The following is a 57353-nucleotide window of genomic DNA, read 5'->3' on the forward strand; positions in this document are numbered from 1 at the left end:
TTATTTTAGTTTTGCAACACCCTCTAATAGACAACTACTGCAAGAGTTATAGTTTTTATGTTTTCATTTATCTTTTAATCAGATGAATGCTTTTTTAGTACATAATAAAAAATATAAAAAAATATCCAGAAAAACTGTCACAAAATCTATTTTTCTGGTTTCTCTATAATACAGGTATCAAATTGAAAGTGAGGTTTAAACGAACATGTTAACCATAGAAAATGAAGAAAGTCATGCTTCTGATATGACCTTTGAAGATTTATTTAAGCAGTACTATGCTTACGCTGTGAAACAAATCATCTGGATTGTTAAAGATCAATCTATCGCTGAAGAGTTAGCGCAAGAAGTATTTTTACAATTATATCGTAGCGATTGGAAAGGAATTGAAAACATACCTGGATGGTTGATTAAATCTTCTACTTATGTAGCCTATAACCATTTTCGATCTGAAAAAAGGCAACAAGCGAAGATTGATAAAGAAATCCAATACCATGAAGTACAAAATGTTTCATCATTAGACGATGATTGGATAAGAAAAGAAGAAATTACAAAGGTCCAAACGATACTAAATAAAATGAATGATCGAGAACGAACCCTTTTACTAATGAAATTCTCTGGTTTTCAATATAAAGAAATTGCAGAAGTACTTCAAATTGAAATATCTTCTATTGGAACATTATTAGTCCGAGCCAAAATGAAATTTCGCAAGATTTATAAACAAATGGAGGAGGCATAACAAATGAAATGTTATGATATCGGGTTTATTCAAACATATATTGATGGAGAACTTTCTCATGATATAAGAAAGGAATTCACAAAGCACCTAGATACATGTGAAGCATGCCAAGATTTATTAATAGAAATTAGTAAATTAAATCAATGGGAAAACGTAATGCTAGATGAAGAATCTGCAAATTCACCACAAGAAATCAAAATTGATATAGAACAAGCATGGAAAACATTTGAAAGTCGTTCCAAGTTAGACAATGTTTCTAATATAAATCACAAAAAGCAACAAAAGAAGGGAATCTTTACAAACATGAGTAAAAAATCAAAACGTTTCATTTATACAGCAGTAGCTGCAGCAGCACTTTTCACAACAGCAATGATTCCACAAGTACAAGTAGCGGCTACAAATGTTGCTTCATATTTTTCTGATGCAATTACAAATGATAAAGTTGTAAATGAAGGAATAGGAGATGAAAATGGTGTCATACAAGATATGATGAAGAATGGTAAATATATTCCTATTGATGAAAAAATTACAGATCAAAGTATTACTGTACATCTCAAAGAATTATTTATCGCAGATTCACGTATATCAGTTCATTATAGAATGGAAAAAGCTGACGGAAGTTTAGTACCATTCGAATTTGATACATCAGGATTAGATCTTGAAAGTGATGGTAAAATTAATGGACAACAAGAAGAAAACCCTGAGATTAAAAATGACGGGAGACTATCATTTATCCATGATTCAGATGATCGTCTTCCTTTTGAACTTATGGCAGCAGGTAAAAAATTAAATGATGTAGGCATTCGTGATAATGATAAACCTGAAGGTGTTGCTACATTTGTTATAGATTCTAAAGGAAAAGACGCTTTTAAACAGCCCCTTACTTTAGACGTAAATATAACTAGAATTGGAAAAATAATTGGATCTTGGAAAGCTCAAATTCCAATTGATACTTCACATTTGAAAAATAATGCGAATTAACATGAAACAAAGAATAGAACAATATGTATCTAATTCTCAGTTTATATGTTTTCTTGTTTTCGTGACATTTATTTCTTATATAGTTTTTACTCTATCTTTTATTTATGATTTAAGACCATTATAAGAAAAAGCTCTCTAAAAAAGTAGGGAAATAAATAACCGGTTTCTTAACGTATAAGGAATCGGTTATTTTGTATTTAAAATGCGTCTAAACGTACAATTTTCTTTTTATAAAAAAGAATAGACACCCTAAGGTGCCTTCCTCCGACTTGAACCATCTTAATTTTAATAATATGTATTGGACTCCCGTCCAACTATTATTTTACCACGTTAAGTTGTTTTATTTATTGAGAAATACAATAATTTATTTATGCTGGCCGTCTGTATTAGTTCATTTTGTAGTCCATGCAGCAATTAACAAAAGAACAATAGTAGTGAAAATGTTGATGAGCATTTTTATTAAACTACGCATAGGTAGAAAAGCAGATATATACTTCTCTACCTATCTTAATGTTATTCTTGTTTTAATTATATATATAAAGAAATTAAACCGGCTATAACAATCAATGGAAGGATTACTGCAAGTTTATTTTGTAGAGGGACACGTTTGTCTGGGACTCCTGGATGGATAACAAAGGCAAGTAAAACAATTGCTCCAATAATACCTAAAAGTATATTAATGATAATCATCCTCCTAAGGAATATTATCAAAATGATATCATATTTAAACATAAACAAAAAGGAATTAATGTTAATGATTACCAAATTCCCTATTTATACATTAAAAAACCCTCAAAGCATCTACTTTAAGGGGATTTCTCCTATCATCTTCTCTCTTCATACAATCGATTTGCTTTATACGAGCAAACGAAAAACATACATGTCGCAACGGGGATAAATGTCAAAAAAAGTCCTCTCATTAATGCAAATGGCGTTTCAAATAACAATGACCATAGAAATGATACACCTTGCTTATCCCATAATCCTGGCGTCAAGTATAGTTCTTTCGGATTTACAAAGGCTCCTAAATTCATTGTATTACTATACATAAATAAAAATAATATCGGCAAATAACAGATCGCTAATTCTAAAAATGTTTTAGATAGACGCTTATACTTCCCTGCTCGTGACATTGGATCTGAAAAAATGTCATCTTCACTTTCTTCATCTACCTTTTTAAAATATTGCGTACCTGACCACCGATTACCAGCTATATGCTCCCAGCCACTATCTTCAAATAATGTGCAGTAATTAATAAAATCACTTTTTCTACTAAATACTCTATGGTCTATTTTAATCGTCGCATCTTCCGGTTCTGTATATCTAAATGTATAACCAAATGTATTGCTTTCTAGTTGATAACCTTTCCAAGCCATCTCTTCTAACCATTTTTCCTCTTTCTCAAAATCTAAAAAGAATTTCAATCTCCACATCATCGTTTCCCCCTAACTATACGTGTAATAAACTTTTTGTAACCGCAATAATGTGCTGCATTCTCATAAAGTCTAAGTGTAATACTTCTTTCCCTCGTTCCGTAATGACATACACTTTTCTTCGTTTATCTTCACTTTTTACTGATTCTATTAATCCTTGTTTTAATAAATTTTCAACCGCGCCATACAGTGTACCCGCTGCGATTTTCACTTGATGATTACTCAGTTCCTCTACCTTTTGCATAATTAAATAACCATGGGCTGGTTCTAATAAAGCTAAAAGAACGTAATACGTTGTTTCCGTTAATGGTAAATTTTTATCTCTATTCATAAAGACCTCCAATGTAACGATAAGTATATAGCTAAACTATATAGTTCAACTGAATAGTTTTATTTTATACAGTCAGACTGTATATGTCAAATGTAGGAATAACTTTATAACCCAAAACAAAAACGCTACCTTTTTAAAAGATAGCGTTTTTGTTTTACTCTTGCTTATTCTTCGCCTTCATTTGCTCTTCATAAACAAACTTCGCGGTCATAAAGTCGTTAGGAAAATCTCCCAATGCCTTCTTCATCACGTTCAATTCTTCTTGTGATTTAATCTCTACTCCGTTTAAGAAATCAAATGCTTTTGATTGTTCCTCCGCAACAAAGTTTTGTGTCATATAGTCATCTTGGAAGTCTTGCTTCGCTTTTTCTTTCACTTTGTTCATTGCATCTGTTTTGTTTATGCTTTTCATAGGGTTTTCGAATGCTCCAGTAGGTTGTTCCGGTTTTGGCTCTTCTTTCTTTTCCGGCTGTTGCGCTGGTGCTGGTTGTTGTGGTTCTTGCTTTGGTTGTTCTTGTTGAACCGGCTGCTGCGCTACTTGTTGCTCTTTTTTCGCTAACTCATCTTTTAACTTCTTCACTTGCTCATCAAGAGATTTTTTTTCAGTTTCTAACACACTCATATCACTTTTCAACTTTTGCGTCTCTTCAAAATGTTCATCTACTAATTTATTATATTCTTTCTCAGAGTACATTTTTTCACTGGTTGATGTCGTTTTCTCTTTCGTAACAACTACATTAATAATTATAAATAAGGCTACAATTCCTATTAACGCAGCGAAAATCTTCTTTTTATTCATGATTAATCCTCCAAAATGTAAAATTTCAAAAATTATCATAACAGACCAATTCGTTTTCACCTGTCATATTTTGTCGAATCAATATAATAAAAAAAAGCATCTGAAACAGATGCTTTTTTCTCATTCTTAATACGTAAACGTAATTGTCACTAAAGAATACCCTTCTTTCGCATTGTAAGGCTCCGCTTTATAAGAAACTCGATTTGCCCCTTGCGGATAATCGATTTCGCCAATTGCCTTTTTCACATCTTGCAGTGCACCATTCATTGATTGCTTGTACAGCACTTCAATTTTCTCTGGTTTCGCACTATAACGCTGCTGCATTTTATTTTTTAATTCAGTATAGTTGTTTACGCTATATTCATTTCCTAAATAGTTTAACTTTGTATCTTTTAATATTTGCTGATATGCAGGCGTTTTCGTACTACCTGCCGCAATTTTGTTTGTCAGTGTACTATAATAATTTGTTGTAGCTTGCGGATAGTCTCTGCGATTCCACTCATGATTTCTTGCGATTTGTTCATCTGATAAATTGAAATACGAATACGTTACGCGGCCCTGCTCATCTGGAACCGGATCATCGAATGTTGTATCAAGGTGATACCATTTGTTTTCGATTTTCACTAAATTCCAAGCATGAGGTTGTCCGTCCCCAGTTCCTGTCACGAAATGATTTTCAATTCCTGCTTCCTTTAATAATTGATAAGTTAATAGTGCGTAACCTTGGCAAACCGCAGAACGATTTACAAGTGCTTCATATGCTGTGTAAGCTTTATAAGACGTATCATAAGAAACATGTTTTACTACGTAATCATGAATCGCCTTCACTTTTTCGTGATCATCCATTCCAATTTGAGTAATAGAAGAAACGATTGCTTTCGCTTGTTTCATGACATATTCCGTCTGTTCTTTCGTTTCACGATATGTAATCTTAAGCGTAAATGTATAATTTCCAGGTGATCCAGAAAGTCCATATGAAACATTCGATCTATTATAATTTGTATACTCATTTTTACTTGCAACTTCTTTATATGCGTTAAAAAGTGTATTCATCACTTCGTCTGTATTATTATTTTTCGTTTTATATGGAAGTGTAATAGTCGTTTCATACGTATTAATACGCTTTTGTACTTCCTCTTTAAAAGCTGTTAATAATGCCGCATCTCCTGTGTCTTTCACATCAGCATTTTTATACTTCAAAGTTTTATATAAAAACTGCGCATACTGTTCACGTGTTACTGTGCCATATGGTTCAAAATTCCCGTTTCCTGTGCCATCTGCGATTCCATTTGACTGCACCGCACTAATTGCGTTTTCTGCCCAAAATGGATTTGGAACATCCTTAAAGGTATGTTTTTGTTTTGCCGCAAGATGGAAAGCATTTGTAAGAATTTGTGCCATTTCCGCACGACTCACAGAAGCTTTCGGTCTAAATTGACCATTTTCATCACCTTTAAAAACTCCTAAATTCGTTAAAGTTAATACCTCTTCTGGGAACATTGTAGAACTTTGATTAATATCACCGTAAGGATTTTTAAACGTAGATCCATCCTTTAATACGTAACGAGTTCCATCATTACTAAACGAACCGCCTTGTTTATTCGGTACTAACACTCGATAAATTAAAGCCGCAACTTGCTCCCTTGTCGCAACATCTCCAAAACCAAATATCCCATTTCCATAACCGGAAATAATATTCTTACTCGCTAAATCTTTAATCGCAGGATATGACCAATGTGATGTCGGTACATCAGAAAAAACACCCACTTCAGCAGCTTTCACATCGCTGCCATTTGTATATAACAACGCACCACCAATAAGTGATAATGATGTAATTGATTTTAATAGTTTTGTATACATAATGTCTTCTCCCAATACATTCTCTATTTTTGTTGGTTTATGTCGAAAAATCTAAAAATATGACAAAATATATTATACAATTAAAAGTTTTTGATGGATATATTGAATTTTAAAATATGCAAAAATTCATATTGTTATAAGGATTCATAGTAATATTATGTTATTTTACTTGCGAATATATAAATAAAAAAACGCTCATTTGAGCGTTTCATCTATATACCTAATAATTACTTTTTCTTCACTTAGAACTCTTCTTCGGTAATAATCCTTTGATATAACAACTCTTTATACTTCAATATTTCATCAGCCCCACGGCTCTCCATGCGTATATTGTATAACACTTGTTGTATTGACCTCTGATTGGTCCGTTGAAACATTTACTCCATTTAATAGTATGACCGTAATTATTAATCCAATTGAACTGCTGATGATCCTTTTCATTTTAAAGCCCCTTTCTGAAAACCTTTTTCTTTTTCTTTATATCCTAAATAGAAGTATTCACTAGATTTTATTGAATTTCCTTCTTCATGATATTTAACCGCTAATTTTTCAGCATATTCCTGGACATATTGCCATAAACCTACTTCATTAAAGAAAGAAATTCCTTTAGAAATGGCTAACTCTAATTCTTCAGCAGAAACATTCTCATTCATTTCTTTTAGAATTGTAAAATGATGTTCATATTCTTTTTGTTCCAGTTCATTACAAATTATTAATCCTTTTTCAATTAAGGACGCTGCAAGCTTTGTCTTTCCTAACTTTAAATTCTCTCTAGCTTCCAAAAAAATCGCTCTAAAGTGATTCGGAATTTTTTGTGATACTTCTGATAAGTAACGAAGTGCTAAATCAGATAGGTTTTGCTCTGCATACATAACCCCTAAACTATGTCGAACTCGTAACATTAGCTCCTCTTCATTCTGCTTTTTCAAAATATCCAGAGACGACATGAAATAAACTTCTGCTTGTTCAAATTCATTTAGCTTTACACATGCTAAACCCAGAACATTGTCACATGCTGCCACCTTCCTGCTATACCCGTACAACCCTTCAAATGTATTCCTTGCTCTAGTTGCATATTGAATTACTAAAATAGGCTGGCAAACGTGATAATAATAGCTTGATAGCTTAAAGTTAAATTCTGCTTTTTCGATTGGATCCTGAATATTTCCCAACAAAGATTCTGCTATTCCATAATGCTTTTCAGCCACTTTAAAATCACCGTTTACTGTAGCATGAGAAGCCTTAAAGAAATGGTAATAATATAATAAAGATTCATCTGATGGAGCTTCATCTAACTTCATTTTTCTTAGATCATTCTTAGATATGTCAGATTGATGGGGATAAAACTCTGCACTTAACATTTTAAATCTAAAATCTACAAGTGAATAAAACTCTGTATTCTTTCGATCTTCTTCCATACTATTAACTTTTGTATCAATACTTTGTTTTAATTCCTTTGCCTTAGAGAAATTCTGTGAACGAATTTCTCTATACCACTCATGTAAAAGTAAATTGATTTCTTCCTTTTTTATTACATGTACACTCCTATAGCCCCTTCTCCTTTGTCTATAGATTACTAACATAATAACAAAAATCTTCCAGTAAAACTTTTAATTTTCTGAATATTATTGTTTCAAAAAAATTTCTCAATACAATCCCACCATTTTACCCCTTTAAACTATAACTTGTTCTGTTCCTTATTCGTTTCTATGTAAAAATAACACATCATTATTAATAGTGATGACACATGAAAGTCTATCCTTTCATAAGAAAGCCTCTTTTCTTTTGTACATTATATCCATTAGGGCTCATTTATTTTTTACAAAACCCACCCTTTTGCTTACAACGGCGACGAGGAGCGGGTTTTTTGTTATCTTTTTCTAAAATTTGTTTCCTAAAAACATACGCAGAAATTTTACGTACAATGGTTTTCACAAATACTTTTAGAAGTTCAAACAAAACTCCATTAGAGATAGTTTTATTAAATTTTTCACTACTAGCCGCAAAAATATCTTATAATCTCTATATAACAAATTAATGTATTAGGAGTAGATAAAATGCCAGTTACACTCGAACTTATTCTTTTCATTCTTATAGCAATTAGTGCTGTTGGCTATTTAATAAAAGAATTTCAAAAAACTAGGAAACGAACATTTGGAATTTCACTAGAATTTTTAGTTCTTTTCTGGTCAATATGGAGAATATCAACTATCATAATCTAATTTATAAAACATGAATTCCTTCAAATGAAGTGAAACACTAATCAATGGGGGTTTTACGGGATAAATTTACCAGTATTTTCACCACAACATTCATGTTAAAATCCCTTGTGAATACGACATAACTCGACCTTATGAAGCTCCGCAGCTTTTATCGCGGAGCTTTTTTTATTAAAATTAACGCTTTTGTTCACTTTTTTGATACATTTACGAAACATTCATACGTTACGTTATATAAGTCCTTTTTTAAATCTTATTCATTCTAGCAAAAAGTCCTAGTCCCCCTAGGGCTTTTTTGCATTCAAACAATGAGTTGTATTTTTTCTCAATAACCGAAACTACTTAACATCATAAAATAATAATCGGACTGGCATTCAATACCATATTACAATGGATCAAATCGCAAAAAGGCACCTTAGGGTGTATTTTTTATAGAGAATCAGTTTAAAAACTAAAAATAAAAGAACCTCAATAAATGAGGTTCAAAAAATCTACTATTTTAAATTACCTTCGTAAAAAGCAACTCCATTTTGAACATGTTTTAAGTACCACGTAATCGTCCCGCCACAAACATTTTCATTAAAACTATTAGCATATACTCCATTTGAGTAATAAAGAGTTCTTTTGAATTTACCATTAGAATACTCATAAGGAATTGAGCATGTTGCTTGCTTCGGAGAGCTCACAGCTTTTTGCGTATCAGCTGAAGCTGCCCCAATTCCTCCTGTTAATGCAATACCTGTTGCCAATAGCCCTACTACTAATTTCTTGAACATAATAAATCCCCCTTTAATAGTTTTTATAGCTTACAACTTAAATGTATCATTTTTGTAATTTATGTAAATATCTTGAACATGTAGAAATATTTATTTAATTATTGGTAATATTAGGATTTTATTTTATCAAATGTAAAATAGAGGGATTAGAGAAGCATGTGAAAATACAGATAGGTTTATATTAAATGAACGTGGTCCAAGTCGGCGAAAGGCACCTTTTGGTGTCTTTTTTGTACATAAAAAAATCTCACCATCTTATAGAAACGATAAGCCCTTTAAAACAATAATTGCAACTATATTAATTTTACATTACATTAAGGTTAGAGAATGTTCTTATATTAATAAAGTGCTAAATAGTAGGTGGAAAAATGGAATTTAACGATTTGGGTATTACCATTAAAGAACTTAGAATTAAAAAAAATATATCACAATCCGAATTATGTCATGGAATATGTTCACAAAGTCAAATTAGCAAGATTGAAAAAGGTATGATTTATCCATCTAGTATATTGTTATATCAATTATCAGAAAGACTTGGTATTGATCCGAATAACATATTTGCACTAACTCAAAATAAAAGATTAAAATATGTAGAAAATGTAAAATACGTAATAAAAGATTGCTTAAAGCAAAAACAATATAAAGAACTTTATGAAATAGTGAAAAAAGAGAAAAACTTAAATAATTTTCAAACAAAAGAAGAGAAACAATTTCTAATATGGCATGAAGCAATTGCTATATTTATGGTGGATAAATCATTAAAAACTGCTTTAGATTTTCTAAATAATGCATTAAAACTGACTTTAACTAATTCTGATTTTTTATCAGAAAGAGAAATAGATATTATGCAAACAATGGCTATATTTTATGCGGAAAATAAAGAATATGAAAAAAGTATTAATATATTAAAAAGATGTTTAAGTAATTTTAATAAGTTAGATTTTCCTAGAGATAAAGAAATTAAGTTGAAAATCATGTTAAATTTAGCAAAATCTTTGGACTTCACATATCAACATGAAGAGGCAATAAAATACATTGATAAGGGCATCAAATTAGCAATTAATCTAAATACGTTATACCTATTAGGTGAACTATTCTATTTAAAAGGTCAGTTGTTATTAAAAATTAAACAACATAATGTAGAAGATGTTATTTATAACTGGAAAAAAGCATTATTTATATTTGAACTAACAGAAAAAGAATATTATACAAAAATGCTACCAGATGAACTTATTGAATTACAAAATAAAAAACACTCATAATTTCGTAAAAACTACTTACAAATCCCACAGAAAAAATCCCTATAGCTTTTAAACTTAAAACGCTAATATTAAAATAATTTAAGTTGGCAGAAGGCACCTTTTGGTGTCTTTTCTTTATTTTTACAAGGACCTGCTCAATTAATTCTTAAAAACATAATAGGAAACATTGTTTTATTTATCCCATTTTCATTCATGCTATATATAAAATTCGTTAATAAATCCACCTCAAACATACCTATATGCATAGGAGTATGTTTGAGGTGAAACTCCTTCAAATACTAGTTCCTTTTATAAGCCGTTTTTTTGATGTAGATGACATTATTCTCAATACAATAGAATGAATTATTGGAACATATTTAGCAATATATATTAAAAAACAATATTAAGAAACCCCCTCCACCTTAAGGTAGAAGGGATCTTTTAATTTCTATTTCAAACTACCTAAAATTTCCGTAAAGATAACCCCAAGCGTATGTGCACCTGCATCTGGATATCCTAAACTTCTTTCACCAACTACCGCTCCTCTGCCGAATGATCTTTCAACGATAGATTATATGCCTTGAAGTGCTACTTGCAACATTTTAATTCAGATATACGACAGTAAAGAATACATCATCACGGTGTCAGCAAGCAAAAGTGTATTCTGCATTTCTGAAAACAGTAGATGACAGATTATGACCTACTGAATCTGCTAAGAAAGAATATACAAGAACATCCTTAACATCCTCTTTATTTCCACTAATGATGACATCAAGAAAATCTTCTATTTGGAATTCTGGAGTAAACAACACAATTTTAGTTGTTCTGTTTGGTTCTAAAGAAACAAAAGTACGAGAGATTTCAACTAATTCATTTTGAGTTGGAAAAAAAGTGTTTCGACTTCTCTTAACAGTTACCGTTACATTACTAGTATGGCAACGTGAATCATTGTTTAGCATAATGTTGAGAGCAGTTGGAATAATCCCATTTTCAGAAACTGGAACTCGAAACACTCCAGTAGATTTATGAGCCATATAATCACATCCTTTCAAAATAAAATATATTTATAATATATTAGATGCAAAAAACGTTCATTTTGATATGGACAAATTATATGATTAATATATCTATAATAACCCTCGTTATTACTAAGCCAATGTTTTAAAAGATTAACAAATATCGCGAGAACCAATCGAATGTATATTAAAAGTAAAAAGAATAAGTTGTCTAAAAGAACCCCTATTTTGAGCCAATAATGAGACATTATGTTAATCTTATATGTATAGCTGCACAAAATTGAGAAACTTAAGGAGACAGATAAATTTTATGAGAAAATTATCTATATTACTTACTTTCATTCTAGTATTAGTCAGTGTTACGGCTGCTTGCACACAAGATAAAACAGATAGTGCCGTTGAAAATGGTCCAATAGAAGAACCAACCGCAAAAAATGAAAATGAAGAATTAATAAATTTTGAAGAAAAAGAAGAGATGAGCCGCTTGGAACAAGGTATTTTATTAGTTGGCGAGAGTGTTAAGGGAGGCTATTACTTGGCCGCTGTTCAAAGTGCATATTTAAATGCTAGCAACGATTCCGTCATTGTTAATGTCTCTGTAAAAAATGTACGAGGTCAAACGATTGGACTATCAGAATTAAAATATAACTTAAAAGATGAAAAAGACGGAAAGATCTATAAAGGAAAGGTGCTTGATCAAAACCCTTCTGATATACAAGTTAAACCAAATGAAACGGTAGAATTGAAAATAGCTTTTGAAGTACCACATACCGTAGATGAATATATGTTTTATATTGAAAGCTCTTTAGACCCTCTACAAACATACTGGAAAATTGATAAGCTGCAATCACAAACAAACTAAGTCTAAAATAAGCAAAAAGCAATGAAAAATTTGATATAGATACAAATGAATACTATATAAACGTAAGACCATCGATTTAATGAATCGTTGGTCTTTTTCAATAAATGCCCCATTAAAAACTAAGAGATAAAAAAGAACTAATCTCTAGAAGAGATTAGCTCAATATATCCAAAGCTATTATGGTACATAGTTTTATGAGCAAACGTTATATAATGTTGTATGGGATACATAACCTGTCATCCCTTTATATGTAACTTTTAACCACTGTTTAGAATTACTGTAATGACCTTGAACATATTCACCAGTTACCCATGTTCCAGTAATTTTCGTACCATCATTAAATGTATGTAAGACAGGTGAATCGACAGTATAACCACTGCGCATCTTTGCACCATATACACCTACCGTACCTCCCTTTGCACAAGCTGCTACTACATTTTCATTTTCAGTAGCATTCGTAGCTGCGAAAGCAGAGCCGTTAAATGCAAATAAAGTAAATATAAAAGCTGTTAGTACTGTACAAATAGATAAACGACGTAACAAAATAAATTCCCCCTTTTTTTATAACTTACTTCTTCACAAATGATTATCTTAAATATTCTAACTATTTTCAATATATTAATGTTGAGAAATATTAGTTGTATTTTTGAAATAAGATTTTATCAAAAACAGTAACAAACTCATATTTTACTGAGAAAGAACCGAAAGAAGTCTTCTACATATCAACTATATAAAAATCCCTCCACCTTAAGGCAGAGGGACTTTCTAATTATTATTTCAAACTACCCGCAATCTCCGTAAAGATAACTCCAAGCGCATGTGCACCTGCATCAGGGTATCCTAAACTTCTTTCGCCAACTGTACCAGCGCGGCCCATGCGAGCTACGATTTCTTTCGTGTACTCTGCTCCTTTAACTGCTGCTTCTGCACCTTTTTCAAAGGCAGTTTTCATGTCTTCTTCGTTTGAAGCGCTAGCTAACCAAGAATCTACACATGGAGCAAGTGCGTCAACAAGTGTTTTGTCACCAACTACCGCTCCTCTACCGAATGATCTTTCACCGATAGATTGTATGCCTTGCAGTGCTGCTTGTAACATTTCAGCGAATTCTTTCACTGTTAGCTCACGTTTTTCGCCTGCTGCTTTACTAGCTGAGCGGAATGCTCCGCCCCAAATTGGACCAGATGCGCCGCCGCAATGTTCCATAATAATCATCGAACAACCGTCAAGGAATGATCCAATCGTTACATTCTCTTGTTCTACAATAGAATGCCACTCACGTTTTAATTGCTTAAATCCTTTTGCAACACTCATTCCGAAGTCACCGTCACCTGCATGCGTATCTAACTCACAGAACGGTACTTCATTTTTAATAATAATATCGCTCATTTTATCAACGAGATAAATCATGTTGTTTAATGTAATGACATTATTTTTAATAACAGCGTGCTCTTCCGCTGTTTCTATTTCAAATGAAACTTCCTTCTCTTCTGTCTCTTCAAGTACATTCACATACTCTACACTTTCAACTGGTCCATCTACTTTAAACGCTGGTGTATTACATTCTTTAGATAGTAATGTTTTTAGCTCATCATCTAACTTCATTACCGTTAAAGACATACCAGCCATATCAATACTTGTCATATAATTACCAACGAATACTCTATTAATTTTAATGTTTCTAGCTGCTAGTTCTCTCGTAACTGCGTTGTTAAATAAGTAAAGTTCTTGCAGTGGTGTTCCGCCAAAACCGTTAACTAGAAGTGCGATTTCCTCGCCATCTTTTACTCCTAAATCTTTTATAAGATCACTTGTCATACGGTTAGCTAGTTCATCTGCTGACAGCATTTTTTCACGCTTAATTCCTGGTTCGCCGTGAATACCTACACCGTATTCCATTTCATCTTCCGCAAGTGTGAAAGTAGGTGATCCGCTCGCTGGAACTGTGCAAGACGTTAACGCTAAACCGATTGTGCGCACGTTAGCCGCTGCTTTTTCTGCTACAGCTTTCACCGCTCCTAAATCCATACCCGCTTCCGCTGCTGCGCCGGCAATTTTATGAACTAAAATAACTCCCGCAACGCCGCGGCGTCCTACTGTATATAGGCTATCTTCTACCGCAATATCATCGTCCACTTTTACGTAGTCGACTTCAATTCCATCTTCCGTCGCTAAATGCGCACCGTTTTTGAAATTCATAATATCGCCGCTATAATTTTTAATAATTAATAACGTACCTTTTTTACTAGCTGTTTCTTTAATTGCTTGATAAACCTGAATTTGTGAAGGTGACGCAAACACATCTCCGCACACTGCCGCATCTAACATTCCTTTTCCGACTAATCCTGCATGTGCCGGCTCATGACCACTACCGCCGCCGCTAATTAACGTTACTTTATTTTCGTTCATTTCTTTCTTCTTAATTACTTTATATTTTTTCAAAAGCTCCAGCTCTGGATGAGCCATAACCATTCCGTTGCACATTTCCATTACTAATGTTTCTGGTTTGTTTATAATCTTTTTCATTGTAGTTCTCCCTCAATTCCTTTAATATATTGTGATATATTTGAAATCTTCTTCTTACTACTCATGTTAAAATGAAAGCGTTTTATAGTAAACGGACAAAATGGACAATCTGTCTAAAGACACCGCTCTCATTTATGGGTAGGATTTTTATATTAATAACATTCTAGGGATGATTTAGATGACCTCTTCTATAATTTCTAAAAAGATAATCGCGAACTCATTGAAGTATTTAATGGAAACAGAGTCGTTTCATAAAATATCAGTGAGCGATATTATGTTACACTGTCAAATGCGTAGGCAAACTTTTTATTATCATTTTAAAGATAAATTTGAACTATTAAGCTGGATTTATAGAGAAGAAACGAAAGAAAATATTATAGACTTTCTCGATTATGAAAAATGGGAAAACATTTTCGATTTATTATTTGATTACTTTTATGAAAATCAAAAATTTTACCGAAATGCTTTTAAAGTCATTGAGCAAAACTCGTTTAATCACTATTTATTTGAGCATACGAAAAACTTATATATGAAGATTATTGATGAATTATCTGTGAGCTGTGGATTCAGCCTTTCTGATGAGACTAAAAATACGATTGCCTCCTTTTATAGTCACGGCTTCGTTGGAACGATAAAAGATTGGATTGAAAGCAAGTGCGAAGTAGATCCATCCGTTATGTCTTCTCTTATGAAAAATATGATAAACAATCAATTACTACTATTACTTGAGCAATCAGCAAAGTAATTAAAGGGTGGCAAAAGCAATGAAAAAGATTATGAATGATGTACAAAATATCGTTCAAGATATGCTGCATGGCTTTTATTTTGAACATAACGACAAAGTAAATTACGATGAAACAAATAACATCATTTATGTAAAAGATATCGAAAAAATGAAGCAAGACGTCGCTATTGTAAGCGGCGGTGGTAGCGGACATGAACCTGCTGATATTGGTTATGTAGGAAAAGGTATGCTTACAGCGGCAGTAAACGGCAATATTTTCACTCCGCCTACAGTGGAACAAATTGTGGCGGCAACTCGCCTCATACCAAAAGATAAAAGTATACTATTCATCATCAAAAACTTTAAAGATGACGTTGAGAACTTTCTAGCAGCAGAACAAATCGCCAAAGGCGAAGGAAGAAAAATTGACCATATCATCGTAAATGACGACGTTTCAATTGAAGATGATGCTTCTTTTAATAAAAGAAGACGCGGCGTAGCTGGCACCGTTTTCGTTCAAAAAATATTAGGTGCTGCCGCTCTTGAAGGTCACTCTTTAGAAGAACTAACAACAATCGGGCAAGCTGTCATCAAAAACTTACACACATTAGGAGTTGCCCTTTCCCCTGCCAACGATCCAGTAAAAGGAAAAGCTTCATTCACATTAAACGACGATGAAGTGTTTTATGGCGTCGGCATCCATGGCGAAAAAGGTTACCGTAAAGAAGCGCTATCCTCTTCTGAAATATTAGCGATCGAACTGATGAACAAACTAAAAAGCATTTATCGCTGGAGAAAAGGTGACAACTTCGCAATCCTCATTAATGGACTCGGCGCGACACCATTAATGGAACAATACATTTTCACAAATGACATTCGCCGTTTGTGTGAATTGGAAGGCTTACAAGTTACATTCGTAAAGGTTGGTACGCTGTTGACTTCTTTAGATATGAAGGGTGTTTCGCTCAGTTTGCTTAAGATAGTGGATTTGGATTGGGTGAAGTGGTTGAAAGCGGATGTTAGAGTGGGTAATTGGTAAGTAAAAATTATGATGATAAAAGCCTTTAACTATAACAAGTTAAAGGCTTTTATCAAATTGAAATATCGCACGAGCGTTCAAAAGAAATTCGTAATCACCTCACTGAATGATGACAGGTCTTCCAAATAAAGCTGGATGATAAATTAACATCGCCCCTACAAATGAACACACTAAACAAAAAACAGCCTCGTATTTTATAGCTAGAGAAGAGTTGGTATCAAGCTTTTTCCCCTCTCTTCTTAATATCATTTTAAAAGCTCTATATAATAAATATCCAATAATCGCCCCGAGAGTGTTCGTAAATAAATCATCAATATCTGTAATTCTATTATTAAGTAATTGATTTAACTCAATTGCCAATGAAAAAAGAAATCCTGCACATACGGTGTTTTTCATTTTTCTAAAGTGCGGCCAAATCATCGGTAATAAAAAACCTAACGGCATAAACAGTACAATGTTCAAAAGATACGTAGTACTACCTGCCGTATCAAATAGAGTCAAATTGATTTGACTTACACGAATCCACGTTTCATATCTACTTATATCCCATACAGTCGCGATTTGCGTCACCTTATACACTAACGAAAGATAGAACAGAAAAACATACACCCACAAAAAATGCCGAATAGATATAGTTCTTTTCGCTTTAAAATAAACTCCAATTTGAAACACAATACAAAACATAATAGTAAAGAAATAAGTATACAAATAACTAATCAAAACTCCTGTATCCATGTAGAATCCCCTAACTTTACATTTTCATCTATGACTTTGTCTTTTTTAGTCTCCTTCATGATGTAACTCATTTATAGGATAGGAAAAACTTTTAAAATAAAGAGTGGGGTAAACATAAAATTTTTCTTAAATCTTCAGTTGGATTTTATTATTACTCTTCTTAAGAATCCGCCATTGATAGCCAGGCAACAACATGCTTAAACCTAACAATACTATCATTTTTGCACGTAATCCTCGTAGTACTTTAACCGATAAAGCATATATAAAATCATGTGACTCGTTTGTTCAGTTAAAACATGAAATTAAGAAATATATGACGTACTATAATCACTCTTGCTATCAATAAAATTTAAAAAAGATGACTTCTGTTTGCATACAGAAATGATCTTTTTTAGGTTGCCTAACTTTTTTTAAAATGTCCTTTACAAAGGGTACAGATCAGGAGCACCTTATTCCTATTCGAGGGGATCAACTATACCTTCTTCCCTTAAAATCACACAAACCCATTTACAAATCTATAAAAGTAGATATAATATCCTTATGGAACCTTCATTAATTTATAAAGCATTGTCAAATGATACAAGATGTCAAATTTTATCATGGTTAAAAAATCCAGAAAATCATTTCGACGAAAAACCTTATTTAGAACAAGGGATTAATTTTCAGATTGGAGTGTGTGTAGGAGATATTCAGCTTAAAACTGGCTTAGCCCAATCGGTTATTTCTAGTTATTTATTAACTATGAAAAACGCAGGATTACTAGACTCTGACCGAATTGGAAAATGGACATATTATCGTCGAAATGAAAAAACAATACAAGCGTTTTCTGAATACGTTCAAAATGAATTATAAAGTAAAAGCAAATAATCAACCTACCAATTGATTATTTGCTTTCACACATTCTGCTTTTATATAGCCGCCTAATACATTCTTTTTAAAACTTCGCTACCTATAAAAGCAAGAAACATAGAAAGGAGCATTTTTTTAACATATCATATCTAATTATTTAGATATCTGTTTTCGTATTTAATATTACATAATTCTAATACTATTGACATCCAATCATGCTCATTTCTTTGTTAATGAATCGATTTTACTTTCAAAATAATAAGAAGAATGGAGAGTTTTACAAATGAAAAAAGTAAGTCCTTTACTTATTCTTACACTAGCAATAGGGGTGTTTGGAATTATTACTACCGAGATGGGTATTGTCGGTGTATTACCACAAATCACTCAGAAATTTGGCATTTCAACTGCACAAGCAGGATTTTTAGTAAGTATATTCGCACTAGTCGTTGCTATTTCTGGTCCGTTTTTAATTCTGCTCGTCTCTAGTATTAATCGTAAAATAATTTTATTAATAGCAATCTTTATTTTTGTTATTTCAAATATAATCTACGCTTATACAACACAATTTGAAATCATGCTTATTTTTCGTATTTTACCTGCAGCACTTCACCCACTCTTCTTTTCAATCGCTCTTGTAACTGCTGCTAAACTTGTCCCTCCTGAAAAGAGTGGTCAAGCGGTTACAAAAGTTTTCATGGGAATTACGGTTGGCTTTGCACTAGGTGTACCATTAACCTCTTACCTTGCAGATCAATTTTCACTAGAAATTGCTTTCTTATTCGGAGCGCTTGTTAACGCCCTTGCATTCATTGGAATACTAATTTCACTTCCTTCTATGCCCGTTAAAGAAAAAATGTCTTTCGGCAAACAAATTCGTATACTCGGTAAACCAGGATTATGGTTAAATATTTTAACTGTCACATTCCTTTTTGCAGCCATGTTTTCTGTATACAGCTACTTCGCCGAATACCTTGCAAAAGTAACTTCCATGAATGGATCGCTCATCAGTATCATGCTATTCATATTTGGTATAGTTATGATTTTAGGCAATCATTTATTTGGTAGTCTCTTGCAAAGAAGCATAGTAAATACAGTAATATCGTTCCCTATTTTATATTCTATTGTTTACATATTGGTTTATTATTTAGGTTCTTATCTTGTTCCAATGATTTTCATGGTATTCATTTGGGGAATCGTGCATGCTGGTGGATTAATTGTTGGTCAAACATGGTTAATAAGTGAAGCAAGAGAAGCACCCGAATTTGGTAATAGCCTATTCGTTTCATTCTCAAATCTCGGAATTACTCTAGGAACAACTATTGGAGGCTGGTTCATTTCAAACTTAGGTATTCACCAACTTATTTGGAGTGGATTTATATTTACACTACTTTCATTTCTATTAATTATAATAAAACTAAAATTTTTCACTTCTAATAACCTAGCTTCATTATCAAGCTAGTACATTTCAGTTCCAAATTGAATAAAAAACATTATAAAGTGAAACTTTAATCAGCTCTCACCAATCGGGTGTTTATGGGCAGCCCGGCAAATAGCGGGATAAATTCTATATAAAATACTGGTTATTCTTCTTATAAGATTTTATAAACTATAAAGTATGACACTCAGAGCCTTTAGCTATAAATACAAGTTAAAGGCTTTTTATATAAAAACAGCTTTAAAAGGTGCTAATCTTATAGAACATCATCAAAATAAAATACTAAAAAAAGGCTCCATTGCTGGAGCACTCAAAAAAAATATAAATAAACGAATTAAAACAAGGAACAGACAATTAAAATATACAAATAAAACATAAATAAATCTATATATATGTAATATTACATATAAAAACCCTATTTATCGCTGCTATAATAAACTTACTCGATGATTGTTATATTATTCATAGGTTAAAAGCAATAAGTTACCTTCTTAACACCAATTTACAAAGAAAAAAAGACATCTTAATTGATGTCTTTTTTTCTTATATGATAACGACGCAATACAATTAAGATGATTCCAATCGGAAGAATGCACCTTAGGGTGTCTTTTTTTATTTTCCAAAGGACCTGCTCAATTATTGCGTAAAAAACATAAAGTAATTTGAATCCGTTAAAATACATGAGTGTACCCTTGTTTTCCCCTCTTATTAAAAGGAGGAACTATTATGGGTTTTGGTGGTAGTTGCGGCGAAGGCTGCGGTTTTGCTGGAGGATTTGCTTTATTAGTTGTACTATTTATTTTATTAATCATCGTTGGAGCTTCTTGCTTCTGCTAAAAAACTATCAGAAAAGACACTCTTATATGGGTGTCTTTTCTTTATAATAAAGTGAAACTTTATTCCTCCGCATCCCTCATACTGTAATACCCCAAATTAATAATAACCAAGAAATACCCACCCATAATTCCGGCAGCGAATGTCCACATGAATTCATGGTGTTCAATTTCATACATAATAATCGCACCTAGTATTGCGGCTGCAAACCGATTTATCATTCCGAGCATCGGTGCTTTTTCTTTTTTTACAATGCTATCTCCGAACTTTTCAATACGCCTTCCTAAAATCCAGGCGCAGTACATACTCACCAAAAGGCCAATGCTTATCCCGACAAACTGGGCTGAAAAAGGCGTCAGAAACCATCCCAATAACATTACGCCTAGCAAACAATACATTTGTATGTTGAACGATCTTAGTGCCATACGAATCATGTTATTCTCCTTTATCTTTCTCGTTGTAATTCCGTATCATCAATCCAATCTTCCAGGCTTCAAGCTTTCAGCTATATCTTTTTTAAAATGAGGGAATTTGATTTTGCTCACCATTAAATAAGCGAGTACGCATGTACCAAACGCCACGGAAACTGGATTCTTTAAAAAACATAAAATGAGGAGACACATTGCCGCAAATGGAATCGGCATACCGATAAAGGTCGGGAGTTTGCTTTGCTGCGTGTTAAATCTCGCAAGCCGAAGCATTCCGCAAATACTGTAAGCAAGCGCACATATCATCCCGATAGACTGCAAATCTTTTAACGCGACACTATATGCAAGAATAGACGGTGCCACACCAAAAGTAACTAAATCCGCAAATGAGTCCAACTCTCCACCAATTTCTGAAACAGAATCAAGTTTCCGAGCAACCATGCCATCAAAAAAATCAAACAACATACCCGTAATAATAAAAACTGCTCCCAAATAAATATCGTGAACGAAAACAGCGTAAATAGCTAAAAGCCCACATATAAAATTTGCTATCGTAATCATATTTGGTATGAAACTCATAATACACTTCTCCTCCTTTCTACTAATTGCTTCATCTACGTTCTTACTCATTACAATTAAGATCCTTCTGCTTTTCTTCCAATATCACTTTATTTATTTTCGTTAACGTCTCGGTCATTTGCTCTAGGGCATTTATATCGATTTTAGAAAAATATTTCTCAATTAATACATCATCTAACTCAGATAACCGCTCTATATACTTACTACCGTTTGGACCAAGTGTAAGAAAATACTCCCGTTTATTATTAGGGTTTACTTGTTTTGAAATCATCTTCTGTTTCTCCAATTTCGATAAAACTTGGCTAACGGCACTTTTTGATATATTAAAAGTAGTCGCAATATGATTTGCTGTCGTGTTTTCATTTAAATTAATATGAAATAGCATGCTCTCTTGCTGTCCTGTAAGACCGAACTCATCTTTTAACTCCTGAAATAGTAAAATGTAAAATTCATTATAAGCTCGGTTCATTTCATTAATTACTTCTTTATACGTTCTAGTCATAGCGTTATTCCTCCATGCTTTTATTTCGTTTAATAGTTAAGTTCACTTAACTTAACTATAGTATACCGTTATGTTCGTGTAAAGTGAAATATAACTCTACACTTTATCAGCTGTGCTTTTAATGTATGTAAAACTTTCTTTCTCTCTTCATAATCTTCTACATCAGCTTCTTTCCAAAGCTCAAGATTAGCCCCCTCCCCTTTCTCCAGTTATATTGCTGTAAGACCAATGTATAAGACATAGCATCTAAATCTTCATCTATATCAAGCTCATCCAAACACTCTTCTAAAACAAGTTAAGTCACTGCTTCCTTCATCCAAATACCCAATTAATCATTCTGAATAATCAAAAAGAAAAACAATTAAATTCCATATAGACCCATTACTGGTTAAAATGTTATAATGGAATCACCCTACATAGTTACTCATAGCCAGACTGAGGAACTAGCGTCTTATTAAGTAATGCGCATAACTAAAATAAAAAAGACACTTTACGGTGTCTTTTTTATTTATATTCCTAGGAATTATCTCTTTTATAAACACACTCTATCAAACAGTAAAGGAGACAAACAGATGGAACATCCTGTTGCAAGAGAATTACGTTTTATACGGGTATGTCTTATCATTTTGATTATTGTCATTGCATTCTGGGACCGGGAGAAAACTGTGGAAATTACTGATCACGGTAGCGATCCTATTTTAAACACCAGCAATGTGACCCAAGTTGGTGAGAATACATTTGCATACAAAGATGAATCGAATCAAATTAAAATATTTAAGTTTAATCCAGATACAAATGAAATAAAATTAATAAAAGAGTTTTATGCTAACGAATATTAATTACATGAATTAAATAATTCAAATCTGTAGAAGGCACTTTAAAGTGCCTTTTCTTTATAAACTACAAAGTATGAGAACCCAAGCCATTAGCCGCAATTACGACTAAGGCTTTTACTATATAAAACATAGTAAAAATAGAACACTCACTTAAATTGTTTCTCACTTCACAAACTACACCCAAAAAGTTGGATAGCTTCTTTTACTACTCATATTATTAATGAATAAAGCAATAACTACAATAACAACGGAGCCAATTAAAACTGGTGTTACTAAATAACTCCAACTGTTTGCTCCTAAAATAACGATAATCGGATCGGCGCCTGCCGGAGGGTGCGTCGTTCTCGTTAACATCATAACGGCTATTGCCATCCCCACCGCTAAAGCAATTGTCCAATATTCATTCCCAAACAAATGATATATTGATAGACCAATGAAAGTTGAAATCAAATGTCCTCCAATAATATTACGCGGTTGAGATAATGGCGCATTCCAAACTCCAAACGCTAATACACAACTCGCCCCAAATGGAGCCATTAATAATTCTGTAGAGGTTATGCTCGTTAAATATGTTAAGGTAAGAATTGTTAAAAATCCCCCTAGTAGTCCTGTTAAACAGTCCTTTATATTTACTTGTAATGGACTTCTTCCTTTCCCTTTCATTTTTGTAAAATATCGTACACTTATTGGCTGAGGATCTTTCTGCTTAGTTGCTGTTATATTATCCATCGTTCTCCTCCTTTATTTACCAACAATTATAACTCGGCATAACTAACCTGTAAATATTAATTTAAAGGGTTAGTTAAAGAATACAAAAAAAGAATCAACTGTTATAAGTTGATTCTCTAAACTTCTTCAAATTTTCGATCCTGAAATTTTGCTACCTTTTTCCGGTTCCCACATATTTTCATAGAACACCATTTTCGTTTTCCACTCTTATCTATAAATAATAAAACACAGTCAGGATTTGAACACCTTTTAAGGGAAATAAGCTTATTTTCTGCTATTAACGTTAAAGCGTCAAATGCAATTAACGATGCGAGTACATCCTCAATTTCTCCAACTGGGATAGATACTAGCTGCTGTTCAATGATTTTATATGTAAATGGTGCCTTCTCAATTTGTTTTTCTAAATACGTAATAAAATCATTAGAAATTTCTTGCTGATCAGCAATTGCCTCAAACTGTTTTCTCAGTACTTCTCTTACCTCTAATATGCTAGATGTAACTTGATCCATTCGCTTCTGAATTCCTATAAGTGTTTTTTCATTCCAAAAAGGAAGATTAACCTTTATTACATGTAGCCATTCTAATACATCTTCATTTGTTATTAATAAATCATAACGTTGTCCACGCCTAACTAGCTCTGTATTTACTAAATCTAATGAGGGATTTCCAGATATAAGCGGGAATGGTTTTGTTTCCTGCATGTACTCATCACCTTCTCTTTAAACAATCATATTCCAGATTAATACAGAAGTGCAACTTTTTTATAAACTACAAAGTATGAAGATTAAAGCCTTTAGCCATAATTACGACTAAAGGCTTTTGTATGTAAGTAAATGAAAAAGGAGCTACTTTTATGGAACATAATAAAAATGGAATGCTTGCTTTAATTGTTTTATTTTTAGGATTAGTGTTTTTTGTTAGTGGAATGGTTTATCATTTATGGGGCTCATTTTAATTTCAACTTTTAGACAAATATATATAGCACTCATTAAAGTGCTTCTATTTTGGAAGGAAGAAACAAACGATGAACAAAAAGTTATTAGCATCATTATTATGTAGCACATTCTTGTTTGGAGTATCAGCTTGCAGTTCACATGATGCGCCTGAGAAAAATGAGCAGGCTACTTCTAAAAAAACAGAGAATAACAAACTTAGCAGCAAGGATCAGCAAAAAGAACTTCCTACCAATGTAGATTCCTCTGATGTATACATGTCAATGGGATCTACCGAGTCATTAGATGTTCTAGGGACTGGAGAAGTTAAAGCACAAGGTGTCTTTAAAGTATTAGACATCGCCGTTTATAATCGTAAAGAAGAACCCATTACACTAGATATTAACAACTTTAAATTAATTGATGGATTTGGAAGAGAATATCACATTTCCAATGAATATCAGTCAGTACTTAAAGCTGCAAATATCTCCACATTCAAATTTAATATTGTTAATCCTAATGAAAGTTCGGAAGGAAACATTGTATTTGATGTACCGAAAAACACGCAAGGATTAACTTTAAAAATTAATAATGATAAGTTAGATAAAGAACTCCAATTAAAAGTGGAATAGGCCAATAAATACGTCTCCCTTAACATTCTCTACTGACATAAAAAAGTACAGTCTTTTCTACAGCAGACTGTACTTTTTTATTTATCATTTCACATAACATTCCCTAATTTTTTTGACTAGATGCTCTCCAATCACGAAAAGATGTTGGGCGTCCAGAAAAAGCTCTTTGCTTTGTAACAGATGGTTTTTCTTCAGGAGTCGTTGTTTTTTCTTTAAGAGTCGCTGGTTTTTCTTTAAGCGTCACTGATTTTTCTTCAAGAATAGTCACAGCTGTTTGCATTTTCTCTAACTGTTCTTTCAACAATTGTTGTTCAATCTTTAAATCCGTAAGTAAACGTAAAATCATCTCAGAATTAGCCATAAAGATCCTCCTTCCCCCAAATACACAGAATAAAATACAATATGTAGACGGCGGAATACCGGTGACAAAAATAAGGTCGTCAACTCTTTTAAACTTCCAAAGTTCTTTTATTTTTTTAAGGACCTGCTCCATTCATCCTTAAAAACATAAATTAAATTAAATCCATTATTAAATGGTCTTTATGGAAGGAGGAGTTAATATGGGCTATGGCGGTAGTTGTGGTGGAGGCTGTGGTTTCGGCGGCGGATTTGCCTTACTTGTTGTGCTCTTCATCTTATTAATCATCGTTGGCGCTAGCTGTTGGGGCGGCGGATTCGGCTGCTAAGGAGAGGCACTCTTGAGAGTGTCTTTTTTTTGATATGTAGCTCGTATACATATTGTTCAAATCTATATAATTTTTAAAAATATAGTTTTAAAGCATATTTCTCAATGAATAAAACAATTTAACATGGTAAAATAATATTTGGATGGGAGTCCAATATATTATTAAAATTAAGATGGTTCAAGTCGAAGGAAGGCACCTTAGGGTGTCTTTTCTTTATGACTTCTATCATCAACAAAGGGTGATACAAACTATTACATATGTTTGTACCACCCTTTATTGATGCGTTTAGACTTCACAGGTGTTGAAGCTTTAGACTTCTCCCTTAGTGTACCCATATTATTAGAACATCCTGTAATCTGTAGACAAAATGTAGCTAATAAAAACAATATTAATAATTTCTTCAATAAATCCTCCTACATACATAAAACACCATATGTTACAAAGTAAACATAACATCAACTCTTTATAAAAACAATACAATCCTCGGTCCTTAAGCTATCTCTTAACATAAGAGTACCGCCACATATTCATCAAGCTAAGATTTTAAAATATCCCCTACTTAAGGAATTTGTAAGTATCAAGTAAGAAAAACGAGAGCTTTGTTTCGTATAATCAAAATATAAAGTGAAGGAAGAAAGATTATTTCTGGGATTAATATGCATGTGACAAGAGAAGAAATCTACGTTTTTTTAGAATAATAATATGAGTATGTCCAAGTTTTGGAGATTGCTTGCAAATATTTTGAAGTTTTCACACCAGAATTCTAATTACCATACCTGTTTTTTACCATCACATATTGGAGGTTAAAACATGAATAAAAAAAAGAAAATACAAAGATCAGTACTTACCTTTACCCTACTCTTTTCTTTAGGCGTTTCATCTTTCCCGCTTACAACAACTATTCACGCAGATACACGTGAGGAACAATCTGCTGAAAAGAAACTAGTCTCTTTAACGGAGTGTACATCATTATTTTTTGAATATCTCCAGCAAGGTAAGTATGCCGAGGCACTACAGTTGACGTCTGCTGCTTTTCAATCTAAGTTTACAGCAAACACATTACAAAACTGGTGGACACAAAGTGGCTGGAGCGGGATAAAAAGCATGGGAACCCCCGTGATAAAAGAACGAAACTTGGTCCATCAGACGGTGGAAATTCCAGCAGCTACCGAAGAAACTACCATACCGCTACTCCTTAAATTCACACCTGGCGGGAAAGTAGATGAAATTGGAGAAAGGCCACCCGAGGAATCTTTTACCATCCCCCATCCTAGCTATGATCAACCTGACTCCTATCAAGAACGTGAAATCGTCATTGGAAATTCTACCTATCCGCTACCAGCGACATTAACAGTTCCGAAACATAAGCGTGGTGAAAAGCTGCCCGTAGTTGTTCTTGTGCATGGTGCTGGCATCCATGATCGCGATGCTACCTATTTGGGAACAAAAATCTTACGAGACCTTGCGGTGGGCCTTTCATCCAACGGAATTGCAGTGTTGCGCTATGAAAAACGTACCTTAGAACATGCATTAAAGATGAGTGCAGAACCTGTTACGTTAGACCGTGATACTACAGATGATGCTATATATGCAGCAAAGTCAGCAGCGCAGCAGGAAGGCATTGATCCAAATAATATTTTCATTCTCGGACATAGCCAAGGAGCTGGCACAATGCCGCGTATACTGAGCAAAGCGCCTTCCTCACTTGTTCGAGGAAGTATCTTACTCGCACCACCTGCACGCCCTCTGACTGACACTGCCATTGATGTGAGTCAATACCTTGGGGTGCCAAAGGAAGTAATCGATGAACTAAAAAGACAGTTCGCTTTTATCCTGGATCCCACTTTCAATCCTGACCATCCGCCAGCTGGCTACAATTTTCCGTTTCCGTCTCCTCATTTTATGTATGATGTTACTAGGTGGCGTCCAGTTGAGGAGGCAAAATCACGAAAAGAGCCTTTACTCATTCTGCAAGGGGCACGCGATTATCAAGTAACAGTAAAAGATGACTATACAAAATGGCAGGAAGGACTTTCAAACAGCGGGAATGTTCATTTCAAAGAATATCCGAAATTGAATCATTTCTTCACGGAGGGTGACGGGGAATTAAGTCTTCCTAGTGAATACGAAATCCCTGCTAATGTTCCTGAGTACGTCATCCAGGACATTATTACATGGGTTAACGAGACAAAAAAATAAGATAACATCAAAAGCCTTCATGCAATTATCATTGCGTGAAGGCTTTTGAAAATGGTGATTCAGAGATAGCTATTATAATGCATCAAAACGAAAATTATATTTTTCTACGTACTAAATAAAATGCTAAGGAACCCATAATAACAGGTGCAACGAAGTCAAAGAAATGTGAAAAAGTAAAAGTAAAAAGAAAAAGAAATGGTATAAGTGTATAGATAACTGCTAGTCCTATAAATAAAGGAATTCCAAATTGAAACTCTCGACATCGTTTAATTTTCCTATATAAAACTTCCCCAATTAGGCAAGCTATAAGAGCTGGTATACTACCATAAGTGACGATAGTTTTTATGAACCCCTGTAAAACGTCTGGGTGAATAAAGCTAGGATTAAAAATATATGAAATTAAGAACCATCCAAAAATAAAAGCAAATAGACTTGCAGCATAACTAACTACAAATTTTATCAAAGTAAGCAACGTAATCATCCCCATAATTCCCTAATATTATCTTCATTGTATCATTTTCTCTTAAAAAGACTCCAAAAGGATATACTTGCCCTTCAGTTGTCTTTTTTAACGCTTGTTCAAGACGTATTTTTTGATGTTATTTTATATAAAAAACTTTTGGGAGCAACCTGTTCGAAAAATTGATAAAGAATAAGCGGTTGAAGGATGAAAACAGAAGACTACAAGGAAAACTGTATGAACAAATATAATGAAACAAGGCTCTTACTTTGTAGTGGTATCCACGAAGTAAAAGCCTTGTTTTTTCTACTCATTTTTTATATCAGTCTTGATTTTCCGATGGAAAGGCACAGAAAATCTACTACAGAAGGTGTGATACCTCTAGGATTAACAAATTCTTTAAATTTCTGTGTACTACGTACAAGCCCTCTACTTTTGGCACGTGCCTCTAATTCAGCTCGAACTTGTATTGTATCCAGAGCCATTCTTTCTAAAGCATGCGCAGAATATTTACGATCATTAATTTCGAGTTTTTAAAACTCATTTATTGTAACTGTAAAATGTGGCTTGAATTTTACTTCGATTGTTTTGTTTTCTACGCCACCTTGGACATATAATGAGTCATTACGGGTATAGATTCGTTTCGCCGAATGCATCTTGGTTTCAAAGATGCATTTATTTTTATAATACAAATTTAATTCAACAGTTTCCTCGTAATAACACATAATCATTACTAATTCAAAGCCTAATTTATCTATTTTATTATATCTATATGCACCTGCACCTGGAATAAAATAATCTTCTGGTTCACTCTCGAATATTTCTAATAATTCATATTCGTCATATTGTATATTCAATTTAACAACTCCTTACGTGAATGGGCTCAATCCACTTTATTTATAATATTCACGATTTATTAGGTACAACGGATACAACATCGCCATTATCATTCAATACGACTCTAACATCTTTCCCATCGTATTGCCATAGACCAGGTTTATTTCCAGGTTTTTAGTAGCATGCTTAATTGTTTCTTCTACTACACTTGGTGTTACACCACGTGGATCAACTTTTTTTAATTCCTCCATGTATTCTTTTGATCCGAATGTGTAACCATTCCTTTCAGCTCTTTCACGTGCACGCTTTGTAAGTTCTGCTCGAACCTGAATTGTATCAGGTGCCATTCTTTCAAGCGCATGTTCAGTATACTTACGCCCATCAATGACGCCGCCAGTATTCCGAAAAAATCACGCTAAGCAAAAAATATAATAAGCTGTCGATATAGACAGCCCTTTACATAATTATCGTTATTGGAATCAAAATAAGCTTACACATCCAAGCTGTTGATGATAGCTACTATTTGATGATCTGTCCATTTGCCATTAATCCTTATATTTTCTTTCGCTATACCTTCTTTTTTAAATCCCACTTTTTCTAATACACGAATAGATGCTAAATTATCAAGCATCGCTCCTGCTTCAATTCTATGTAGCTTTAATTCCCTAAAAGCAAAGTCTACAACAAGTTGAAGAGCCTCTGTTGTATAGCCCTTTGCATTATGCTTCTTATCTAAAGTAAATCCCGTATAACAGCTTTGGAGATCTCCCCTAACAATTTGAGTTAATGAAATGTCTCCGATAAGCTTATCATTTTCTCTTAAAAAGATTCCAAAAGGGTATACTTGCCCTTCAGCTGTCTTTTTTAGAGCTTGTTCAAGACGTATTTTTTGATGTTCTTCTGTATAAAAAACTTCTGGGAGCAATGGACAAACTCGTTGAAAAAATTCGCGATTTCTAATATGTAAGTTAGCTAACTCGTTGGCATCATCAGTTTTATAAAGCCGAATATAAATGTGCTTCCCTACTAGTTTCATAACATCCCTCCAACATTTTTATATGTCTAATGAGGAAAAAATATACCGTATACTATATACAGTTGGATATTATCAGGAATCATTTTGCACGAAAGAAAAGACACTCTATATGAGTGTCTTTTCCAATAGTTTTTAGCAGAAGCAAGAAGCTCCAACGATGATTAATAAAATGAATAACACAACTAATAAAGCAAAGCCTCCAGAAAAGCCACAACCGCCACAACTACCACCATAGCCCATAATAGTTCCTCCTTTAGATAAGAGGGGAAAACTAAGGTTCACTCATGTATTTTAATGGATTCGTTTCATCTTATGTTTTTTCGTATTGATTGAGCAGGTCCTTTCGAAAACTATTTACATATTAACTATATTTTTAAAAATGAATAATTTAACTATAACAATAAATAGATAAATTAATATAATGTATTAATTCTAAAAGAAGGGAGGAATAGCCATGCAATTAGTTTGTTTTAAAATAGTAAGTGGTCAGTATTTCTTATTTGTAGAAGGTATTCAAATTCCTGTACCAATTCCAGCAGTTGCTGCAGCTTTATTAATTGGTTTAGGAGTAATTCCACTTTGTTCTTAATGTAAGGAATTCGGATCATTCCTATCTTTCCATTGGAAAAGCCTCAAGTATATGAATACTTGAGGCTTTCTTTATATCAAAGAAAAAACACCTTACAGCGCTTGAAGATCTCCTGATTTAAATAATGCGGCCGTTACATCATCACCGAAAGTATTGAAACAGAATACTTGCTCGTCTACCTTATCCATTACTGTAGCTTCACCTATCTTGCCACCTTGAAGTTTAATAAAATAGTTATGTTCTTCTAAAATTTTACTAAAATCTCTATTTGCCCATCTTTCAGTAATTGCTAATAGCTCTTCTTTATTCTTGAAATTGTTTCCATTTAGAATATTTCTTACTTTCTCTGCATTCTTTTTGGACATAGGGGTTGCTCCCTTTCCTTCACACGCTTTTACTTTTTGATGAGTCATGCTATGCATAGCTGAAATCACTTCTTCTTCAGTAGAAGTTACTGTAATGTGAAGTTGTGCATTTGAGCCTTTCACTTCTGCTTCATTCGATAGTATGTCTTCTTTATTAACCTCTGCAAAAACATGGTCCTCACTCTCAAGCGGGACTTCAGCAAACTGTAACATTCCATAAGTCATACCCGTTGCAAGTACTACTACACCTATAATAGATGCTAGCCAATACGTTAGCTTCTTGTCCATCTTCATTTCCCCTGTCTTCGTTTACATATCTTAACTAAAGAATACCATATTAAATTCCTTTTTATTGAAGTGTCTCTAATTTTCACTATAAAAAACGTTAAAATCGTTTAATATAAATATAACAACTTTACAATCATGACTATGCCTATTCTCATAACAGGATCTATATACGATGTCACTAAATCATCTGGTGAACTATTAGTTATTAGTACGGCTTTGCATCGTTATTCTCAAAAAGGATAATTATTGTACATACCAATTCTTATGTATGAAGACACCCAAAACAAGTGTTACGAAAAAAATATAAAAAAGACATCTTTTCTAGGGAAAGATGTCTTTTTTATATAAACCTTAATGTTCGTTCTGTAAAACCCTCGCTGCCTTTACTCCTTCTTTCTCTTCTTTTAAGAATAACGATACGATAAATGCAACAATAATAAAGATTAACCCAAGTGCAAATGCACCTTGGAACCCTGACGTTAAACCGTTTAACTTCTCTACTGGATCCAGTGGATTTACGGAGCTCTCCATATAGCTAGTTGTTCCTGAAGACATTTTCGATATGAATATAGCTGTACCAATTGCGCCAGCTACTTGTTGCAACGTACTAAATAGTGCTGTTCCGTGCGGATATAAATCTGGTGTTAATTGATTTAAACCGTATGTTTGTGCTGTCATGACAAACATGAGTCCAACCATTAATACGCTATGCCTGACAATAATTTGTAACATTGATGTATCAGGAGTAATGCCTTTAAATAAGAACATTGCAATTCCTACTAAGACAATGCCGGGAACGATAATAACTTTCGGACTAAATTTATCAAATAGTTTACCTGCGATTGGCCCCATTATGGCGCTAATAACACTTCCCGGAAGCATGATAATTCCTGATTTAAAAGCTGTAACGAGTAAAACGGTTTGCAGGAACATCGGTAATAAAGTCATCGTTGAAAATAACGACATCATCACAATGACAATTAATCCAACTGATAATGTAAACATCGGAACTTTAAATGCTCGTAATTCTAAAATTGGATTCTCAATTTTCAATTGTCGAACGGCAAAAATACATAATGAGATAAGCCCAACAATTAAAGTGCCATATACTTTTGCATCGGACCATCCTAAATCACCCGATGCACTAAAGCTATACACAAGCCCGCCAAATCCTAATGTCGATAAAAGGATAGATGGGTAATCTACTTTTGGCCTTGTTAACTCTGAAACATTTTGAATGTACTTCATCCCAATCATAATGGAAATGATCACGATAGGAATAACAATATAGAATAACCAGCGCCAATTTAATGAATCCACAATTACTCCAGATAATGTAGGGCCAATTGCCGGAGCTGCCATCATCACGAGTGCGATTAATCCCATTGTCGCACCACGTTTTTCAGGTGGACAAATGATTAAAATCGTATTCATTAATAACGGTGTAATTAACCCCGTCGCTACAGCTTGGACGATACGGCCAATTAATAAAACGGAAAATGTCGGTGCGAATCCCGCAATTAATGTACCGACTAAAAACGTTACCATAGCGATCAAAAACATTTGTCTCGTTGTGAGCCATTGCTGAAGTAATGCTGTAATTGGAACTAAAACCCCAACTACTAACATGTATGCTGTAGAAAGCCATTGAATCGTTGAAGCCGTTACGTCAAATTCTTTCATTAATACCGTTAACGCATTTCCAAGTAATGTTTCATTTAATAATGCAACCATTGCACCTAAAAGTAATGCAATTAAAATGGGGGTATGTTTCAAATTAGAAGTATCAACTTTGCCACTTGCTGGGCTCTTAGTTGTAATATTCATTTACAGATTCTCCTCCTGTTTCTTACTTAAAAAACTTTAAATACACCGGAACACATGTAATATAATATACATATGTAGATTAAAAAGGGAGAATCAATTTTCAGCCACTGTATATTTAATCTACAAAAAAGGAGAATTGTAGATGAACGATAGTGAAAAACAACTTGATTTACGTATTAGACGTACACATAAATTACTGTGGGATTCCTTATTTGAATTAATGACGCAATCAAAACAGAAATATAGTACGATCACGATTAACCAAATATGTGACCGCGCAATGGTACACCGAACAACCTTTTATAAACACTTCGAAGATAAAGATGCTTTATTAACATTTGGATTTAAACGATACAGCAAGATGATTGCTGAAATACCGGTTTCAGATCGATTAAGTAAACCATTTCAAGTAATGGAACAATTTCTACATCATGAAGAAATCGGTAAAATATTAGAAACGCAAATGTCTGATGAACAATTTATTAACCGAACACAATATTTAAGTCACGAAACGAGAAAACAAGAAATAGAAGCGTTAAATCAACTGCACAAAAATCATACGATGCCCAATGATTTAATCATTGAATTTTATTCAGGGGCAATCACCTCATTAAGCGCATGGTGGTTTAAAAGTGAAAGAAAAGTTTCTGCTACTGAAATGGATAGGTATCTCCACCAACTCATTAATCGGGATATTTTTCAGTTTGAAGAGGAATAACTTCCCCATCAAAAAAACGCCTATATGAAATAGGCGTTTTTTTGTACATACTATTACTCCCCAATCCTCTTCAAATCCGAACTTTCAATAATCGAATGAGCATATCCATCTTTCCCAACTCGCACCATCGCTCTTCCTAATTGTTCCGAAGTTATTATACTGCCGAATCTCTTTAATAGTGGATTAAAAGGTTTCATCACATCGTACATCAATTGATATGATTTCGTTTTTGATTTCACACCATTTGCCGGGATGATTAATCCTGGTCTGAACATATACGCAGCTTTAAAAGGTAAACGTAATAACTCATTTTCCGTTCGTCCCTTCACTCTCGCCCACATCGTACGTCCTGATTCTGTACTATCTGTGCCGCTACCAGATACGTAAATGAACGTCATGTTTGGATTTAAATCCACTAATGTATTTGCAGCAGATAACGTTAAATCATACGTTACCTTTGTATATTCCTCTTCTTTCATCCCTTGAGAAGAAACACCTAAACAAAAGAAGCATGCATCAAATCCGGCTATTTTTTCTTCAATAGACGATAAGTCAGTCACATTTGTAAGCTCAATTTCATTTAATTTTTCATGCATCGCATTCGTACGTTTTCTACCGATTGTTACGACTTCTTTGACCTCACCATTTAATAAACTTTCTCTCAGTACACTCTGACCGACCATACCTGTCGCTCCAAAGATGATAACTTTCATTTGCATCCTCCTCCCCTTATAAAAAGGCTGGTTTATCACCCTCTGTATTCGGTTTATTTACACCTAAGTTTCCACCAACGTGTAAATCAGGTGACTGTGCTAATTTCACAACAAGAGCTGCAACACTTTTACGTGATACTTCCGTTCCTTTATACGGCTCACCTTTTTCCGTAATTTCATATTCAACTTCATCATAATCAGTTAACCACGCTGGTCGTAATACGGTGTATGCAAGATTTGAAGCCTCGATTACATCAACAGCTTTTCGGTATGGTCCTAAATATTGACCAATCGTACGGTTATTCCATTTCCCGAATTCTCCTGGCACTTCATCATAAATACCGAGTGAGCTAATGAAAATAAGATGTTTCACTTCCATCTCTTCCATCGCACTCAAAACTGTTTTCGCCTGCTCTTCTAAATCATCACCCGCTAAATTTGCATACACAACATCTTGATTTACCATCGCTTCTTTTAACGTTTCACGATTTAGAACATCTCCTTCCATAATGCGCACACGATCAGACGCATATTGCTGTACTCGATCTGCATTTCGTAAATATAACGTTAACCTTGCATCCGTGTCATTTAAAAATATATCAATCGCATTACGCGCAATTTGTCCGTTCGCTCCAAGAATTAATACGTTCGTCATCTTCAAAACTCCCTTTCTTATTTTGTATAAGGCAGTAGAAGGTATTTCTACTGCCTCACATCATTTTTTATTTCAGATTTTCTTTAAAGAATGTATCTAATTTTTCAATCGCTGGATTCACGTATTCCGGCACATCGTATAATGCAACGTGTGTCGCACCATCAACGATGAATAATTCTTTATTTTTACTCGCAGCTTCTTCCACTACTTCTTCACTGAAATAGCGCGTATCCGCATCACTACCTGCAATTATTAAAAGCGGTTGTGTTAAAAACTTATTAATATGGCTAAAAGGTGAATATGTTGCGATTTTAGCAAAACTTGTGAACACTAGACGGTTCGGTGCATTTTCATGACGGCCACGTTCTTGTACATAGTACTCATGCCCTTCCGCCATCGTCCCAGTCATACTTTCATCTAACTCTTCTGGTACATACGAAATATAATACGTATCCACACCATTCGCTTCGTTCGTGCGCTGACCTGATACTTGTTCTAAAAACTTAATTTGATCTTCCGCCGGAATAGCGCGGCCAATACCTTCTGTAAATAATGAACCAATATCAACCATACTCACTGTTGCGACTGCTTTCATACGGCGATCCGTTTGCGCAGCTGCTACTGTATAACCTCCGCCAGCGCAAATACCTAGCGCACCGATTTTATCATTGTCTACATATGATAATGTCGTTACATAATCCACCGCTGCACGCATATCTTCTGTACGAGCATATGGATCTTCAAAATAGCGCGGTGTTCCTTCGCTCTCCCCTTGGTTTGATGCATCGAACGCTAAAGTAATAAAACCTAATTCAGAAAGCTTATTCGCATAAAGACCGGCTGCTTGTTCTTTCACGCCTCCACCTGGATGAGAAACAATGATTGCTGGATACTTTTTCGTTTCATCAAACTCCGCTGGAACATATAAATGACCTGCTAATAATAACTCGTTATTTTTGAACTTAACATTTTGTCTCATAATAAAACCCTCCAATTATTTTTTTAATATTAATCTTCGATAGTAAACCATGGGCCTGAAGCTTCAATTACATGCCACAGTTTTTCTGGAAGCTCTAGCTCACTCACTTTTGATTTCTTAATCGACGCTTGAATTTCATCTTCTTTTCCGTGCTCAACTTTTTCGATCCAGTCTGGATTCATAATTAACGCATGACCAATTGCCGCAAGTGATACTCCTTTTTCTAAAGCTAAAGCTGCATCATCTGGCGTTACAATAGAGCCAGCTACCATTACAGGAACTCTCCCATTTACATGTTCAACGATTAACTCCATGTATGTTTTCTCGTCCTCGCTATCAACTGGTTTAGAAGTAAGGGCACTCGCTAACGAAGCGTGAACATAATCAACATCTAATTCAATAAGACGATTCATTAACTCGTACGTATCTTTCATTCTTAACGCACCTTCTTGTGGTTCATCAGGTGAAAATCTGTAACCAAGTGCGAACGGCTTAGTTGCATACTTTTTAATAACTGACTGAATTTCACGAACAACTGCTAGCGGGAATCGTAAGCGATTTTCTAAAGAACCGCCCCACTCATCTTCACGTCTATTAAAGAATGGTGAGAAGAAGTTTTGTAGTAAAAATCCGTGTGCACCGTGAATTTCAACGCCGTCAAAACCAGCTTCAATTGCTCTTCGCGTCGTTTCTCCAAAATCACGAATCACTTCTAAAATTTCATCGTGCGAAAGTTCTCTCGGTAATACAGATGGTGCAAACGGAGAAGCTTCTGTTTCTAAAGCACTTGCACTTACGACATCCCCGCCCGGTGTGAAATTAGGTAATGCTTTGTTCCCTGCATGGAAAATTTGAAGGATAGCCGGTGCTCCGCCGCTCTTAGCCGCATCCGCTAACTTACGTAAACTTGGAATAAACGTATCATCATAACCAGCAAACTCATTTGTAAAACCGATACCGTTCGCCTGTACATGTGTACATCCCGTAATCACAAGCCCGACTCCGTTCACTCTCTTTTGGTAATACGTTACTTCTTCATCTGAAATCGTATAATCATCATTACCAGCCCAAGTTGTCATCGGCGCCATCACGACTTTATTTTTCAGAGTAACACCAGATTTAAATGTAAATGCTTCAAATAAGTTGTTATATTTCGGATTCATAATTGACCTCTTTCTCGTTGTTTTTCATATATAAAATTGTCATTATTTTGTTATTTGTTCTTTTGAAGAAAGTTACTTAGAGCACGAAATGTGACTACATCCCCCTCTTTCATTAAGAAATGATACTCGGAAGAATTAATGCACGTTGATGCATTATCTCTCCCGTGTGTATAATATAAAATGAAAAAGAGATGTTTTCAAACGTCAATTTTAGTGAATTCACGCATTAATACACACATCCATAAAAATTGTGTATTAACTATAAAGAAAGTTTGGTGACACAATGGAAAAAGTCGATCGAAGGATTATTAAATCAAAAGAAGCCATCAAAAACGCTTTTATTGAACTAATGGCCGAAAAAGAATTTGATAAAATTACAGTAAAGGACATTTGCACCACAGCGGACATCGGAAATAGAACGTTCTACCTTCATTACCTCGATAAATATGATTTACTCGATAAACTCGTTGTAGAACGTATCGAAGCGCTAAAAACACTGTGCGCTCCTCTCCACAATTTAAGCTTTAGAGAAGCTTGCATCGCTTGGTTTGAAAACATGGAACAACACTACTTCTTCTTCTCAACGATGCTAGCTGGAAAAGGAGCTTCTGCTTTCCGCAAACACTTCTTCGACTACATCATCGAACAAATAAAAGATGACATAGATATTAAAGAAGGCATAAACAAAGGATTTAGTGAAGACATGATTATTACATTCTTCGGCTACGCCATTGTAGGAGTCGTGGAGACATACTTTATGAAAGGACTTCCTGACCCGCCGGAAGTTGTCGCGGAACAGCTTGGATTGTTGCTGGATAGGAACTTTTAAATGAAAAGAGGCTATTGTATGAACCGATTAGACCGGATTATACAATAGCCTCTTTCTTATAAAATAAAACGTCGATAAATTTAAGTTACAAATATTCAGAATTAATATTAAAATAAAAAATGGGGATAGGGGTATGGGATTATAAAATGAAACTTTAATCAGTGGGGGTTTTGTTCATCCCCCACTGATTATTAGTTGAACCAATCGGGCATTTACGGGCAGTTGATCTCCCACCTAACTTCTTTGCTCCAGCCGAATTTTGAGGTGGGAATCTTACTGCCCACAAATAGCGGGATAAAATTTATACATAACGAGGGAATAGAAATGAAACTACAATTAAAAGCGGATTTAATGTTACTATTAGTTACATTTTTTTGGGGTGCATCCATCCTACTTACAAAGCTTGGACTTGATGGCATAGAAGAATATAATTTAATCGCATTACGATTTATTATCGCTTTTCTTTTATCAGGTTTAATATTTTACAAACATTTGTTCAAAGTTGATTTTAAAACTGTAAAATATGCATTTATACTCGCTTCTGTCTTATTTATCGTTTACATTTTCGCGACTTTCGGTACAAAGTATACGAGTGTTTCTAATGCTGGTTTCCTACTATGTCTCACAGTCATTTTCATTCCAATATTATCAGCTATATTTTTAAAACACATTCCGGAAAAGAAAGTTATAGTAGGAATCATTTTAACGATAATAGGAATTGGTTTATTAACATTAACGAGCGAATTCAAAATCGGTAACGGCGATATATTTTGCATACTGTCTGCCCTGTTTTATGCGATCCACGTCATCATTACTGGAAGCGTAACGAAACATGTGAATTCCATTGCACTTGGAGTAGTGCAACTAGGTTTCGTCGGCCTATTTAGTCTTATTTTTTCATTCATGATAGAAACGCCAAAACTTCCTAGCACAATCAACTCATGGCTAATCATATTAGCTTTAAGCATATTTTGCACAGCAGTCGCATTCATCGTACAAGTAATTGCCCAACAATACACTACACCTACCCATACAGGTCTTATTTTTTCATTAGAACCTGTCTTTTCCGCAGGATTTGCTTTCGTTTTCACAGGTGAAACGCTGACAGGAAAAGGATACTTAGGGGCTACGCTTATATTGTTGAGTGTGCTAATTGCTGAGTTAGATTTTAAGAGTTTGTTGAGGCCTAATTATAAGAAGAATATAGAATAAACATTTCACTATGATCAATAAACATACCCCAGAAAAATATGAGTTTATATTTTTTCATTCTCTTCACTTAGATTTTCTTTTTAGATGCTATCTTCAAACAAGGTAGCATCTAAAAAATGTTAAAAGGAATTTTCTCCCTAGTGTCTTCTTATATTTTATGTAATCTGCATATTTGACCTTTTCCACGTTCTTTAATTACTTACTGAATATAGTCATACAGATTTTTCGCTAACAACAAACAAGTTACTGTAATGAAAAGAGCACGAACATACCCGCTCCCTTTTTTTATAGCAAATTTGGATCCAACAATCCCTCCAGCAATTTGAGCAATCCCCATTATAAAACCATATGCATAGTTTACTTGCCCTACATACATAAACATCAATAATGCACCAACATTACTTCCTAAATTAAGAAGCTTCGCATTACCTGCTGCTTTTAAAAAGTCATACCCAATAAATAAAAGAGAAAACATTAAAAACGAACCTGTTCCAGGACCTAGAAATCCATCATAAAAACCAATAGCAAAAACAAAGAAAGTAAAAATAATGACGTGTCGACCAGACAATTTCTTATGAGTGGAAATACTCCCCCAATCCTTTTTGAATATCGTATAAATAGCGACCGCCCCAAGCATAATCAGCATCAATGGCTTCAGTACTTCTGGATTCATTAAATGAACGGTCCATGCCCCTATTATGGAACCTATGAAAGTGAGTGGAACTAATTTAAATGCCGATTTCAAATTAAGATTACCAGAACGATAAAACACAATATTACTAGTTGCACACCCCATTGTCGAGGCTAGTTTATTCGTAGCTACTGCACTTGCTGGATTCAGTCCTGTAAATAATAAAGCTGGTAAAGCAATGAGTCCTCCACCACCTACAACTGAATCAATAAATGCAGCTAAAAATCCAAAAGCAATCAAAATCATTAATACAGATGGGTCTAAATAAAAATCCATATTGTTAACCTCCCCTTTAGTCACTATTCGAATAGTAACTAATAATTTGCTAAATGTAAATAGTTATTGTAACGTTAAAATATAAAAGCAAACATCGGAGGACGAAAAAAGTGGACTACATAGTGCAACAGCTTAAAAAAATTGGTTTCAATGAATATGAAGCTAAATCTTATGTATCTCTTGTTAAACAAGGGCCTGTCACAGCCTACCAAGTGAGTAAAGATTCGGGTGTCCCAAGAGCGCGAATTTATGAGATTTTAGGTAACCTTGTAGAAAAAGGAATTGTCATGAAGGAAGAAATAAATGACACCACTCGCTATTCACCTCTACCTGTTGAAATCTTTTTACAGAAGGCGCAAACAGAATGGCAGTCTACTTACGAAGGAATAAGTGATTCATTAAAAAAACTAGAAACTTCCGAGGAAAAAACAGATAATCGAGTGATTACTTTAAAAGACAATAAAACAATCATTAGCTATTGTCAGGCATTAATAAAAAAAGCAGAACGACGTATTGTCATTTCAATGTGGGATGAGATGTATGAAGCGTTAAAAGAAGATCTATCTGAAGTAGCTGATAAAGTTACAATACAAGGTATTACCCTGCATGTTGAAAATCCCATTAAAAATCTAGAAGCCCATCGCATAACACCTTATACAGAAACTTCGTCTACAGAACATTGGTTTATTTTATCGATAGATTCTAAAGAGATGATTTATGGACCATCACTTGAAGAGCGTAATATTGCTTTTTATACAGATGACCCCGTTCATATATACTTATTAGAGGATTATGTATGGCATGATGTGTTAGTAAATCGACTTGTCCGACGTAGCCAAGATGACTTGCAGCAATGGATTACTGCAGAGAGAAAATCTTTCTTTATGGGGAAATGAGGAACATATTCAAGAGCAAACCAAAAGATTTGCGTATTAAACCTAACAACTTCTCCGTACAAAAATAGCCGACTATTATATAGTAAATATTCGGCTATTTTTGTATAAATTTATACAGACGCTGCCATTACCCCAGCGATTAATGAGATAAACGCTTCTCCCACTCTTTCACCTTTTCAATTGTTACATCTAATTTTTTAGCTATTTCTTCTACACTCATTCCTTTAAAAAGCATTCCAGCTGCCGAAAGTGCTTTATCAATTTCTTCTTGCTTCTCTTGTTCATATAAACGACCTACTTTTGTCATCCGTAACCACTCCTTTACCTTTTTCGCGTAGTCTTCATCAATAAATTTATCTGTAGCTACAAGAATCCCAGCAATAACTTGAATTTGTTCTTGCTCATCGGAGATACACTTTGCTACTTCTATCGTTTTTTCAATTAAAATTTGTCTTTTCTCTCTACTATGCATAAGTGGTACAAGTATTAATTTCATGGTTTCTTCATCCGTCAAAGATTTTCCTTCTTCCATTTTTCTAATAATCTTTTGAAGAATGGCATCACCATTGTATTCATTTAGTAAAACCGCTTTAGAATTTAAACGTATACTACATACATCTATTTCTTCTATAGGATTCATTACCTCACTTGTATAAATAACTACGATTCGAATATCCGGTAACTCTTTCCTCTTATTATAGTAACGATACATAATTTGATTCGCATAATCCATATACTTCAAATGGTTTTCGAGGAAACGGGTATTACTTTCATACTCTAACATTAAAATTGAACCATCTTCCATTTCAAATAAAGTATCTGAGCGCCTTTGATCTGCACGAGCTCTCGAAAATTCATTTAGCAACAATTCTTTTATTCTTGGATAACCTTTTAACCCATATGCTTCAAGCCCTTTATCCCTATAACATTCACTTAAAAACTTCATCAGAATATCTTTATTATGATAAGAAATATCATTCCCTGCCAATAGCTAATCCCCCTTAACTATTAGTTACCATTTTCTTTATTATATAACTTATAAAATTAGCGTTACAACTTTCGTTCACATGCACATGCTATTTTCAAAACACCTTCCTCTCACTACTTCTCCCTCTCCACAAACCGCCCAAACTCCTTCAAAAACCTCAGCTTAAAACTCCCCACAGGCCCATTCCGGTGCTTCGCCACATGAATCTCCGTCATCTCTTTCTGCACTGTTTCCTTATCGTAATAATCCTCTCGATACATAAGCATAATGACATCCGCATCTTGCTCAATTTGTCCGGTCTCTCTTAAATCTGATAAAAGCGGACGCTTATCTTGCCGCGACTCTACAGAACGAGATAACTGTGATAACGCTACTACACAAACATTTAATTCACGTGCTAATAACTTAAGCTTACGAGAAATCTCACTAATCTCTTGAAATCTATTACCCTTATGCTTCGGATCGCCCGTAATGAGCTGCAAATAATCTACAATGACTAAAAGCTTTTTATCACCGTGTTTCCGCTTTAACTTACGGGTTTGCATCCAAATATCTTGCACCGTAACACCTGCATTGTCGTAAATCTCAAATGGCAACTCACCAATCTCCGCAAACGCCTTACTTACCTTCTCCCAATCTTCCATCGCAAAACGATGCTTCGGATTTTTCAGCCTACCTCCTGACACTTCACCTATGCAAGAAGCCATCCTTTTTAACAATTGCTTACTACTCATCTCTAACGAAAACAATTCAATCGCCGCTCCAGACTTCGCCGCATGCAGTCCAACATTTAGTGCAAACGCAGTCTTCCCCATAGAAGGACGCGCACCAAGAACGACAAAATCACCTTCCTGCAATCCGCACGTCATTTTATTTAACGATGTATAACCAGACTCAATACCAGTAATCTCTTTCACATCTTGATGAAGCTCCTCATACAAATCAACTAACGCATCCTTCAAATCAAACTCACATACAGAGTCTTTTTCCTCTAACTCACAAAGTGCCGTAATCGTCTCACCGATAACTTTCTCACTCTTCTCCGCAATAAGACGCTCTCCCATCTTGTGCCCGAGAACACCAGCCTGATACATTTTCCAGGCACCTCGAACAAGCCCCTCATAATATGAGAAGTTTCTAGTAGTAGGCACACCATCCATTAACCCTATAAAATACGCCATTCCCCCGATCCCCTCTAAAAACTTCGGATCTACCCTAGAAATGAACGTCACAAGATCAATCGGTTGCCCCTCTCCTTCCATCTTTCGCATTAACTGAAATATAGACTTATGTACTGACATAGAAAAATAATGCTCAGCCAAACGGCACTCCTTAATAAGCTCTCCATCAATTAATAGAGAACCTAACACCGTCTTCTCCGCCTCCACATTTTGAATACTCATGGCCGCCACCCGCGTTCCGCTAAAAAGCGCTGCAACTCTTCCTCTGACGGCGCATTCTTCTCCCACTCCTCACACCTCGCCAAAAACTCCTCCGTCTCCCCCGTACTAGCAGACGACTCCTTCTTCCTAAAGCTCGCCGTATCCACCTCAACCTCACACAATTTCGTAAAACCTTTCCCGTGCCAACCTCTCAAAATCCCCTTCACATAAGCAACCGTCCGCTTATTATTCTCAAACGCAATTTGAAGAGCCTTCAGCACAAGCTCCTCTGACAAATCTTCCATCCACGCACTCAGTTCCTCCACAGTATGCGGAGACAAACTACCAAAATGTTGCTCATAAAAAGAAAACACACGACTTCCCGTTTCTTCCTCTATAACCTCTTCTTCTGTCTCCTCGCAAACTGAATCAACATCATCCACAGCCAAATCACCAGGCATACCGAAATGCGCTAAAAGCATCGGAACACTCAGCTCTTCCTCCGCGCACTTCTGAAGAAACATATGTACAAACTCCTTATTCTTCACACCCTTAAGCTCACGAAGCACACACTTCTCCACATTCGTATTCGTCACAGGATTATAACGAAGCCAATTCAAAACGAATAACTCCCGCGTATCCGCATCATAAAGAATCTTCCCATAATCAATGAAGCGCTGCACAAGCTTATCAACAGTCTCCCGATTATAACCCGTCTCCATCTCAGCTAACCGCTTCGGAAAAGGAAAAATCCCACACTGCGTTGTCTTCGAACAAGTTAACAAATAAACATAAAAATACCGCTCCTCCGGCGTCAAATCCAAAACAAAATCATCCTGCCAAAAATTCACCTGCACATTACGATACACCGCCATCCTAATTCCTCCCGTCTCCGTTGAAAAGTAAAAGCCCCTTTGTAATATATATAGGCGGGAGGGCCGGGTTTTTGGCGTGTTATTTCAAAATTTTTTTTGACTACTACTACTACTACGGTGTTTGTTGGTGTTTTTGTTTTGTTATGTTTTTTCTTAGTGATTTATTACTTGGTAGGGGCTTGTAAGGGGCTAGTTATCGGTTACTTTGATTAGGAAGACTCGATCTGAGAAACCACCTCGTTCTTTTGCTTTCTTTTTGCGGATGTTGTTGATTTCTTCTAGTGTTGTGCCTTCGTGTTCGGCTAGGGCGTTTATTAGTTCTAGGAGGTCGGATAGTTCTTCGAGTTTATGTTCTTTTGTGTCTGCTTCTAGATATTCAGTTAGTTCTTCTTGTGTTTTTTTGCAGAGTTCTTTTATGTATTCGTCTTCAGGTAGGATTCTTGTTGTTGGTATTTTTCCGTTGGCTTTTATGATTTGTGGGATTTTGTTTCGGATTAGTTTGTTGTAGGTTGGCATGTGGGTTTCCTCCGTTTGGTTTTTCTTCTATTATAATGGAAAAGCAGTTTAACTAAGTGTTAAACTGCTGAATTGCTTCTTTTATATAGTTTTCTTCTTCGGTTGTAAAGAGGGTTGGGAATTCAGATAGTGAGAAGTTTGATTTTTGGATTATATTCCCTATATCACTTTGAGGTATATCAAGATAGTTCGTTACTCCTTCTATTAAATTAAAAAATTCCTTCAAAGTAACTTGAACGTCATGATGACTCGGATCCTTCTCTTCTTCCTTATACTTTTTCAACTTCCCTATCACATCCATAAAACGCCGATCAAACTTTTCTTTTAATTCCTTATTATTATAAAACGCTTGAATACTATCCTTCGAAAAATGTTCCTCTAACCATTCTTTATTTTCTTTCTCCCAAATAAAAGTTTGCAGAAAAGAAGAAAACAAAGCGACATCCACTCGTTCTTCCTTTTGAAACTTTTTTGTCATCTCATCCATATGCGAAAGCACCTTAGCAATTCTTTCTTGCTCTACCAAAAGCAATTCCCTTTGAAAATGCATTTGTCTTAAAAATTCTTCCGTCTCTATATCACGCTGCAATATAATATTTTGAATTTCACCAAGCGAAAGACCGAGATGCTTAAACGATTGAATTTGTTGCAACACATACAAATCATCTTTCGTATATAACCGATGCCCACCCTCAGTATAATCGCTCGGCTTTAATAAATTAATCTTGTCATAATAACGAAGCGTCCGCACCGTAACATCCCCAACACTCGCAAACTCACTAATCATCCACGTCATATCATCACCTACTCCGCTAACTTCTCTCTCACATACTGAAGCATACGAGAAAAACTCATCTCATTTTGCCTACAATATTGAAAGAAACCTACAACAAGCAATAAAAAAAGGAACATGCCCTCTATAACGATTTTCATACTCGCTAATACCATCATAAAAGTACTCATACTTTCTTTTTCGTAAAACAATATAAATCGCAATAAACAACACTGCAACCATAACAAAAAATTGCTTTTCCTTTATCTCCACTTCTTTTTTCATCACCTATTCTCCTTCCACTACATACTTATCTTCTTTAAATAACGGAATTCGAATGAAATAACAATATGGTTCATCGCGTATTACTTTCCACGCAACAATGAGCACTTGAATTACCTCAAAGATAAAGACAATCCAAAACAAAACATCACTAATACGCGAACTAATATTAAATAGAAGAAAAATTAACAAGTGAAAGTTGAACGCCTTTCGGCAATGATATTTGTACACTTCATTTTTACGTGCCAGTGTGATGTACATGAATAGTGGTGAAAAGATTCCTATTGTGGCTGATAGTAGTAGCATGATGATAATGTTTCTTTTTTCTTTTGTGGTGGTTTTCATGAGTGATTTGGTCCCCCCTTTTTGATTTGTCTTCTTTAGGTTAGGGGGTGACGTTGGGGTAGGTGCAAGGGGAATTTTAATTTAAAAACAGCAACACTTATTTCAGTGTTGCTGTCCTTCTTTCAAAATATGTATGAAGACGATATTCACATATCTCCTTCGTCCATTCAAATAAGATCTCTTCATCTTCTTTTCTAACATCCATATTTAGAGAAAAGAAGTTTTCATCAAATGATAATAAACCTTTTGAGCTACCACTCCATTTTGTCATTGGCATTGTAGCGATTAGTTTACTAACTTTTTCTTCATCATATTCCCACATACGTTGTGCTTGCTTGTCACTAAAATCTATTTTCTTGCGGTATTCTTTTTCCATTAAAAACTGATGGAAGAATGGTGCAACTTCTTCTGGTGAGATAGGATGGTACCATCTTTCTTTTCCACGTTGCAACATCGCCAACAATAATAGCATTTTATAACTTTTTGCCATTCCTGTTTTTTCAACTTCTTGCAACCACGCTTCACAATGTAAAAACACTGTTTTTTCAAGTTCTGTTAATTCATCATTCCATGCTAAAAAGCCAACATATGATTTAAACTCTTGGCGATATTCTTTACTCTCTTCTATACCAAGTTTATGTAATTCTAAATATGTAGGTCGACGTCCAAGATCCATTTTTACAGTTTGATAGCTATGTTGCAATTTTTCTTTTCTCGGCATTTTCTTTTTCAGTAATTCATCTAATAACTGCTTTGCTTCTAATTCAAATTCTACTGTACATCCATCTGGCAATATATTTTGTGTACCATTTCCTTTCGTCTTTCCATCATCCACTCGAAGCATTTGTATTTTTATATCTGCATTTCGATAATTTGCAATTAAATCAATTACAACACAATACTCCTTATGCTCATGCAATCGTAAACCACGACCAATTTGTTGTGTGAAAATTGTTAATGATTCTGTTGGGCGAACAAATAAAAGTGTATCGACAGATGGAATATCAACACCTTCATTAAATAAATCTACTGTAAAAATAGCATCTAGTTCATTATTATCCAGCTGTTTAATCGCATCTTCTCTCGAAATATGTTTTGTTTCCGAATGAAGTGAAATTGTACTATAACCGTTCTCATTAAAATATGTAGATAAAAAGACTGCTTGCCTAATACTAGAGCAAAAGACAATTGTTCTAGTTTTTTTATATTTCTTCCAAGCTTCTAAAATATTTAAGGCGAGTTCCTCTCTCAACTGCACTTGCGCAAGTTCCTCACGATCATACTTATTGCCTATCCAACGTATTTGTGAGTAGTCAGTATCATCATGTACTCCATAATAGTGAAATGGAGATAACCATCCACGCTGAATCGCTTCCATAAAATCAATTCGATATGCAACGTTCCCATCACAAATCGAATAAATATCACGAAAATCATTTCGATCTGGTGTTGCCGTTATTCCCAATAAGAAATTAGGATCAAAATAATCTAGTACTCTTTGATAACTGTTAGCTGCAGCATGATGGAACTCGTCTACAATAATAAGGTCAAAATCATTAGGTGAGAAGTTTTCTAAGTGTCGCTTTCTACTCAACGTTTGAATAGATGCAAAAACAACATCCTTCTCGCCTTCCTTTTTCTTTCCATTATAAATCCCCGTAGTCTTATTATCGATTACACGTAGAAAAGATTTTTCTGCTTGATTTAATATTTCTTCTAAATGCGCAATAAATAAAACTCTCTTAAAACGTTTTGCAAAAAAAGCAGCTAAATAAGTCTTACCAAGTCCTGTTGCCATAACAACCATCGCTTTGTTGTATCCTTCTTCCAATACATTCTCTAATTGTTCCAATGCAGATAATTGTGCAAAGCGTGGTGCAATCTTTGTTTCATATACAGCTGATTCCTCTAATTCAATTTCTACTCCTGATCTCGCAGTATAATCCTCTTGTCCCGAGGGAATCATCATTTCAATCTCTTCTTGCTTTGTCCAAGTTCGGACTAAACTTGAATGAGTTTTATGAAATTCTTCATACTCTTTACGATATTGTTTAATTGTTTCTATATTAATAGGCTGAGTTACTTCATTCATATGAATATGTAAAAATTGATCAATTGCCTCCGAAAAAGCTTCCTCTCCAACACTCTCTTTCACAAGCAAGCTCCATTCCACACCACTTGTTAGCGCGGAACGAGACATATTAGAAGAACCAACAATCATAACTCCGTCGCTCTCATGCTCAAATAAATAAGCCTTCGGATGAAATGATTTTCCTGCACTCCTCCACAGTCGAATATCAATATCAGGATGAATTTCATACAAATTCTCTAACGCGTCTGGTTGCGTAATATACAAATAATCTCCTGTACAAATCTTAATATCTACATTCTTTTCTGCTGCTTTCCGCAAAAAAGGGGCTAAGACATCTACGCCTGATTTCATAACAAACGAAGTTAAAATATATATCGATTTTGCATCATCCATATAGCGCTCTAGCTTATGGATCAAATTATTCGTAACGAGCTGGACATTAGTCATCATGTACCTCAACTAAAAAAATTCTTTCCTGAAAACCACCACGCTTTTCGGCCTTCTGTTTACGTACTTGCTCAACATCCTCTAACGTTACGCCTTCATATTGTGCCAATGCATTCACTAACTCTAATAAATCAGCTAATTCTTCTACTTTATGCTCTTTACTTTCAGCCTCTAAATACTCAGTTAGCTCCTCTTGTGTTTTCTTGCTCACTTCTTCTATATATTCTTTTTCATTCAGTATTCTAGTTGTGAATGTCTTTCCGTTATTCTCAATAATTTCTGGTATGCGATTTCTTACTAATTTGTTGTAGGTTGGCATTTGAATCCCTCCAGGATTAGGGTTTTAATGCTCTAATTATACCATATAAGATTTAGTCCTTTTCTTTCTGTTTACATGGGATAGCTACTTAAACCATACATTTTAATCCAATAAATAAGGCTGTATCAAAAACATACTACGATGTCATTTTGATACAGCCTTATCTTATCTTATCTACTAATACTACTATCACACTAATCATTTTTGAGCTATACAAGCATTAAAAATTCAATCTACCTACAAAACATTACTATCCTTTAAATAATCATAAAGCTTATTATCAACCGATTTCTCCATAATCATATTCATCGTAACAACCGGTAGTTCTTTTCCATTTTTATCTTGCATTTCAGTTTGTTCTACACTTGCTTTATCAGGTCTCGCTTTTCCTAAATAGTAAAAGTCGCTTCCCTCGTCATCATCTTTTTTCACAAAAATATGAACATCAATATTATTTTCTTTAGCGTCAATAATTGCTTGAACTTCCTTCGATTTTAATGTTCTATTACTTCTTGTATACCATTTAAGAACATCTTGATTAAGGAATTCATCACCGTAGTCCACACTGGATTCTACCTCATCATTTTTATGGTATGTAATAAATATTGGACAAGTATAATATTTTGTCTTATAACCATACATAGTTGAGCTCTCATCATTATGCCAATTTAAAAGTTTACACACATCTTTTCTTGAGTATTTTTTATATACAGTAAGGTTACTATCACACTCATAGTTTTTGCTCTTTTCCTTCGCACTTCTAACGATGTCCATAACCATATACTTAAAGTATTCATTTTGTTCTAAGCTTTTTCGAATAGAATCATTAAACATATATGTCTTATTGTTCTGTAAAGAGATAATTGGCTTTTCTCCATATTTCTTTTGACTGTTTTGTGAGAAAAAATCTAATTCAAAAATTCGTTGTACTGAAGTAATCGTTTCATCATCTGTTAAGCAATTAGTTTCTTCAAGTTGTTTTATATACTCATCCTTATCAACTTTTTCTTGCTTTAATAATAATTCTAACAAAACGATTTCGTTTTTACGTTTTCCATTTAATACTTCCAATGAAAGCATTGTTAAAACTTTGTTTTCGTACTCTGTTAATGTAGGCACAGCTTTTTTCATTTTCAGTAGGAACTGATAATAGTTCGAATATCCATCTACAAGTACAACTGGATCAATAGAATGGTTTACTATAAAGTCATACAAATATGGAATTCTTCCTATTCTATTTTTCAACTCACCAAACGCTTCCTTTAATACTTTCATTGCTGTTAAATTACTATTATTGATAGCTTTAAAGATTTGTTTTTTCGCTATCTCCTCAAAGTTAACTGTTGAAATACCTTTAATATAACTCGTGTCATTTGTATATCTGCGTATATTATCTTTATTTTGTGATCTATCTCCTGAAAGGGCAATTGGAATTAAATAGTTGTTTTTATAGTTTCCAATGAAATCAATAATCATAACAAAATCTTTTGAATCATGTTTTCGAAGTCCACGCCCCAATTGCTGTATAAAGATAATACTTGATTGAGTTTGTCTTAACATAACAACCTGATTCACACTCGGAATATCAATTCCTTCATTAAATATATCTACCGTTAAAATATAATCAAGTACGCCATTTTCTAATTGATTCACGCGCAATTCTCTTTCCTCTTGAGAATGATCTCCTGTTAATGCAAATGTGCGAAAACCTCTATTATTTAAGGCGTGTGATAATTGTTCTGCTTCATCTTTTCGGCTGCAAAACATTAATCCTGTTACCTTTTCACCAGAAAAACCGTAATATTTTACTTTTTCCACTATATGATCCACTCGCTCTTCCGTAACAAGTTTAGATAAAACAGTAGTGTCATCTATCTTTTCACCATTATATTCAAAATCAGTTACTCCAAAATAATGGAAAGGACAAAGCATATCTTCTTCAAGTGCTTCTTGCAATCGAATTTCATAAGCAATGTTGTAATCAAATAGCTCATAAATATTAAAATTATCTGTACGTTCAGGTGTAGCGGTCATTCCCATTAAAAATTTCGGTTTAAAATAATTAATAACTCTATGATAAGAACTAGCACCTGCTTTATGAACTTCATCTATTAAAATATAATCAAATAACCCAGGATCAAATTGCTGTAAATTTTCTTCTTTTGAAATGGTTTGGATCGTCGCAAATAAATATTTAGCATTTATTTGTTTATTTGACCCTGATAAAATTCCAAAGTCCTCATCTATCCCACCAAGAACTTTTTGAAAATCGGATTTCGCTTTATTTAATATTTGCTCTCGATGAACAATAAATAACATCCGTTTAGGTGAAAAATTTCTGACATCAAATGCTGAAAGATATGTCTTCCCCGTTCCTGTTGCAGAAATAACTAAACCTTTTTCTTTTCCAGCGTCTCGAATAGCTTGTATTTCTTGTAACGCAGCTTGTTGCATTTTATTTGGGGTAATTTTCAAAGCTTCTTCAATTGAATTATGATATTGACCAGGTAATTCTATAACTCGATCTAGTAACTTATTTTCTACAGCTTGCTCATATATTGTTTCGTAATTTGCAATCAACTCTTCAGTTAATAGTTGAGAATGCTCCCAGACTTCTTCAAATTGATTTTTAAAATGCTGTACTATCTCTCCATCTTCATGCGATGTTAACTTAACGTTCCATTCATAGTTTACCTTCAAAGCATGTGCAGTCAGATTTGAACTACCGACAATTAATGAACAATGTGTTTTGTTATCAAATATGTATCCCTTTGAATGAAAACCAGATAAATTTGTTAATCTTACTTCTACATTTTCAAGTTTCATTAACTCTCTAAACACTTTTGGTGTATTAAAGTTTAAGAATGTAGATGTTAATATACGTCCTTTAACCCCTTTTTGTTTAAGATCAAGGAAATGTGATTTTAAAGTCGCTAGCCCACTTTCCGTAATAAAAGCCACCGAGAAAATAAACGCTGTACTATTTTCAAGCTCTTCCAGCAATGAGCTTAAAACATTTTCATTTTTTTTCGTATTGTTTACTAATAATTTCGGCTTATATATTCCAGGATGATTATGTTTTTGATCAATAAACCCTTTATATAAAGACCCCTCTAATTTTTGAATAAAATTCTCCATATGATCACCATTATGACAATTTTTTATATTAATTGTATTACTCACTGATTTAAAGTGCAAATTTATTACAAATATAAAAAACTATCCGTATAAAACGAATAGTTTTTTCAAATTACTTTACAATCGATTCTTTTGATAATTTCTCAATAGTCGGGATATCCGCAGGTGCCCACTCTAAAGCTGCTAGTTCATTCGGATATAACCATTTAATTGCTACATGCTCAGTTAAAACCGGACTTCCTTCAACAAGTTTACAATAGAAAGTTTTTAAATGAACGATACCAAAATCATATTCATAGGCTGTATAATCAATTTGTTCACCAATTTGCACACTACAATGCATTTCTTCATCAATTTCACGCTTTAACGCCTCTTGAGGTGTTTCTCCCTCTTCTATTTTTCCACCTGGAAATTCCCACATAAGAGGTAGCGATTTAGCTGGTCCTCTTTGTGCACATAAAATTTTCTCATCTTGAACAATTACCGCTCCAACAACATAAATATTTTTCTTCATTATGTCCTCCTTAAATCTCATAGAAACTCTATAATTTACGTTTCCATACCTTATAGACTGAAAAATGCCTTTTATATCTTTTAACGACTAATATATTTTTAATCAATACGATAGATTTTATCTATTTCTATCTAGCATTTAATGTAATTAGCCTAACACTCTCATCTCTTTTATATTATATAGAAGTAACTACAAAAATAAAACATGATTGAAAACTTCCCTCTTAAGCCCCTTTTTTCACCATCTCCTCATACCTAAAATTACTCTCCTCCAAAAACCCCCTCGTCTCCCCACTCCCCTTATAAAACCCCTCCCAACCCCGCTCCCTCAAAATCCCCTTCCAACTATCACTCTCCACCATCTTCTTAATGAAACCATCCCAATAAGCAACCTCTTCCTCTGTCATATCTTTCGGGCCCATGATCCCTTTCCAGTGCTGGAATATGACGTTGATTCCTTGTTCTTTCCACGTTGGGATTTCTGGTAGGCGTTCTAGGCGTTTTGGTGCGGACACGGCTAGTATTTTTATTTTGCCGGCTTTGTATTGTTTTTCGGCTTCGGATAAGGTCATGGTTGCGGCGCTTATTTGTTTGTTCGTTAGGGCGTTTATGATTTTTTCTTTGTTTTCGTAGACGAAGAATTGTAGTTCGGCTGTGTTTATGCCGAAGGCTTTGCTTACTTGTACGAAGGATAGGTGATCGTCGTTTCCTAGGCCGGGGGCAACGCCGATTTTGAAGTTTTTCTTGTTTTGTTTTAGTTGTTCCATTAGTTCGTTTGCGGTTTCTACGCTAGAGTCTTTTGATACGACAACGACTTCCCAGTCCGATGCGAGTGTTGCGAGCGGCGTGAAGTCTTTATATGTTAGTTTACTGTGGCCTAGTAGGTTGTTCGTTATGAGTAAGCTTGAGTTAATCGCCAGTACGTGACCGCCTTTTTGTTTCGTATATTTCCATCCGACGTCACCGCTGCCACCTACTTTGTTTGTGACTGTGATTGGTTTTGTGAAGATTTTTTCTTCTGCGAGCGTTTTTTGCATCGCCCGTGCTGTTAAGTCCCATCCTGCTCCTGGAACGTTCGGCGCAACGATTTCTAATTTGTCGATGTTCACTTTATTCGTATGGGATTTTTCCGAGGAACAACCAGCTATTACTCCTGTCATGATCCATATACATAGTAATAATCGTTTTTTCATAGTCCTCTTCCTATTCGGTACTTTCGTTCTGGTCGTCCGATAATGCCGTATGTGTACTCTACTGTGCATTCGCCGGTCGCTACTAAGTATTCTAAGTATCTTCTTGCGGTTGTTCTGGAGGCCCCCATTTGTTCTCCCATTTCTTCTATTGTAATGCCCTCTTCAAATCCTTTTATAATGCCTTTCACTTTTTGCAGCGTTAACGGATCAACACCTGTCGGTAAGTTTTTCATATCTTGTGTTTGCGAAGTGCCGAAGAAATTATCGATGAGTGCTTGATTTACTTCATGGTTACTATGTAATAGTTGCTTCTTTCTTTTATAGTCTTCAATTGTGCGAACGAATTTTTCTAACGTAACCGGCTTTATAAGATAGTTGCTTACGCCGTTTCGAATCGCTTTTTCTAACATATGGTTTTCATTCGCCGCAGTAACCATAATGACATCAACGTTTGGAAAATCTGCGTGAATTTTCGGCAGTAAGTCTGTTCCGATTCCATCTGGTAAATAATTATCTAATAGAAGTAAATCAATTTCTTCCCTTTGTAGTAGTTCTATCGTTTCTTTCGCGTTCAATGCTTTTCCGATCACTTTTACATCCTTTATTTTTAATAAAAACTCTTCTTGAATTTGCGCGACGCGGAAATCATCTTCTGCAATTGCAACCTTCAACATATGTCCATCCCCCTGTTTGTCATGTACTTTCTTTCAATGTTTTCGGAAGGTAAATTGTAAAAATAGCTCCCCCATTTTTCTCGTTTTGAATTTCAATTGTTCCCTCTAGTAGATCTACCATTTCTTTCACGTTCGCTAGTCCATAACCACGATCAGTTCCTTTCGTTGAAAATCCTTTTTGAAAAATGGTCGTTATTTTTTCTGCTGGTATTCCTATCCCGCTATCTATCACTTCAAACACAATATCGTGTCCAATATCCGTAACAAAGAAGGAAACACTCTTTTCCTCTCGTTCATTTACCGCATCAAATGCATTATCGATTATGTTTCCAAGGATTGTAATAAGATGCGAAACCTTTATATGTTCTGGTAACGGATGAAGCGCACTATCTCCTTCAATATGAAAATCAATTTTCTTTTCAGACGCTGTTCCGATTTTCCCTAATAAAATAGCTTGTACTTTCGCATCGTGAATTTGATGAAATAAAATATGATTTTGGCTTTGATGAATATTAGATTCTTGCTGGATAAATTCAATCGCTTCTTTGTAGTGTCCTAGCTGAAGTAATCCTGATAAAACGAAAAGCTTATTTGTAAATTCATGTGTTTGAGCGCGTAAGTCCTCTGAATATTTTCTTACCTCAGATATTGTGTTCACAAGATTTTGCAGTTCAGTTTTATCTCTAAAACTACATACAACACCTACCGTACTATTATTTTCAAGTATCGGTGTCATGTTTAAAATAAACACTTTATCTTGAAACGCGATTTCTTGATCGGTTTCTAGCACTCTTTTCATATTAAATTCCGGTAAAGCTTTTGAAATGTGCCGCTGCATATAATCATCATTTACATGAAGCATTTCTTCTGCCGAGGTGTTCATCATCGTAATAAAACCGTTTTGATCAATGGCGATGATTCCTTCTTTTATAGATAGTAGTATCGCACTTCGTTCTCGGTATAGCGCTGCGATTTCATTTGGCTCTAAACCAAGTGTATCCTTCCTAATACTACGCGCTAAAAGAATGCCACCAACAATGCCGGCTAATAACACCGCTAAGGAGAAGAGGATAATTTCTTTCGTTCTACTCAATATGTTAGATTCAATACCTTTTATTAAAAACTCTACTGTCACAACGCCTACTACTTGATCGTAATCTCCGTTATGAACAATAATAGGTGCCTTCGCCATTAAAGCCGGACCACTTGCACCATTTCCTTCAAGCGTATAGTATCCGCCAAAAGTGAGTGCTTCATAGTTATATGGATTGTTACTCTTTGTTCCAATCAACTCAGAATTAGAATGGGAATACATAACCCCATAGCGATCTTCCACAATTACATAATCCGCACCAGCTTGCTCACGAACTTGTTCCGCAATAGATTGAATGTTACTTTTATGCTCGTTATTTTGAAAAGCCTCTTTTATAGCTGGCATAAAAGAAAGAGATTTAGCCGTTTGCAGCGCTAACTGTTCTACTTGGCGCTTCGTATCAACGGACTGAATGTAAACAAATATTCCCGTTAATAGGAGAACGACAAATAAAATTAACGCGATAATTAAGCTTACTATTTTCGTTTGTAATGACACTTTGCGTGATTTTTTCATGCTTCATATCCTTTGATAAAATATTCAAAACTATCAATCTCCTTTTTCTATTATTATGACAAAACTGAAAATGAAGCAACTATTAAAAATATCCATGTTCATAAAGTACAAAAAGAATGAAATTGTCATAATATTGAGATTTCACTTAAAGAACAGTACAATTCTTTTACAATGAACACGCTTTCATAATTATCATTTTATTACTAAGCAAGAGGAGGAATTAGTATGGCTCAAGTAAAATCAAACCGAGTCGCCGGCAATATTTTCAAAGGTTCAGTCGGTAATTTAATTGAATGGTACGACTGGTACGTTTACTCTGCTTTCGCCGTTTATTTTTCAGCAGAGTTCTTCCCTAAAGGAGATCCAACGAGTCAGTTACTGAACACAGCAGCTATTTTCGCAGTTGGATTTTTAATGCGCCCTATCGGAAGTTTACTAATGGGACGATATGCGGATCGGCACGGTCGCCGGGCAGCATTAACGCTTTCCATTACGGTTATGGCCGGTGGTTCTTTAATTATTGCCTGTACACCGAGTTATGAAAGTATCGGTATTATGGCCCCAATTATTTTAGTTCTTGCTCGTTTACTTCAAGGATTATCACTCGGCGGAGAGTACGGAACTTCCGCAACGTATTTATCTGAAATGGCTAGTAGTGGACGCCGTGGTTTTTATTCAAGTTTCCAATATGTAACGCTCGTTGCTGGACAGATGGTTGCGTTAGGCGTTCAAATTGTTCTTCAGCAATTACTAAGCG

Annotated in this window: 62 protein-coding genes and 5 pseudogenes (1 of these 67 running past the window's edge); 20 read left to right on the forward strand and 47 right to left on the reverse strand. The window is 34.5% G+C overall.

Features of this window, described 5'->3' with window-relative positions; all coding sequences use genetic code 11:
• The first annotated feature begins 205 nt into the window (after positions 1 to 205).
• Positions 206 to 736: an RNA polymerase sigma factor SigX gene (locus RT27_RS26860; RefSeq protein WP_000955505.1), complete on the forward strand. Its 531-nt coding sequence runs from the start codon at positions 206 to 208 to the stop codon at positions 734 to 736.
• Between the two features lie 3 nt (positions 737 to 739).
• The gene (locus tag RT27_RS26865) at positions 740 to 1717 is read left to right on the forward strand and encodes a DUF4179 domain-containing protein (protein ID WP_000650404.1); all 978 of its coding nucleotides are present in this window, start codon (positions 740 to 742) and stop codon (positions 1715 to 1717) included.
• Between the two features lie 528 nt (positions 1718 to 2245).
• Here the strand turns inward: RT27_RS26865 and RT27_RS35405 are convergent.
• The 8 genes from RT27_RS35405 to RT27_RS26900 form a co-directional block, all read right to left on the reverse strand.
• A complete protein-coding gene (locus tag RT27_RS35405; RefSeq protein ID WP_000583951.1) occupies positions 2246 to 2407 on the reverse strand; it encodes a hypothetical protein in 162 nt (53 codons plus the stop codon).
• A 134-nt stretch (positions 2408 to 2541) separates the two neighbouring features.
• Positions 2542 to 3153 carry a DUF2812 domain-containing protein gene (locus RT27_RS26870; protein WP_003269697.1) on the reverse strand — a complete coding sequence of 204 codons (612 nt, stop codon included), beginning with the start codon at positions 3151 to 3153 and terminating at the stop codon, positions 2542 to 2544.
• Positions 3154 to 3166: 13 nt separating this feature from the next.
• The gene (locus RT27_RS26875) at positions 3167 to 3481 is read right to left on the reverse strand and encodes a PadR family transcriptional regulator (RefSeq protein ID WP_001078063.1); all 315 of its coding nucleotides are present in this window, start codon (positions 3479 to 3481) and stop codon (positions 3167 to 3169) included.
• A 154-nt stretch (positions 3482 to 3635) separates the two neighbouring features.
• Positions 3636 to 4280, reverse strand: coding sequence for a hypothetical protein (locus RT27_RS26880; protein WP_043938261.1), 645 nt, complete (start codon positions 4278 to 4280; stop codon positions 3636 to 3638).
• A gap of 126 nt (positions 4281 to 4406) precedes the next feature.
• Complete coding sequence (locus RT27_RS26885) at positions 4407 to 6140, reverse strand: S-layer homology domain-containing protein (RefSeq protein WP_043938263.1); 1734 nt, start codon at positions 6138 to 6140, stop codon at positions 4407 to 4409.
• Between the two features lie 303 nt (positions 6141 to 6443).
• Entirely contained in the window at positions 6444 to 6581 is a 138-nt protein-coding gene (locus RT27_RS34225; RefSeq protein ID WP_000821342.1) for a Phr family secreted Rap phosphatase inhibitor, read from the reverse strand.
• Positions 6578 to 7723, reverse strand: a complete 1146-nt coding sequence (locus RT27_RS26890; protein WP_043938265.1) for a RapH N-terminal domain-containing protein — start codon at positions 7721 to 7723, stop codon at positions 6578 to 6580. Before RT27_RS26890 ends, RT27_RS34225 begins: the two co-directional genes overlap by 4 nt.
• Before the next feature lie 1130 nt (positions 7724 to 8853).
• Positions 8854 to 9135 (reverse strand): LCI fold-containing protein, encoded by a 282-nt coding sequence (locus RT27_RS26900; protein ID WP_000473837.1) that lies wholly within the window; start codon positions 9133 to 9135, stop codon positions 8854 to 8856.
• A gap of 368 nt (positions 9136 to 9503) precedes the next feature.
• Between RT27_RS26900 and RT27_RS26905 the strand changes: the two genes are divergently transcribed.
• Positions 9504 to 10397 carry a helix-turn-helix domain-containing protein gene (locus RT27_RS26905; protein ID WP_016082633.1) on the forward strand — a complete coding sequence of 298 codons (894 nt, stop codon included), beginning with the start codon at positions 9504 to 9506 and terminating at the stop codon, positions 10395 to 10397.
• 427 nt (positions 10398 to 10824) lie between these two features.
• On the opposite strand, the gene RT27_RS34235 is transcribed toward RT27_RS26905, so the two are convergent.
• Entirely contained in the window at positions 10825 to 10944 is a 120-nt protein-coding gene (locus RT27_RS34235) for a DAK2 domain-containing protein (protein WP_071713771.1), read from the reverse strand.
• 76 nt (positions 10945 to 11020) lie between these two features.
• A complete protein-coding gene (locus RT27_RS26910) occupies positions 11021 to 11410 on the reverse strand; it encodes a hypothetical protein (protein WP_016082634.1) in 390 nt (129 codons plus the stop codon).
• A 292-nt stretch (positions 11411 to 11702) separates the two neighbouring features.
• Here RT27_RS26910 and RT27_RS26915 point away from each other — a divergent pair, with 292 nt between their 5' ends.
• Positions 11703 to 12254, forward strand: coding sequence for a DUF4352 domain-containing protein (locus tag RT27_RS26915; protein ID WP_001228903.1), 552 nt, complete (start codon positions 11703 to 11705; stop codon positions 12252 to 12254).
• Between the two features lie 192 nt (positions 12255 to 12446).
• On the opposite strand, the gene RT27_RS26920 is transcribed toward RT27_RS26915, so the two are convergent.
• On the reverse strand, positions 12447 to 12797 hold the full coding sequence (locus RT27_RS26920; protein WP_043938268.1) for an SH3 domain-containing protein: 351 nt from the start codon (positions 12795 to 12797) through the stop codon (positions 12447 to 12449).
• Between the two features lie 229 nt (positions 12798 to 13026).
• On the reverse strand, positions 13027 to 14778 hold the full coding sequence (gene dhaK, locus RT27_RS34240; RefSeq protein WP_043938269.1) for a dihydroxyacetone kinase subunit DhaK: 1752 nt from the start codon (positions 14776 to 14778) through the stop codon (positions 13027 to 13029).
• 178 nt (positions 14779 to 14956) lie between these two features.
• Between dhaK and dhaS the strand changes: the two genes are divergently transcribed.
• Positions 14957 to 15523 carry a dihydroxyacetone kinase transcriptional activator DhaS gene (gene dhaS, locus RT27_RS26930; protein WP_000204213.1) on the forward strand — a complete coding sequence of 189 codons (567 nt, stop codon included), beginning with the start codon at positions 14957 to 14959 and terminating at the stop codon, positions 15521 to 15523.
• Between the two features lie 19 nt (positions 15524 to 15542).
• On the forward strand, positions 15543 to 16541 hold the full coding sequence (dhaQ, locus tag RT27_RS26935; protein WP_043938270.1) for a DhaKLM operon coactivator DhaQ: 999 nt from the start codon (positions 15543 to 15545) through the stop codon (positions 16539 to 16541).
• Between the two features lie 99 nt (positions 16542 to 16640).
• Here dhaQ and RT27_RS26940 read toward each other — a convergent pair whose 3' ends face one another.
• Positions 16641 to 17276, reverse strand: a complete 636-nt coding sequence (locus RT27_RS26940; protein WP_043938271.1) for a VanZ family protein — start codon at positions 17274 to 17276, stop codon at positions 16641 to 16643.
• A 244-nt stretch (positions 17277 to 17520) separates the two neighbouring features.
• On the opposite strand from RT27_RS26940, the pseudogene RT27_RS35885 reads away from it, so the two are divergent.
• The 4 genes and pseudogenes from RT27_RS35885 to RT27_RS34255 all read left to right on the forward strand — a co-directional run.
• Positions 17521 to 17622, forward strand: a pseudogene (locus RT27_RS35885) (TetR family transcriptional regulator); the annotation flags it as partial.
• 194 nt (positions 17623 to 17816) lie between these two features.
• The gene (locus tag RT27_RS26945; protein ID WP_043938272.1) at positions 17817 to 18128 is read left to right on the forward strand and encodes a helix-turn-helix transcriptional regulator; all 312 of its coding nucleotides are present in this window, start codon (positions 17817 to 17819) and stop codon (positions 18126 to 18128) included.
• Positions 18129 to 18408: 280 nt separating this feature from the next.
• On the forward strand, positions 18409 to 19584 hold the full coding sequence (locus tag RT27_RS26950; RefSeq protein ID WP_043938273.1) for an MFS transporter: 1176 nt from the start codon (positions 18409 to 18411) through the stop codon (positions 19582 to 19584).
• A 702-nt stretch (positions 19585 to 20286) separates the two neighbouring features.
• Positions 20287 to 20397 carry a YjcZ family sporulation protein gene (locus tag RT27_RS34255; RefSeq protein WP_000505669.1) on the forward strand — a complete coding sequence of 37 codons (111 nt, stop codon included), beginning with the start codon at positions 20287 to 20289 and terminating at the stop codon, positions 20395 to 20397.
• Positions 20398 to 20456: 59 nt separating this feature from the next.
• On the opposite strand, the gene RT27_RS26955 is transcribed toward RT27_RS34255, so the two are convergent.
• From RT27_RS26955 to RT27_RS35890, 4 genes and pseudogenes are all read right to left on the reverse strand, one after another.
• Positions 20457 to 20828, reverse strand: a complete 372-nt coding sequence (locus RT27_RS26955; protein ID WP_043938274.1) for an ATP synthase subunit I — start codon at positions 20826 to 20828, stop codon at positions 20457 to 20459.
• A 39-nt stretch (positions 20829 to 20867) separates the two neighbouring features.
• The gene (pssA, locus tag RT27_RS26960; RefSeq protein ID WP_043938275.1) at positions 20868 to 21452 is read right to left on the reverse strand and encodes a CDP-diacylglycerol--serine O-phosphatidyltransferase; all 585 of its coding nucleotides are present in this window, start codon (positions 21450 to 21452) and stop codon (positions 20868 to 20870) included.
• Entirely contained in the window at positions 21445 to 21903 is a 459-nt protein-coding gene (locus RT27_RS26965) for a MarR family winged helix-turn-helix transcriptional regulator (protein ID WP_029441765.1), read from the reverse strand. The genes pssA and RT27_RS26965 overlap by 8 nt, the downstream gene beginning before the upstream one ends.
• A 68-nt stretch (positions 21904 to 21971) precedes the next feature.
• Positions 21972 to 22204, reverse strand: a pseudogene (locus RT27_RS35890) (hypothetical protein); the annotation flags it as partial.
• Positions 22205 to 22475: 271 nt separating this feature from the next.
• Here RT27_RS35890 and RT27_RS26970 point away from each other — a divergent pair.
• Positions 22476 to 22742, forward strand: a complete 267-nt coding sequence (locus RT27_RS26970; protein WP_043938276.1) for a YmzC family protein — start codon at positions 22476 to 22478, stop codon at positions 22740 to 22742.
• Between the two features lie 171 nt (positions 22743 to 22913).
• Here RT27_RS26970 and RT27_RS26975 read toward each other — a convergent pair whose 3' ends face one another.
• Complete coding sequence (locus tag RT27_RS26975; RefSeq protein WP_043938277.1) at positions 22914 to 23468, reverse strand: HPP family protein; 555 nt, start codon at positions 23466 to 23468, stop codon at positions 22914 to 22916.
• 116 nt (positions 23469 to 23584) lie between these two features.
• Complete coding sequence (locus RT27_RS26980; protein ID WP_043938278.1) at positions 23585 to 24169, reverse strand: CGNR zinc finger domain-containing protein; 585 nt, start codon at positions 24167 to 24169, stop codon at positions 23585 to 23587.
• Between the two features lie 323 nt (positions 24170 to 24492).
• Here RT27_RS26980 and RT27_RS26985 point away from each other — a divergent pair, with 323 nt between their 5' ends.
• Positions 24493 to 25032: a DUF4352 domain-containing protein gene (locus RT27_RS26985; protein ID WP_043938279.1), complete on the forward strand. Its 540-nt coding sequence runs from the start codon at positions 24493 to 24495 to the stop codon at positions 25030 to 25032.
• A 103-nt stretch (positions 25033 to 25135) separates the two neighbouring features.
• Here the strand turns inward: RT27_RS26985 and RT27_RS26990 are convergent, their stop codons facing one another.
• Positions 25136 to 25393 carry a hypothetical protein gene (locus RT27_RS26990; protein WP_029441764.1) on the reverse strand — a complete coding sequence of 86 codons (258 nt, stop codon included), beginning with the start codon at positions 25391 to 25393 and terminating at the stop codon, positions 25136 to 25138.
• A gap of 199 nt (positions 25394 to 25592) precedes the next feature.
• On the opposite strand from RT27_RS26990, the gene RT27_RS32530 reads away from it, so the two are divergent.
• Together RT27_RS32530 and RT27_RS26995 are read left to right on the forward strand one after the other, a co-directional pair.
• The gene (locus tag RT27_RS32530; protein ID WP_000540377.1) at positions 25593 to 25718 is read left to right on the forward strand and encodes a YjcZ family sporulation protein; all 126 of its coding nucleotides are present in this window, start codon (positions 25593 to 25595) and stop codon (positions 25716 to 25718) included.
• A gap of 810 nt (positions 25719 to 26528) precedes the next feature.
• Entirely contained in the window at positions 26529 to 27917 is a 1389-nt protein-coding gene (locus RT27_RS26995; RefSeq protein WP_043938280.1) for an alpha/beta fold hydrolase, read from the forward strand.
• 94 nt (positions 27918 to 28011) lie between these two features.
• On the opposite strand, the gene RT27_RS27000 is transcribed toward RT27_RS26995, so the two are convergent.
• The 6 genes and pseudogenes from RT27_RS27000 to RT27_RS34280 form a co-directional block, all read right to left on the reverse strand.
• Complete coding sequence (locus RT27_RS27000; protein ID WP_043938281.1) at positions 28012 to 28398, reverse strand: hypothetical protein; 387 nt, start codon at positions 28396 to 28398, stop codon at positions 28012 to 28014.
• A gap of 25 nt (positions 28399 to 28423) precedes the next feature.
• Positions 28424 to 28546 (reverse strand): annotated as a pseudogene (locus RT27_RS35410) (N-acetyltransferase); the annotation flags it as partial.
• Between the two features lie 364 nt (positions 28547 to 28910).
• The gene (locus RT27_RS27005) at positions 28911 to 29234 is read right to left on the reverse strand and encodes a hypothetical protein (protein ID WP_001025896.1); all 324 of its coding nucleotides are present in this window, start codon (positions 29232 to 29234) and stop codon (positions 28911 to 28913) included.
• A 49-nt stretch (positions 29235 to 29283) separates the two neighbouring features.
• Positions 29284 to 29609: pseudogene (locus RT27_RS27010) on the reverse strand (hypothetical protein); the annotation flags it as partial.
• Positions 29610 to 29704: 95 nt separating this feature from the next.
• On the reverse strand, positions 29705 to 30250 hold the full coding sequence (locus tag RT27_RS27015; protein ID WP_043938282.1) for a GNAT family protein: 546 nt from the start codon (positions 30248 to 30250) through the stop codon (positions 29705 to 29707).
• A 132-nt stretch (positions 30251 to 30382) separates the two neighbouring features.
• Positions 30383 to 30490, reverse strand: coding sequence for a YjcZ family sporulation protein (locus RT27_RS34280; protein ID WP_000540375.1), 108 nt, complete (start codon positions 30488 to 30490; stop codon positions 30383 to 30385).
• Between the two features lie 214 nt (positions 30491 to 30704).
• Here RT27_RS34280 and RT27_RS36145 point away from each other — a divergent pair, with 214 nt between their 5' ends.
• A complete protein-coding gene (locus tag RT27_RS36145; protein WP_001177693.1) occupies positions 30705 to 30839 on the forward strand; it encodes a hypothetical protein in 135 nt (44 codons plus the stop codon).
• Positions 30840 to 30931: 92 nt separating this feature from the next.
• Here the strand turns inward: RT27_RS36145 and RT27_RS27020 are convergent, their stop codons facing one another.
• A complete protein-coding gene (locus tag RT27_RS27020; protein WP_043938283.1) occupies positions 30932 to 31492 on the reverse strand; it encodes a PRK06770 family protein in 561 nt (186 codons plus the stop codon).
• 351 nt (positions 31493 to 31843) lie between these two features.
• The gene (locus tag RT27_RS27025) at positions 31844 to 33319 is read right to left on the reverse strand and encodes an MDR family MFS transporter (RefSeq protein ID WP_043938284.1); all 1476 of its coding nucleotides are present in this window, start codon (positions 33317 to 33319) and stop codon (positions 31844 to 31846) included.
• Between the two features lie 142 nt (positions 33320 to 33461).
• Here RT27_RS27025 and RT27_RS27030 point away from each other — a divergent pair, with 142 nt between their 5' ends.
• Positions 33462 to 34037 carry a TetR/AcrR family transcriptional regulator gene (locus tag RT27_RS27030; protein ID WP_043938285.1) on the forward strand — a complete coding sequence of 192 codons (576 nt, stop codon included), beginning with the start codon at positions 33462 to 33464 and terminating at the stop codon, positions 34035 to 34037.
• A 53-nt stretch (positions 34038 to 34090) separates the two neighbouring features.
• On the opposite strand, the gene RT27_RS27035 is transcribed toward RT27_RS27030, so the two are convergent.
• The 4 genes from RT27_RS27035 to RT27_RS27050 form a co-directional block, all read right to left on the reverse strand.
• Positions 34091 to 34750: an NAD-dependent epimerase/dehydratase family protein gene (locus RT27_RS27035; RefSeq protein ID WP_043938286.1), complete on the reverse strand. Its 660-nt coding sequence runs from the start codon at positions 34748 to 34750 to the stop codon at positions 34091 to 34093.
• A gap of 16 nt (positions 34751 to 34766) precedes the next feature.
• Complete coding sequence (locus RT27_RS27040) at positions 34767 to 35405, reverse strand: SDR family oxidoreductase (protein WP_043938287.1); 639 nt, start codon at positions 35403 to 35405, stop codon at positions 34767 to 34769.
• Positions 35406 to 35472: 67 nt separating this feature from the next.
• On the reverse strand, positions 35473 to 36384 hold the full coding sequence (locus tag RT27_RS27045) for an alpha/beta hydrolase (protein ID WP_043938288.1): 912 nt from the start codon (positions 36382 to 36384) through the stop codon (positions 35473 to 35475).
• Between the two features lie 29 nt (positions 36385 to 36413).
• On the reverse strand, positions 36414 to 37547 hold the full coding sequence (locus RT27_RS27050; RefSeq protein ID WP_043938289.1) for an NADH-dependent flavin oxidoreductase: 1134 nt from the start codon (positions 37545 to 37547) through the stop codon (positions 36414 to 36416).
• Positions 37548 to 37830: 283 nt separating this feature from the next.
• Here RT27_RS27050 and RT27_RS27055 point away from each other — a divergent pair, with 283 nt between their 5' ends.
• Both RT27_RS27055 and RT27_RS27060 read left to right on the forward strand, forming a co-directional pair.
• The gene (locus RT27_RS27055) at positions 37831 to 38376 is read left to right on the forward strand and encodes a TetR/AcrR family transcriptional regulator C-terminal domain-containing protein (protein ID WP_043938290.1); all 546 of its coding nucleotides are present in this window, start codon (positions 37831 to 37833) and stop codon (positions 38374 to 38376) included.
• 324 nt (positions 38377 to 38700) lie between these two features.
• On the forward strand, positions 38701 to 39588 hold the full coding sequence (locus tag RT27_RS27060; protein WP_043938291.1) for a DMT family transporter: 888 nt from the start codon (positions 38701 to 38703) through the stop codon (positions 39586 to 39588).
• 199 nt (positions 39589 to 39787) lie between these two features.
• On the opposite strand, the gene RT27_RS27065 is transcribed toward RT27_RS27060, so the two are convergent.
• Complete coding sequence (locus tag RT27_RS27065) at positions 39788 to 40555, reverse strand: TSUP family transporter (RefSeq protein WP_043938292.1); 768 nt, start codon at positions 40553 to 40555, stop codon at positions 39788 to 39790.
• Positions 40556 to 40665: 110 nt separating this feature from the next.
• Between RT27_RS27065 and RT27_RS27070 the strand changes: the two genes are divergently transcribed.
• Entirely contained in the window at positions 40666 to 41451 is a 786-nt protein-coding gene (locus RT27_RS27070) for a TrmB family transcriptional regulator (RefSeq protein WP_043938293.1), read from the forward strand.
• 139 nt (positions 41452 to 41590) lie between these two features.
• On the opposite strand, the gene RT27_RS34940 is transcribed toward RT27_RS27070, so the two are convergent.
• The 14 genes and pseudogenes from RT27_RS34940 to RT27_RS27140 form a co-directional block, all read right to left on the reverse strand.
• Entirely contained in the window at positions 41591 to 42439 is an 849-nt protein-coding gene (locus tag RT27_RS34940; RefSeq protein ID WP_043938294.1) for a transcriptional regulator, read from the reverse strand.
• Between the two features lie 113 nt (positions 42440 to 42552).
• Positions 42553 to 43842, reverse strand: coding sequence for a replicative DNA helicase (dnaB, locus tag RT27_RS27080; RefSeq protein ID WP_043938295.1), 1290 nt, complete (start codon positions 43840 to 43842; stop codon positions 42553 to 42555).
• A complete protein-coding gene (locus tag RT27_RS27085; protein WP_043938296.1) occupies positions 43839 to 44696 on the reverse strand; it encodes a DnaD domain protein in 858 nt (285 codons plus the stop codon). Before RT27_RS27085 ends, dnaB begins: the two co-directional genes overlap by 4 nt.
• A gap of 189 nt (positions 44697 to 44885) precedes the next feature.
• A complete protein-coding gene (locus RT27_RS27090) occupies positions 44886 to 45212 on the reverse strand; it encodes a nucleoside triphosphate pyrophosphohydrolase (RefSeq protein ID WP_043938297.1) in 327 nt (108 codons plus the stop codon).
• A 52-nt stretch (positions 45213 to 45264) separates the two neighbouring features.
• Positions 45265 to 46008, reverse strand: coding sequence for a MerR family transcriptional regulator (locus RT27_RS27095; RefSeq protein WP_043938298.1), 744 nt, complete (start codon positions 46006 to 46008; stop codon positions 45265 to 45267).
• A gap of 8 nt (positions 46009 to 46016) precedes the next feature.
• Positions 46017 to 46269, reverse strand: a pseudogene (locus RT27_RS27100) (hypothetical protein).
• A 3-nt stretch (positions 46270 to 46272) separates the two neighbouring features.
• Complete coding sequence (locus tag RT27_RS27105; RefSeq protein ID WP_043938299.1) at positions 46273 to 46611, reverse strand: DUF4870 domain-containing protein; 339 nt, start codon at positions 46609 to 46611, stop codon at positions 46273 to 46275.
• 97 nt (positions 46612 to 46708) lie between these two features.
• Positions 46709 to 49150 (reverse strand): DEAD/DEAH box helicase family protein, encoded by a 2442-nt coding sequence (locus tag RT27_RS27110; protein ID WP_043938300.1) that lies wholly within the window; start codon positions 49148 to 49150, stop codon positions 46709 to 46711.
• The gene (locus RT27_RS27115; protein ID WP_043938301.1) at positions 49143 to 49469 is read right to left on the reverse strand and encodes a nucleoside triphosphate pyrophosphohydrolase; all 327 of its coding nucleotides are present in this window, start codon (positions 49467 to 49469) and stop codon (positions 49143 to 49145) included. The genes RT27_RS27110 and RT27_RS27115 overlap by 8 nt, the downstream gene beginning before the upstream one ends.
• Positions 49470 to 49706: 237 nt before the next feature.
• A complete protein-coding gene (locus RT27_RS27120) occupies positions 49707 to 52607 on the reverse strand; it encodes a DEAD/DEAH box helicase (protein WP_043938302.1) in 2901 nt (966 codons plus the stop codon).
• Positions 52608 to 52719: 112 nt separating this feature from the next.
• On the reverse strand, positions 52720 to 53121 hold the full coding sequence (locus tag RT27_RS27125) for a (deoxy)nucleoside triphosphate pyrophosphohydrolase (RefSeq protein WP_043938303.1): 402 nt from the start codon (positions 53119 to 53121) through the stop codon (positions 52720 to 52722).
• Positions 53122 to 53344: 223 nt separating this feature from the next.
• Positions 53345 to 54313 (reverse strand): tripartite tricarboxylate transporter substrate-binding protein, encoded by a 969-nt coding sequence (locus RT27_RS27130; RefSeq protein WP_043938304.1) that lies wholly within the window; start codon positions 54311 to 54313, stop codon positions 53345 to 53347.
• Complete coding sequence (locus RT27_RS27135) at positions 54310 to 54987, reverse strand: response regulator (protein ID WP_043938305.1); 678 nt, start codon at positions 54985 to 54987, stop codon at positions 54310 to 54312. Before RT27_RS27135 ends, RT27_RS27130 begins: the two co-directional genes overlap by 4 nt.
• A 19-nt stretch (positions 54988 to 55006) precedes the next feature.
• Positions 55007 to 56596: a sensor histidine kinase gene (locus RT27_RS27140; protein ID WP_043938306.1), complete on the reverse strand. Its 1590-nt coding sequence runs from the start codon at positions 56594 to 56596 to the stop codon at positions 55007 to 55009.
• A 225-nt stretch (positions 56597 to 56821) separates the two neighbouring features.
• Between RT27_RS27140 and RT27_RS27145 the strand changes: the two genes are divergently transcribed.
• A protein-coding gene (locus RT27_RS27145) for an MFS transporter (protein ID WP_000079866.1) crosses the window boundary here: on the forward strand, positions 56822 to 57353 show its 5' end (the start). The gene runs 791 nt beyond the window's last position; 532 of the gene's 1323 nt are visible here — the first part of the coding sequence; it begins with the start codon at positions 56822 to 56824; its stop codon lies off the right edge, out of view.

Source organism: Bacillus sp. L_1B0_5 (assembly GCF_000836715.1).
Lineage (GTDB): Bacteria > Bacillota > Bacilli > Bacillales > Bacillaceae_G > Bacillus_A > Bacillus_A thuringiensis_S.

Excerpts from the sequence above, each read along its gene's own strand:
- dhaS (WP_000204213.1), top strand. The coding sequence starts at position 14,957 with ATGACCTCTTCTATAATTTCTAAAAAGATAATCGCGAACTCATTGAAG.
- RT27_RS26910 (WP_016082634.1), bottom strand. The coding sequence starts at position 11,410 with ATGGCTCATAAATCTACTGGAGTGTTTCGAGTTCCAGTTTCTGAAAAT.
- RT27_RS27095 (WP_043938298.1), bottom strand. The coding sequence starts at position 46,008 with ATGACGTGGATGATTAGTGAGTTTGCGAGTGTTGGGGATGTTACGGTG.
- RT27_RS32530 (WP_000540377.1), top strand. The coding sequence starts at position 25,593 with ATGGGCTATGGCGGTAGTTGTGGTGGAGGCTGTGGTTTCGGCGGCGGA.
- RT27_RS26950 (WP_043938273.1), top strand. The coding sequence starts at position 18,409 with ATGAAAAAAGTAAGTCCTTTACTTATTCTTACACTAGCAATAGGGGTG.
- RT27_RS27015 (WP_043938282.1), bottom strand. The coding sequence starts at position 30,250 with ATGAAACTAGTAGGGAAGCACATTTATATTCGGCTTTATAAAACTGAT.
- RT27_RS26970 (WP_043938276.1), top strand. The coding sequence starts at position 22,476 with ATGGAACATCCTGTTGCAAGAGAATTACGTTTTATACGGGTATGTCTT.
- RT27_RS26915 (WP_001228903.1), top strand. The coding sequence starts at position 11,703 with ATGAGAAAATTATCTATATTACTTACTTTCATTCTAGTATTAGTCAGT.
- RT27_RS26875 (WP_001078063.1), bottom strand. The coding sequence starts at position 3,481 with ATGAATAGAGATAAAAATTTACCATTAACGGAAACAACGTATTACGTT.
- RT27_RS27135 (WP_043938305.1), bottom strand. The coding sequence starts at position 54,987 with ATGTTGAAGGTTGCAATTGCAGAAGATGATTTCCGCGTCGCGCAAATT.
- RT27_RS34280 (WP_000540375.1), bottom strand. The coding sequence starts at position 30,490 with ATGGGCTATGGTGGTAGTTGTGGCGGTTGTGGCTTTTCTGGAGGCTTT.
- RT27_RS26995 (WP_043938280.1), top strand. The coding sequence starts at position 26,529 with ATGAATAAAAAAAAGAAAATACAAAGATCAGTACTTACCTTTACCCTA.
- RT27_RS27140 (WP_043938306.1), bottom strand. The coding sequence starts at position 56,596 with ATGAAAAAATCACGCAAAGTGTCATTACAAACGAAAATAGTAAGCTTA.
- RT27_RS27115 (WP_043938301.1), bottom strand. The coding sequence starts at position 49,469 with ATGCCAACCTACAACAAATTAGTAAGAAATCGCATACCAGAAATTATT.
- RT27_RS26940 (WP_043938271.1), bottom strand. The coding sequence starts at position 17,276 with ATGGATACAGGAGTTTTGATTAGTTATTTGTATACTTATTTCTTTACT.
- RT27_RS26990 (WP_029441764.1), bottom strand. The coding sequence starts at position 25,393 with ATGGCTAATTCTGAGATGATTTTACGTTTACTTACGGATTTAAAGATT.
- RT27_RS27090 (WP_043938297.1), bottom strand. The coding sequence starts at position 45,212 with ATGCCAACCTACAACAAACTAATCCGAAACAAAATCCCACAAATCATA.
- RT27_RS27085 (WP_043938296.1), bottom strand. The coding sequence starts at position 44,696 with ATGGCGGTGTATCGTAATGTGCAGGTGAATTTTTGGCAGGATGATTTT.
- RT27_RS27055 (WP_043938290.1), top strand. The coding sequence starts at position 37,831 with ATGGAAAAAGTCGATCGAAGGATTATTAAATCAAAAGAAGCCATCAAA.
- RT27_RS35405 (WP_000583951.1), bottom strand. The coding sequence starts at position 2,407 with ATGATTATCATTAATATACTTTTAGGTATTATTGGAGCAATTGTTTTA.
- RT27_RS26945 (WP_043938272.1), top strand. The coding sequence starts at position 17,817 with ATGGAACCTTCATTAATTTATAAAGCATTGTCAAATGATACAAGATGT.
- RT27_RS26955 (WP_043938274.1), bottom strand. The coding sequence starts at position 20,828 with ATGATTCGTATGGCACTAAGATCGTTCAACATACAAATGTATTGTTTG.
- dhaK (WP_043938269.1), bottom strand. The coding sequence starts at position 14,778 with ATGAAAAAGATTATAAACAAACCAGAAACATTAGTAATGGAAATGTGC.
- RT27_RS26865 (WP_000650404.1), top strand. The coding sequence starts at position 740 with ATGAAATGTTATGATATCGGGTTTATTCAAACATATATTGATGGAGAA.
- RT27_RS34255 (WP_000505669.1), top strand. The coding sequence starts at position 20,287 with ATGGGTTTTGGTGGTAGTTGCGGCGAAGGCTGCGGTTTTGCTGGAGGA.
- RT27_RS27130 (WP_043938304.1), bottom strand. The coding sequence starts at position 54,313 with ATGAAAAAACGATTATTACTATGTATATGGATCATGACAGGAGTAATA.
- RT27_RS27035 (WP_043938286.1), bottom strand. The coding sequence starts at position 34,750 with ATGAAAGTTATCATCTTTGGAGCGACAGGTATGGTCGGTCAGAGTGTA.
- RT27_RS26900 (WP_000473837.1), bottom strand. The coding sequence starts at position 9,135 with ATGTTCAAGAAATTAGTAGTAGGGCTATTGGCAACAGGTATTGCATTA.
- RT27_RS26890 (WP_043938265.1), bottom strand. The coding sequence starts at position 7,723 with ATGTTAGTAATCTATAGACAAAGGAGAAGGGGCTATAGGAGTGTACAT.
- dnaB (WP_043938295.1), bottom strand. The coding sequence starts at position 43,842 with ATGAGTATTCAAAATGTGGAGGCGGAGAAGACGGTGTTAGGTTCTCTA.
- RT27_RS26860 (WP_000955505.1), top strand. The coding sequence starts at position 206 with ATGTTAACCATAGAAAATGAAGAAAGTCATGCTTCTGATATGACCTTT.
- RT27_RS26965 (WP_029441765.1), bottom strand. The coding sequence starts at position 21,903 with ATGACTAGAACGTATAAAGAAGTAATTAATGAAATGAACCGAGCTTAT.
- RT27_RS27105 (WP_043938299.1), bottom strand. The coding sequence starts at position 46,611 with ATGAAAACCACCACAAAAGAAAAAAGAAACATTATCATCATGCTACTA.
- RT27_RS27050 (WP_043938289.1), bottom strand. The coding sequence starts at position 37,547 with ATGAATCCGAAATATAACAACTTATTTGAAGCATTTACATTTAAATCT.
- RT27_RS36145 (WP_001177693.1), top strand. The coding sequence starts at position 30,705 with ATGCAATTAGTTTGTTTTAAAATAGTAAGTGGTCAGTATTTCTTATTT.
- RT27_RS26870 (WP_003269697.1), bottom strand. The coding sequence starts at position 3,153 with ATGATGTGGAGATTGAAATTCTTTTTAGATTTTGAGAAAGAGGAAAAA.
- RT27_RS27060 (WP_043938291.1), top strand. The coding sequence starts at position 38,701 with ATGAAACTACAATTAAAAGCGGATTTAATGTTACTATTAGTTACATTT.
- RT27_RS27110 (WP_043938300.1), bottom strand. The coding sequence starts at position 49,150 with ATGACTAATGTCCAGCTCGTTACGAATAATTTGATCCATAAGCTAGAG.
- RT27_RS27120 (WP_043938302.1), bottom strand. The coding sequence starts at position 52,607 with ATGGAGAATTTTATTCAAAAATTAGAGGGGTCTTTATATAAAGGGTTT.
- RT27_RS27040 (WP_043938287.1), bottom strand. The coding sequence starts at position 35,405 with ATGACGAACGTATTAATTCTTGGAGCGAACGGACAAATTGCGCGTAAT.
- dhaQ (WP_043938270.1), top strand. The coding sequence starts at position 15,543 with ATGAAAAAGATTATGAATGATGTACAAAATATCGTTCAAGATATGCTG.
- RT27_RS26985 (WP_043938279.1), top strand. The coding sequence starts at position 24,493 with ATGAACAAAAAGTTATTAGCATCATTATTATGTAGCACATTCTTGTTT.
- RT27_RS26885 (WP_043938263.1), bottom strand. The coding sequence starts at position 6,140 with ATGTATACAAAACTATTAAAATCAATTACATCATTATCACTTATTGGT.
- RT27_RS27025 (WP_043938284.1), bottom strand. The coding sequence starts at position 33,319 with ATGAATATTACAACTAAGAGCCCAGCAAGTGGCAAAGTTGATACTTCT.
- RT27_RS27045 (WP_043938288.1), bottom strand. The coding sequence starts at position 36,384 with ATGAGACAAAATGTTAAGTTCAAAAATAACGAGTTATTATTAGCAGGT.
- RT27_RS26980 (WP_043938278.1), bottom strand. The coding sequence starts at position 24,169 with ATGCAGGAAACAAAACCATTCCCGCTTATATCTGGAAATCCCTCATTA.
- RT27_RS26975 (WP_043938277.1), bottom strand. The coding sequence starts at position 23,468 with ATGGATAATATAACAGCAACTAAGCAGAAAGATCCTCAGCCAATAAGT.
- pssA (WP_043938275.1), bottom strand. The coding sequence starts at position 21,452 with ATGAGTAAGAACGTAGATGAAGCAATTAGTAGAAAGGAGGAGAAGTGT.
- RT27_RS26905 (WP_016082633.1), top strand. The coding sequence starts at position 9,504 with ATGGAATTTAACGATTTGGGTATTACCATTAAAGAACTTAGAATTAAA.
- RT27_RS34225 (WP_000821342.1), bottom strand. The coding sequence starts at position 6,581 with ATGAAAAGGATCATCAGCAGTTCAATTGGATTAATAATTACGGTCATA.
- RT27_RS26880 (WP_043938261.1), bottom strand. The coding sequence starts at position 4,280 with ATGAATAAAAAGAAGATTTTCGCTGCGTTAATAGGAATTGTAGCCTTA.
- RT27_RS27020 (WP_043938283.1), bottom strand. The coding sequence starts at position 31,492 with ATGGACAAGAAGCTAACGTATTGGCTAGCATCTATTATAGGTGTAGTA.
- RT27_RS27000 (WP_043938281.1), bottom strand. The coding sequence starts at position 28,398 with ATGATTACGTTGCTTACTTTGATAAAATTTGTAGTTAGTTATGCTGCA.
- RT27_RS27125 (WP_043938303.1), bottom strand. The coding sequence starts at position 53,121 with ATGAAGAAAAATATTTATGTTGTTGGAGCGGTAATTGTTCAAGATGAG.
- RT27_RS27030 (WP_043938285.1), top strand. The coding sequence starts at position 33,462 with ATGAACGATAGTGAAAAACAACTTGATTTACGTATTAGACGTACACAT.
- RT27_RS27065 (WP_043938292.1), bottom strand. The coding sequence starts at position 40,555 with ATGGATTTTTATTTAGACCCATCTGTATTAATGATTTTGATTGCTTTT.